The organism is Vogesella fluminis, from assembly GCF_014652335.1.
In the GTDB taxonomy this organism is placed as follows: Bacteria; Pseudomonadota; Gammaproteobacteria; order Burkholderiales; family Chromobacteriaceae; genus Vogesella; species Vogesella fluminis.
In genome coordinates, this window is record NZ_BMYP01000005.1 from 56,260 (window position 1) to 113,172 (window position 56,913).

Consider the following 56,913-nt stretch of genomic DNA (forward strand, 5'->3'; position numbering starts at 1 on the left):
AGCCGCAGCGTGGCTACAATCGGCCACTTGCACACGTAATACCCGCATTCAACTTGAAAACAGGGAGTATCACTCGATGTTCATCGCCCCCGCATTTGCCAACACCTCCGCCACCGGCGGCTTCGATCTGGTGAGCTTCTTGCCCATGATCGTGATTTTCGTTTTGTTCTGGTTTCTGCTGATCCGTCCGCAACAGAAGAAAATGAAAGAACACCAGAAGATGCTGTCTGAAATCAACAAGGGCGACGAGGTGGCAACCCAAGGCGGCATCGTCGGCCGCGTCACCAAGGCCGGTGAACAGTATCTGTCGATCGAAATCGCCAACGGCGTGGAAATCAATGTCCAGCGTGGCGCCGTTGCCACCAAGCTGGAAAAAGGCACCATCAAGTCCCTGTAATCCCAATGGGCCGCCCTGGCGGCCCTTTTTCCTGTTACCGCCTCCATGAACCGCTTCCCGATCTGGAAATACCTCGTCATTGCGGTAGTGCTGATTGTCTCGACAATCTATACCCTGCCCAATTTCTTTGGCGAAACCCCTGCCGTGCAAATCTCCAGCACCCGCCAATCCGTTGCCGTGGATACGGCACTGATGAGCCGCGTGGAAAGCGCCCTGCAGCAACACGGCATCAAGCCCGCCGGCCTGTTCCTCGATGGCAACAGCCTGAAAGTGCGCTTCAATGATCCCGACACGCAGATCAAGGCACGCGACATCATCCAGCAAGCGCTGGGCGACACCTACATCATCGCGCTGAACCTGCTGGCGGCCTCGCCGGAATGGCTGAGCCGCCTGCACGCCAACCCGATGTTCCTCGGTCTCGACCTGCGCGGCGGCGTGCACTTCCTGCTGGAAGTCGACATGCAGGCGGCCGTGGACAAGACCATGGAACGCTACGCCGGCGACATCCGCCGCGAGCTGAAAGCCGGCAAGGTGCGTTACGGTGCCATCAAGCGCACCGGCAACACCGCGCTGGAGGTACAACTGCGTGACCAGGAAACGCTGAACGCTGCCGCCGACAAGCTGGCGCGCAACCTGCCGTCGCTGACCTTCAGCACTGACGAGCAGCTGTTCCGCCTTAGCCTGACACTGAAACCGGAAGAGATCACCCGCATCCAGAGCGATGCCGTGTCGCAGAACATCACCACACTGCACAACCGTGTCAACGAGCTGGGCGTCGCCGAACCGGTGATCCAGCAAGCCGGCCCGAGCCGCATCGTGGTGCAGCTGCCGGGCGTGCAGGACACCGCCAAGGCCAAGGACATCCTCGGCCGTACCGCCACGCTGCAGGTACGCATGGTGGAAGACGATCCGTCGCGCGTGGCCGAAGCGATGGCCGGCAACGTGCCGACCGGCTACGAACTGCTGGACGAAGCCAGCTCGCAGGGCATCCAGAAGATCCTGTTGAAGAAGGATGTCGAGCTGACCGGCGACAACATCAACTCGGCCCAGCCCGGCTTTGACCAGAATGGCGGCGCCTCGGTGGACATCGGCCTGGACAGCACCGGCGCCGAGATTTTCCGCAGCCTGACCGCGGAAAACATCGGCAAGCGCATGGCGATGGTGCTGGTCGAGAAGAACAAGAGCGAAGTGGTGACCGCACCGGTGATCCGCAGTGAAATCGGCGGCGGCCGCGTGCAGATCTCCGGCAGCATGAATCCGGCCGAAGCCAACGACGTGGCGCTGCTGCTGCGCGCCGGCTCACTGGCCGCGCCGATGAACATCATCGAGGAACGCACCATCGGCCCGAGCCTGGGCAAGGAAAACATCGAGAAGGGCTTCAGCGCCACGCTGTGGGGCTTTGCCGCCATCGCCGTGTTCATGGTGCTGTACTACCGCGTGTTCGGCCTGATCTCGGTGGCCTCGCTCGGTGTCAACCTGTTCATGCTGATCGCACTGCTGTCGATGCTGCAGGCAACGCTGACGCTGCCGGGCATTGCCGCGATCGCGCTGACGCTGGGCATGGCCATCGACGCCAACGTGCTGATCAACGAGCGCATCCGCGAAGAGCTGCGCAACGGCGTGCCGCCGCAGTCGGCGATCCAGGCCGGTTACGGCCACGCCTGGGCGACGATTCTGGACTCGAACGTGACCACGCTGATCGCCGGTATCGCGCTGCTGATCTTCGGCTCCGGCCCGGTGCGCGGCTTTGCCGTGGTGCACTGCCTCGGCATCCTGACCTCGATGTTCTCCGCGGTGCTGGTATCGCGCGGCATCGTCAACCTGTGGTACGGCCGTCGCCGCCGCCTGACTGCCGTGTCCATCGGCCAGGTGTGGAAGCCGGAAACCAAGTAAGGATCAAGAAACATGGAGTTTTTCCGCATCAAACGGGACATCCCGTTCATGAGCTACGGCAAGCTCACCACCGCGATCTCGCTGGTGACCTTCATCCTGGCGGTGTTCTTCCTGTTCAGCAAAGGGCTGAACCTGTCGGTGGAATTCACCGGCGGCACGGTGATGGAGGTGCAGTACCGGCAGCCGGCCAATATCGCCGACATCCGCCATCGCGTGGAAACGCTGAAAGTGGGCGAAGTGCAGGTGCAGAGCCTGGGCACCAGCCGCGACGTGCTGATCCGCCTGCCGAACAAGGAAGGCACCAGCTCCGCCAAGCTGTCGGAACAGGTGATGAGCCTGCTCAAGGCCGGTGACGCCGGCGTGCAGCTGCGCAAGGTCGAGTTCGTCGGCCCAAGCGTCGGCGAGGAGCTGGTCAGCAGCGGCCTGACCGCGATCCTGCTGGTCTGCATCGGCATCGTGATCTACCTCGCGCTGCGCTTCGAGTGGCGGCTGGCGGTATCGGCGATCATCGCCAACATGCACGACGTGGTGATCATCATCGGCTGCTTCGCGCTGTTCCAGTGGGAATTCAGCCTGACGGTACTGGCCGGTGTGCTGGCGGTGCTGGGCTACTCGGTCAACGAATCGGTGGTGGTGTTCGACCGGATCCGCGAGAACTTCCGCAAGCCGGGCATGCGCGGTCGCAGCACCGCGGAAGTGATCGACAACGCGATCACCTCCACCATCAGCCGCACCATGATCACCCACGGCTCCACCGAGACGGTGGTGCTGGCGATGCTGCTGTTCGGCGGCCCGGCGCTGCACGGCTTTGCCATGGCGCTGACCATCGGCATCGTGTTCGGCATCTACTCCTCGGTGCTGGTCGCCAGCCCGCTGGCGCTGGCGCTGGGCGTCAAGCGCGAGCACATGATCAAGATCGTGAAGCCAAAAGAAGAAGCAGTGGTCTGACGCGTCGCGCACCGGACCTGAGCAAGGTTGGCCGCAGGCAATGCGGCCAACCTTTTTTGACTTTTACCTGCCCCGAGTCGCCATGGAACTGATCGCTTTTCTGCTCGATTTCATCCTGCACATCGACGTGCACCTGACCCAGCTGGTCGCCAGCTACGGGCCGTGGATCTACCTGATCCTGTTCCTGATCGTGTTCTGCGAAACCGGGCTGGTGGTGACACCGTTCCTGCCCGGCGATTCGCTACTGTTCGTCGCCGGCGCCCTCGCCGCGATGGGCGAGATGAACGTGCAGCTGCTGGTAGTGCTGCTGATCGTGGCCGCCATCCTCGGCGACGGCGTCAACTACGCCATCGGCAAACATGTCGGCATGCGTCTGTTTGCCCGCTTTCCGCGGCTGCTGAAACCGCAATACCTGGACAAGACCCACGCCTTCTACGAGCGCCACGGCGGCAAGACCATCATCTTCGCCCGCTTCGTGCCCATCGTGCGCACCTTCGCCCCCTTCGTCGCCGGCATCGGGCGCATGGATTACCGCCACTTCCTCAGCTACAACGTGATCGGCGCCGTGCTGTGGGTGGCCGGTTTCAGCTACGCCGGCTACTTTTTCGGCAACCTACCCTTCGTGCGCAAGAACCTGGAGTACATGATCTTCGGCATCATCATCGTGTCCATGCTACCGGGCATCATCGAAGTGATCCGCCACCGCCGCGCGGCGGGGAAGGCCTGATTTTTTATTGCCACAGAATCCACAGAAAACACGGAAGCGAATCCACCCGTCTGACACGGAGGATGCAATCCTGCAGCCGGTTTCCGTGGGTTCCGTGGGTTCTGTGGCAAACAAGGTTTTGACACCATGAAACGCATCCAGAAACTGCCCGACCACCTCGTCAACCAGATCGCCGCCGGCGAGGTGGTGGAGCGGCCGGCGTCGGCGCTGAAGGAAATCCTGGAAAACAGCCTTGATGCCGGCGCCGACCGCATCAGCGTCGACCTGGCGCAGGGCGGCATCAAGCTGATCCGCGTCACCGACAACGGCGGCGGCATCGCCGATGCCGACCTGCCGCTGGCGCTGGACCGCCACGCCACCAGCAAGATCGGCAGCCTCGACGATCTGGAAAACGTCGCCACCCTCGGCTTTCGCGGCGAAGGGCTGGCCAGCGTCGCCTCGGTGTCGCGGCTGACGCTGACCAGCCGCCCGCACGACGCCGAGCACGCGCACCAGATCGTCGCCATCGACGGCACCCTGCACCCGGTGGAGCCGGCCGCGCACGCGCCCGGCACCAGCGTCGAGATCGTCGACCTCTATTTCAACACCCCGGCACGACGCAAGTTCCTGAAGAGCGAGAACACCGAATACGCGCACTGCGAGGCCACCTTCGAACGCATCGCGCTGGCGCACCCGCAGGTCGAGTTCATCCTGCGCCACAACGGCAAGGTGGTGTGGCGCCTGCCGCAGCAGAGCCTGGCCGAACGCGTCGGCGCGCTCCTGGGCCGCGATTTCGTCGAGGCCTCGCTGCCGGTCGACACCGGCGCCGCCGGCCTGACGCTCTCCGGCTTTGTCGCCAGCCCGACCTACTCCAAGGCCAGCCGCGACGCGCAGTACTTCTACGTCAACGGCCGTTTCGTGCGCGACAAGATCGCGCAGCACGCGCTGCGCCAGGCCTACCGCGACGTGCTGCACCACGACCGCCATCCGGCCTACGCGCTGTTCTTCACGCTAGACCCGACCAACGTCGACGTCAACGTGCACCCGACCAAGATCGAGGTGCGCTTTCGCGAAAGCCAGGGCATCCACCAGTTCCTGTTCCACAGCATCCACAAGGCGCTGGCCAGCACCAGTGCCGGCGCCAGCCCGGCGGTGACGCTGGACGATGGCCAGCCGGCAGGCAATGACACGACTATTGTGGCCAACGTTGGCCGCAACGAGGACACACTCGCCGCCTTCGGCACGGCCGCCGCGGCCGCACGCGCAGGCGACAGCCCGCAGCGGATGCCGTTCCAGCAGCCGCGCTACGAACAGCAGACGATGCCGCTGCACGTGGCACGCGAGGCGATCGGCGGTTACCAGCGCCAGTTCGCCGGCCTGCGCGAGGAAGAACGCGGCCTGACGCCGCCGGTCAGCAGCACGACGACCGGCAGCCCCCTGCCCTCGCCGCTGGCTGCGGCCGATCTTGCCGCCCTGCCCGACGCCAGCGACGGCATCCCGCCGCTCGGTTTTGCGCTGGCGCAGCTGCACGGGGTGTACATCCTCAGCCAGTGCGAGGACGGCCTGATCGTGGTCGACATGCACGCCGCGCACGAGCGCATCGTCTACGAACGGCTGAAGAACGCGCTGGAACAAGACACGATCCCGATGCAGCCCCTGCTGCTGCCGGTGTCGTTTGCCGCCGACCGCTTCGAGGTCGCCACCGCGCACGAACACGGCGCCGAGATGCAGCGCCTCGGCATCGAGCTGGCGCCGCTGTCGCCGACGCAGATCGCGGTGCGCGGCGTGCCGGTGTGGCTGCAGGACGGCAACCCGGTGGAGCTGGCGCGCGCGGTGCTGAAGGACGTGCGCGAGATCGGCCTCAGCCAGGTGCTGACCGAGCGCCGCAACGAGCTGCTGGCCACCATGGCCTGCCACGGCGCGGTGCGCGCCAACCGCCAGCTGACCCTGACCGAGATGAACGCGCTGCTGCGCGACATGGAGGCCACCGAACGCTCCGGCCAGTGCAATCACGGCCGGCCGACGTGGTCGCGGCTGTCGATGCGCGACCTGGACAACCTGTTCATGCGCGGCCGCTAAGGCGCGCCTTCACGGAGTCCCCATGCTGCAACGTCGCGATCTGCCCGCCCTCAGCGCCGGCTTTGTCACCGTCCTCGTCGGCTACACCAGCTCGGCGGCCATCATCTTCGAGGCGGCGCGCAGCGCCGGCGCCAGCCAGGCGATGATCGCCTCGTGGCTGATGGCGCTGGGCATCGCGATGGGCATCACCTGCATCGGGCTGTCGCTGCGCTACAAGGTGCCGGTGGTAACCGCGTGGTCGACACCGGGTGCGGCGCTCTTGATCACCTCGCTGTCCGGCGTCAGCATGGCGGAGGCCATCGGCGCCTTCGTGTTCTCGGCGGCGCTGATCGTGCTCGCCGGCGTCACCGGCTGGTTCGAGAAGGCGCTCAACCGCATCCCGCTGCCGATGGCGGCGGCGATGCTGGCCGGCATCCTGGTCAAGTTCGGCATCAACGTGTTCGCCGCGATGCAGGGGGAGCTTACGCTGGTGCTGGCGATGTTCGTCGCCTACCTGCTGGCCAGGCGCCTGCTGCCGCGCTACGCCATCGTGCTGGTGCTGCTGCTCGGCTGCGTCATTGCGGCCAACCTTGGCCTGCTGCAGTTGGGCGAGGTCACGCTGGCGCTGGCCACACCGGTATGGACCACGCCGCAGTTCAACCCCGGCGTGCTGCTGGGCGTCGGCCTGCCGCTGTTCATGGTCACCATGGCGTCGCAGAACATCCCCGGCGTCGCCACCCTGCACGCCAACGGCTACCGGCCGCCGATCTCGGCGCTGATGACCGGCACCGGCGTGGTCAACCTGCTGCTGGCGCCGTTCGGCTGCTTCGCGGTGAACCTGGCGGCGATCACCGCCGCACTGTGCATGGGCCGCGATGCGCACGAAGACCCGGCGCGACGCTATCTGGCCAGCGTGGCGGCCGGTGCGTTCTACCTGCTGCTGGGGATTTTCGGCGCCACCGTCGGCGCGCTGTTCGCGGCCTTTCCCAAGGCGCTGGTGCTGGCCATCGCCGGGCTGGCGCTGTTCGGCACCATCGCCGGCGGCCTCGCCACCGCGATGAAGGACGACGCGATGCGCGAGCCGGCGCTGATCACCTTCCTGATTACCGCCTCCGGCGTGTCGCTGGCCGGCATCGGCTCCGCGTTCTGGGGGCTGGCAGGCGGCGTGCTGGCGCTGCTGATCCTCAACGCACGGCGCAAGGCCTGAGCCGGCCGGGCATCAATGGCTGGCGCTGACCTGCGCCAGCGTGCTGCCGAAATGGCGCAGGTAAAAGCCATCCAGCTCGCCGTTACCCTTCATCCGCAGCGCCTCACCATCCACCGCATCGCGCAACAGCTCAAGGCCGGGTCGGAAGCTGAACGGCTGTGCGACGCTGGCCACCACCGGCTGCAGGCGCCGGATCTTGCCATGCAATGCCGGATCGACATCCTGCAGCGCCACCGCGTCCTCGAAGATCACGTCCACGCGCCCGACCGCCAGCTGCCGCACCGCGGTGATGGAATCGTTGGCCGGCACGCGCTGCCAGTCGCGTTTCGCCGCGATGGCCGGCGGGTAATCGTAAACATCGACAAAGGCCACCTTCTGCGCACTGAAATGTGCCAGCCCCGGATAGTGGCGCAGCGGATTGTCGGCACGCACCCAGGCATTGAGCACCCAGTACACCAGCGGTTGCTGTGTCTGCAGCCACCCCGGCGGGCTACCCTCGGCAGTGGCAAAGGCCAGGATATCGACGCGCTGCTCCTTCATCAGCCGCAGGCAGGAGGCCGGCGCCATGAACAGGTAGCGGATGCGGTGCCCTTCCGCACGCGCGGCACGACCCAGCGCATCCACGGCCAGCCCCACCGGCTGACCCTGCGCATTCTGATAGATGAACGGCTGCCACGCCTCGGCGCACAAGGTGAAGACCGCGGCAGAAGCCGGGGCGGACAGGGTGATGGCGGCCAGCACCAGCAGTTTGCGGAACATGTGCGACTCCCAATGGCAACAAGCCCCAAGCGTAACAGCATGATGCATGCTTGGCCGCACCCACCAGCGGCAAAGCCGGCTTGTGCTCAGCGTGCGGCGTTGCTTGGCTGCAACAGCCACGCCGCCGCGGCCTGCGCGTGCAGCGCGGTGGTATCGAACAGCGGCAGAGCGGCCTCGCAGCCGTCCAGCAGCAGCGCGATCTCGGTGCAGCCGAGTATCACCGCCTCCGCCCCCGCCGCCTGCAGCGCGGCGATGATGTCGAGATAGCGCGCCCGCGACGCCGGCAGCACCTGGCCCTGGCACAGCTCGTCGAAGATCACGCGATGGATGTCCTCGCGCTCGGCCGCCGTTGGCAGCAGCACCTGCAGCCCGGCCGCCTGCAGCCGCTCGCGATAAAAATCCTGCTCCATGGTGAAGCGGGTGCCGAGCAGGCCGACGCGGCCAACCTTGGCCGCACGCAGCGCGGCGATGGTGGAGTCGGCGATGTGCAGCAGCGGAATGCCGGCCATCTCCGCCACCGGCGCCGCCACCTTGTGCATGGTGTTGCTGCAGATCAGCAGCGCGCCGGCGCCGGCCTGCGCGAGGCCACGGCCGGCCTCGCCCAGCAGCACGGCGGCCTGCGCCCAGTCGCCCTGGCGCTGCAGCTCGGCCAGCGGCGCGAAGTCGATACTGTGCAGCAGCAGCGGCGCCGAGTGCAGCCCGCCACGGGCGTCGCGCACCCGGCGATTGATCTGCGCGTAGTAGTGCGCGGTCGATTCCCAGCTCATGCCGCCCAACAGTCCCAGCAGTCGTCCCGTCATGTCATAGCACCCCGGCCAGTTGCAATTCGTCGTACAGCAGGTACAGCGCGGTCAGCGCCATCGAGAGCGCCATGATGCCATTGAACCAGCGCCGCGCCGCCGCTTGCGACAGATGGCGGCGCAAGGCCTCGCCCAGCCCGGCCCAGATGCAGATGCACGGGAAATTGATCAGTGCACAGGCCAGCGCCAGCAGCAGCGCGTGCGACAGCTGCGCCTGCAGCGGCAGGAACAGCAAGGCGGTGTTGATCACCATCACCCACGCCTTGGGGTTCACCCACTGGAAGGCGGCGGCGGCGACAAAGCCCATCGGCCGCACCAACTGCTTCGCCTGCGGCTCGCCCGCCAACCACACCTGCCACGACAGCCACAACAGGTAACTGCAGCCGGCCAGCGTCAGCAACAGGCGCCAGTCGTCCAGCCACGCCATCACCCAGCCCAGCAGCAGCGACACCAGCAGCACCTGCACGCCGTGGCCGATGCTGATGCCCAGCAGGTGCGGCACGCTGCGGCGAAAGCCGAAATTGACCCCCGATGCGGCCAACATCAGGTTGTTCGGCCCCGGCGTGATCGACATCAGCGACACGTAACTCAATAAAGGCAGACCCAGCATCACACGCTCCCGCAACAAGTAGTAGACCGCTTCATCGTAGCCAACAGCAGTTGCCGGATACAGTGCCAAGAATTTATTATTGTCATGGTGACAGTTGCAGCCTACCGGCAACTGTCACCCCCCGTTCTCCCGCCCACTGTCATGCCCGCGTTAGAACCCGTTCAAATCTCGCGCGCTCACGCGAAACAAGGCAACAACGACAGGGGAAGCGGAATTCAACGGGAGCACGCCGCATGCCGAAGGCGTACTCACCGTGTAACGTTCCACAAAGCACAGCAGCCATTGAACAGGTTCTTACGGAAAGCCGCCATGGATAGCACCACCCTGTACCAGCAACTCGCCGACGACCTGTCCGGCGCCATCAACCTGGGCACCCTGCCGCCCGGCTCGCGCCTGCCCTCGGTACGCAAGACCGCGCACAGCCGCCAGCTGTCGCTCAATACCGTGGTCGCCGCCTACCGCGTGCTGGAAGACCGCGGCCTGGTCGAGGCGCGGCCGCAGTCCGGCTACTACGTGCGCTCGCGGCTGCCGTCGCCGGCGCGCAGCAGCAGCCAGGCCGCCGGTCCGGCACAGGGCACCGACGGCGCGGTGCTGGACCTGATCGGCGCCGCGCTGAAGGCGCAGCAGACGCCGGGTTACATCGACATGGCGCTGGCCTGCCCGCGCGGCGGCGACTTCTACCCCGCCGCCAAGCTGGCGCGGCTGATGGGCCAGGTGCTGCGCAAGAACCCCGGCCTGGTCAGCAACTACGCGCTGCCGCCGGGCTCGGAACGGCTGCGCACCCAGATCGCGCGCCGCGGACTGGAGCTGGGCATGGCGCTGCAGGCCGACAACATCATCCTCACCCACGGCGCGATGGAGGCGCTGAACCTGGCGCTGCGCGCGGTGTGCCGCCCCGGCGACACCGTCGGCATCGAATCGCCGACCTACTTCAACCTGCTGCCGCTGTTCGCCAGCCTGGGGCTGAAGGCGCTGGAGATCCCCACCGATCCGCAATCCGGGCTGTCGCTGGAGGCGCTGGAGATGCTGCTGGCGGAAAAGCGCCTCAATGCCATCATCGCGATGCCCAATGTGCACAATCCGCTGGGCTGCAGCATGCCCACCGAACACAAGAAAAGGTTGGCCGCACTGGTGAACCGCTACCAGGTGCCGCTGATCGAGGATGCGCTGTACGCCGAACTACAGTTCGGCGACGCGCTGCAACCGGCGGTGAAGGCCTTCGACCAGGACGGCTGGGTGCTGGTCTGCGCCAGCTACACCAAGACGCTGGCGCCGGACTTCCGCGTCGGCTGGCTGGAAGGCGGCCGCTTCACCGAGGAATTGCGCAAGCTGAAATTCGCCACCTCCATCGCCGAGCCGCTGGTGCTGTGCGAGACGCTGGGCGCCTTCCTGGAGTCCGGCGGCTACGACCACCACCTGCGCGCGCTGAAGCGGCGCTACACGCTGCACATCGACAAGGTGCGCGCGCTGATCGCCGACCACTTCCCGGCCGGCACCCGCGCCACCCACCCAAGCGGCGGCTTCCTGGTCTGGGTGGAGCTGCCGGAGGGCTACGACACGGTGAAACTGTTCGACCTGGCGATCCAGCAGCGCATCAGCATCTCGCCGGGGCCGCTGTACTCGCCGAGCGGCCGCTACCGCAACGCGCTGCGGCTGTCCTGCTGCCAGCCGCTGGACGAGCGCTTTGTCAGCGCGCTGGTGCGGGTGGGTGAGCTGGCAAGTCAATGTGGCTAATACTGAGACAACATCTCCCTTACGGCATAACTGCCATTACAATCGAGGATACTGCAGCCAACCCTCAGGGAATTCCCGCATGCTCTATCACGGAACAATCAGTCGCTGGAACGACAACAAAGGCTTTGGTTTTATTACTCAAGACAATACCAAGGAAGAAATTTTCTTCCACATCTCTGATTGTCCACAGCATGGTGTACGGCCCAAGATCGGTTTTATTGTGTCCTATCAGCGTCAGCAGGCAACTAACGGCAAGATCTCTGCTAGACAGATACAGGGCAAGGCCTTCATTCCTCAGCCCAACCAGCCACGTGGACAAGCGCGCACCAACTCCCATCGTGGCAACTCAACTTCATCACGCAAGTCCCGCAACAACAGCCGGCTGCCTGGCATCGCGCTGATGCTGCTGGTAACTGCCGGCATCGCAGGTTATGCCAGCTTTTCAACACGCTCTTCTGCTACCGCAACAACATCCTCTGGCGAACCTGAGCTGTCTACCATAGCTGACAGCGCAACAAACTTCAGCTGCGATGGCCGCCAACATTGCTCGCAAATGCGGTCGCGTGAGGAAGCGTTGTTCTTCATCCAGCACTGCCCGGACACCAAGATGGACGGCGACAGCGATGGCGAGCCGTGCGAGTCGCAATTCGCCAACTGAGCCAACTCTCTCACATTCAAAGCACTGCGGCCAACCTTGTCACCAAGGTTGGCCGCAGTCACGTCCGGCGTGTGCCGGCGCTTACAGGTAACGCGCCTCCAGGTGCGCGCGGAAGTGCGCCGGGTTCAGCGCCTCGCCGGTGGCGCGGCGCACCAGCTCGGTGGTTTCCCAGCGGCTGGCCTGCGACCAGATGTTGGCGTCCAGCCAGCCCATCACCGGCGCCAGGTCGCCGGCGGCGATGCGCGCGTCCAGCTCCGGCTGCTGACGCCGCAGGGTGGCGAAATACTGCGCCGCGTACATGGCGCCCAGGGTGTAGCTGGGGAAGTAGCCGAAGCTGCCGTCGGTCCAGTGGATGTCCTGCAGGCAACCGTCGCGGTAGTTGCCACGGGTATCGACGCCGAGGTAGGCCATCATTTTTTCGTCCCACAGCGCCGGGATGTCGTCCGCCTCGATGTCGCCCTCGATCAGCGCGCGCTCGATCTCGAAGCGCAGGATCACGTGCGCCGGGTAGGTCAGCTCGTCGGCGTCGACGCGGATGAAGCCGGGGCGCACGCGGCTGTACATGCGCGCCAGGTTGGCCGCATCGAAGGCCGGCTGCTCGCCCAGGTGTTTCTTCACCAGCGGTGCGATCAGCTGCAGGAAGGCCGGGCTGCGCCCCAGCTGCATCTCGAACGACAGGCTCTGGCTTTCGTGGATGCCCATCGAGCGCGCCTGCCCCACCGGCAAATGCACCAGCTCGCGCGGCAGGCGTTGTTCGTAACGGGCATGGCCGGTTTCGTGCACGATGCCCATCATGCTCTGCATGAAGTCGTCATCGCGGTAGCGGGTGGTGATGCGCACGTCCTCGGCCACGCCGCCGCAGAACGGGTGCACCGATACGTCCAGCCGGCCGGCGTCGAAATCGAAGCCCAGGAGGCCCATGATCTCCACCCCCAGCGCGCGCTGGCTGTCCACCGCAAACGGCCCCTGCGCCGCGAGCAGCGTCTCGCCGGCCTGCTTGTCCATCACCTGGCGGATCAGCCCCGGCAGCCAGCTTTTCACGTCGCCGAAAATACGCTCCAGCTCGGCGCTGTTCATGCCCGGCTCGTACTTGTCCAGCAGTGCGTCGTAGCGTGACTTGCCGCTGGCGTCGGCCAGCAGCTGCGCCTCTTCGCGCGCCAGCTGCACCACCTCGCGGAAGTTGCCCAGAAAGCCCTGCCAGTCGCCTGCCTTGCGCTGTGCGCGCCACGCGTGTTCACAGCGGCTGCCGGCCAGCGCCTTGGCCTCGACCAGCCGCGCCGGCAACAGGTTGGCGTGCTGCCAGCTGCGGCGCATTTCGCGCAGCGAGGCGCGCTGCAATTCGCCCAGATCCTGCTGCCCGGCCTCGTCCAGCCAGCATTTGAGCTGCGGATCGGTCAGCAGGCCGTGCATCAGCAATTGCAGCTCGGCCATCGCCGCTCCGCGCGCCTCGTTGCCCTTGGGAGGCATCATCGCCGCCTGGTCCCAGCCGGCGATGGCGGCCAGGTGCTGGTAGCGGTACAAACGGGTAAAAACGGCAACGGCTTGCTGATAAGCTGGATTGGTCATTTCGTGGCTTTCTTGGAATATTCTGCCCGATGATGCCAGCACAAGCGGCAGCAATCAATCATCCTGCCACGCCAAAGCACACAAAAAACCTGCAACAATCAAACAAGCGTGGCCTTCTTCTGGCGCACGCCGGCGTTGGGAAAGGTCATCCAGTAGTAGAAAAACTCGCGGGAGATGGTAAGGAAGCTGTCGCGCGCGTAGCTGTCGGTGAGATGCATCAGCATGGCATCGACTGCGGTGCGGAAGCTGTCCGGATGATGCGTCTGGCCGTGCAGCAGGTACAGCAAGGGCTTGATCAGCCCGGTGCGCTCGGTCAGCACGTCCTCATCGGCCCCCAGCTCGTACAGCTTGCCCAGATAGATATCGAGTGATGGCGGGAAACAGGTGAAGTCCTCTGCCGTCATGCGCTGCTGCAGGTCGGCAAACGAGGCCAGTACCGGCAGGCGCACATGGTGGGTGGTAAAGCCGGCGCGGGTATTCATCTGCGCCAGCTGCTGCAGATCGCCAAGCCAGAAATAATAGTATTCGCGCGCCGCCGTCATCGCTGCCGGGCGGTCACCGGGCGGGCAGATCGACAGCAGCGCATTGACCGCACTGCGATAGACATCGCGGTTGCGCGGCTGGCCGCGCAGGATTTGCACCAGCCGGCGCAGGATGTTGCGGCGGAACAGCACCACCTCCACCGCTGCGCCTTTTTGTTCGATCAGGTTCAGGTACGCATCCAGCGCCCTGACAGCAATATCAGCCACGATGACAGCCTCATTTATGACAACTACAGCGCCAGATACAAGATTGGCCTTGTTACCGGTTCGGGCAACAAGGCCAAGCGCGCCAAGCATAGCGTATTTTCAGCGGTATTACTGATCGGTATCGATGGCGTCCGGCACGCCGGGCCGCCACCCTCCCATTATCGGAAACTTCCCCCTTGCGGCCAACCTTTGCGCCTCGCGCATTCAGCGCGGCGGGAAGGCGAGGCTAAGCCGGATATCGCGCCCGACCAGGCGCAGGTCGTTGACCGCCAGCGGTATCTTGTCATCGAGCGATGCCAGCGCCGGCCAGGCAAACAGGCCGCGTGCGGCGTCGCCGGCCAGATATGGCGCCAGGTACAGCACCGCCTCGTCCACCAGTCCGGCGGCAACCAGCTTGCCGTTCAGGCCAGCGCCCGCCTCCACCATCAGCTCGTTGATGCCGTCGGCAGCCAGGGTTTGCAGCAGCCGCGCCAGATCGACGCGACCATCATCCGCCGCACACAGCAGCAGCCTGACGCCACGCGCAAGATACGGTGCGTGCCGCACCGCATCACTCACTGCGGTGGCCAGCCAGGTCGGCGCCACGGCGGTATCGTAGATCGCGGCGTCCGGCGGCGTCTGCAGTGCGCCATCCACCACCACCCGTAGCGGCTGGCGCGCACACGCCACTTCGCGCACCGTCAGCTGCGGATTGTCGGCCAGCACCGTGCCGCTGCCGGTGAGGATGGCGCAGTTGGCCGCACGCAAGCGGTGCACGTCGCGGCGCGCGTCGGCACCGGTAATCCACTGGCTGACGCCATTGAGCAGCGCGGTCTTGCCGTCCAGCGTCGCCGCGCCCTTCAGCGTCACGAACGGGCGCTGCCGCGTCACCCGCGACAGAAAGCCGCGATGCACGCGCTCGGCCTCAGCCTGCAGGCAGCCGGCGGCGGCGGGGATGCCGGCGGCGTTGAGCATGGCGATGCCGCGGCCGGCGACCTCGTGGTAGGGATCGACCATCGCCGCCACCACGCGGCCAACCTTCTCCGCGATCAGCCGCCCGGCACACGGCGGGGTGCGGCCGTGGTGGCTGCACGGCTCCAGCGTCACGTAGGCGGTGGCGCCCACCGGGCTCAGTCCGCGCGCATAGCAGTCCTTGAGCGCCTGGATCTCGGCGTGGTCGCCGCCGACCTGCAGCGTGGCGCCCTCGCCGATGATGGCGCCGTCGCGGACCAGTACGCAGCCGACGCCGGGGTTGGGCGCCGCGCGGCGGGTGGCGGCCTCAGCCAGGCGCAGCGCCTGCTGCATGTGGCGGTGGTCTTCAGCCGTGAATACGGTCATCTGCAATTCCATGGCAATGCCGCCGCGAGCGGCGGCGACTCTCAGTCGCGCTTCTGTATTTCCTTGATCGCGTCGCTGAACTCGGCAATATCCTGGAAGCTCTTGTACACCGAGGCGAAGCGCACGTAGGCGACCTTGTCCAGCCGCGCCAGCTCGTTCATCACCATCTCGCCGATCTGGCGGCTCTGCACCTCGCGCTCGCCCAGCTGCAGCAGGCGCTGGCAGATGCGGTCTATCGCCTCGTCGACCAGCGGCGTGGACACCGGCCGCTTGTGCAGCGCGCGCAGGAAGCTGGTGCGCACCTTCTGCTCGTCGAACTCGGCACGGTGGCCGCCCGATTTCACCACCTGCGGCATGCGCACGTCGGCGGTCTCGAAGGTGGTGAAGCGCTTCTCGCAAGTCGCGCAGCGGCGACGGCGGCGGATGCTGGCACCGTCGTCGCTGACTCGCGAATCAACCACCTGGGTATCGGCACAGCCGCAAAACGGACATTTCATGGCTTTACAATCCTGCTGGTTTCAATAGCCTGATGTTATCAGCAATCGGCCCTGCCGCGCAGCCCGTGCCGCAGCGCAGCGTCAGCGGCCGGCTGTCAGCCACGGCCCGCCCGGCACCGCCATGCCGGCCCACGCTGCGGCCAACGTTGGCCGCATGAAAAAGGCGGCCCGCAGGCCGCTTTGCTGTCTACCGTCGGAAACGGTGACTTACTTCTTGCCGTACACCGGGAAACGGTGGCACAGCTCGGTGGCTTCCTTGGCCACGCGCGCCAGTACCGCTTCGTCGGTCGGGTTGTCCAGCACGTCGGCCACCAGGTTGGCGACGATGCGGGCTTCTTCTTCCTTGAAGCCGCGGGTGGTGATCGCCGGCGAACCGATACGGATGCCGGAGGTCACGAACGGGCTTTCCGGGTCGTTCGGGATCGCATTCTTGTTGACGGTGATGTGCGCCTTGCCCAGTGCGGCGTCGGCCACCTTGCCGGTCAGGCCCTTGGCGCGCAGGTCAACCAGGAACACATGGCTCTCGGTGCGGCCGGATACGATGCGCAGACCGCGCTCGGTCAGGGTCTTGGCCATCGCGTCGGCATTCTTCAGCACCTGCTGCTGGTAGGCCTTGAATTCCGGGGTCAGCGCTTCCTTGAACGCTACCGCCTTGCCGGCGATGACGTGCATCAGCGGGCCGCCCTGCAGGGTCGGGAACACGTTGCTGTTCAGCGACTTCTCGAACTCGGCACGGGCCAGGATCAGGCCGCCACGCGGACCGCGCAGGGTCTTGTGGGTGGTGGAGGTCACGAAGTCGGCGTGCGGCACCGGGTTCGGGTATACACCGGCAGCGATCAGGCCGGCGTAGTGCGCCATGTCGACCATGAAGTAGGCGCCGCATTTCTTGGCGATCTGGCCCATGCGCTCGAAGTCGAAGCGCAGCGCGAAGGCGGAGGCGCCGCCGATGATCAGCTTCGGCTTGGTTTCCATCGCTACGCGCTCCATGTCGTCGTAGTCGATCTCTTCGTTCTCGTTCAGGCCGTAGGCGACGATGTTGAACAGCTTACCGGACAGGTTGGCCGAAGAGCCGTGGGTCAGGTGACCGCCGTGGCCCAGGTTCATGCCCATCACGGTATCGCCCGGCTTCAGGATGGAGAAGTACACCGCCTGGTTGGCCTGCGAGCCGGAGTGCGGCTGCACGTTGGCGTATTCGGCACCGAACAGCTGCTTGACGCGGTCGATGGCCAGTTGCTCGACGATGTCAACATGCTCGCAACCGCCGTAGAAGCGCTTGCCCGGGTAGCCTTCGGCATACTTGTTGGTCAGCTGCGAGCCCTGGGCTTCCATCACGGCCGGGCTGGTGTAGTTCTCGGACGCGATCAGCTCGATATGGTCTTCCTGGCGCTGGACTTCCGCATCAATCGCAGCTGCAAGTTCCGGGTCAAACTGGGCAATTTTCAGATCAGCAAACATCGTTGACTCTTCCATCTGGAGGGTTTGAACTAAAAGGCAGTGTTGGCGTTTAACCTGTCGCGCGGCGGCGCCAGGGCAAACGTCAACACTGCAAGGCGGCTATTTTACCTCATCCGGCGCGGCGCCGTGATGAACAAATGGCAGGAACAGCATGAAAGCGTTTCATGCCGGGCCTGCCATTTCAAGGGCTTATTGCAGGATTGCCGGCTGCGGCGGCCAGTCGTCGGCGGTAAAGAACAGCGGAATACCGTCGCGGCTTTCCGGCTGCACCCCGTCCACCACGCGCACGTCGCCGACCTGGCACTCCGCCATCAGCAGGCGGAAGTTGGTCTCGATCTGCGCCACGTCGTCCTGTGCCGCCAGCGGCCACACGAAGCCGCCCCAGTCCTTCTCGTTGCCGGTGGCCGACACGGTGATGTGCAGCTCACCGTTGTCGTGCGCCGACATGATCGCCACCGGTTCCTGGCCCAGGTCGCGCAGCTGGCGGATCTGGGTGCTGGCAAATACCTGCAGCGCGACTTCGAGACGCGCAAAGTTGGCCGCAACGATGGCCTGCATCAGCGGCATCGGCGGACGCGGGATCGGGAACAGGGTCACGCCCTCGGTCTTCAGCTGTTCGCCGATGAACTTCATCACCGGCACACCCCAGGCGCCGACATTGCCGCCCAGTTTCACCGGCGGCTCGGCCCCCTCTTCGCGGATCGCCACGCCGACCAGGTAGCGCAGGAACACGCCCTCGTCCTTGGCCACGATCGGCGCCGCCGGCAACTCCAGCGGCAGGCCGCGCGCGGCGTCCACCAGCTGGCGGGTGTAGCGGTAGATCTGCGCGGAATGGATGCCGATCACGCTGTCCGGATGCAGCAGCTTGCCGGACAGGAACACCTCGGCGCCGTCGGCAAACAGGCCGTGCAGGCGGAACAGGGCATTAAGGGTATCGACGTCGGCGATGCGCTCCGGCAGCGTGGCCTTGCCCTTGCTGCCGATCACCAGCACCAGCGGCACGGCGAAGATCACCGCATGGCGGCCGCTGTCCGGACGCTCGGCGGCATCGCGCAGCGCGTTCCACAACTCGCGGTAGATCTGTTGCGAGGTCACCATCGCCAGCGCAACGGACAGCGATAACAGCTCCTCGCGCTCCAGCATCCCGGCGAGGGCCGTGCGCAACGATGCACGGCATGCCGCACGCTCGTCCTCGCCACCCGCATTCACGACTGCCTGCGTGTAGTGGATCAACATGTTGGAGGGAGAAGATTCGGGATACTGACGCGGATCGGGCAACTGCAGGGAAATATCGTTCATCACTGGCAACCGGACATAGCTGGCAAAGACGATATTGTGGCACAGCTTGGTGTGATGCGCCGCACCAAGCACAACAAGCAAGCGCTAGATTTTCACTTTCCAACATGCATTGTGTTCAAAGCGCGACAGAATGTTATATTTTTTGCGGTATTGCAGATTGTATACATTGACAGCTACAAGGGCGATCCGGATAATCCGTACTCGTTGGGATGCAGCAATTGCTTCTTGATAGTTTCTCCTCTATTTCTCCTTTGTAGACTTGGCGCGGGCGTAAAACCCCGCGCAATTTTTTTGCCTGTTTCATTCCCCATAATAATCAATTACTTGCCACCACGCCCGGCAAGTGACACTTCCTGCCTTGCCGCGTGTATCCCGTCAATGTCCGCTGCCTTCAACAGAAGGCCGTTCCATGCCCGCCACCCGGTTCCGCCTGCTGCGCCACAGCACTCGGAAATGAACATGAAAAGTTCGATTTCAATTAAAAATGAACAAAAAAACCGCGCCAGCTTGCGCGGCGCGGCCAAGTCAATGTGAAACAATCAGAGGAGAAAACGTCAGGACGACGCTTGCTATGTCTTGGTCACGCCTGCCCGCAAAAAGTTCTGCCGGATGCCGTTTTATTTTCCGGCCCGCCGGCAGGCCGGCCATCCCCGGCGTGCGGCACTGGCGCGGCAGCGTGGCGTGAGCCACGGTCAGCTTATTCATTTACTGAATAACTAATCTCTTAAAACATCTAAGCGGTTATAAACCCTTCGGTTAGCATGGCTGTCTGATCACGATTTGGCAGAAAGCGGACAGCATGGACCCGGGTTACATCATTGCAGGCCTGGCAGTAGGCTTCATCGTCGGCCTGACCGGCGTCGGCGGCGGTTCGCTGATGACGCCCATCCTGCTGTGGTTCGGCATCAATCCGGCTACCGCCGTCGGCACCGATCTGCTGTACGCCTGTATCACCAAGACAGGTGGCGTGTGGGTGCACCACAAGCACAAGCACATCGACTGGCACATCACCAGGCTGCTGGCGATCGGCAGCGTGCCGGCATCGCTGCTGACCGTGATCGTGCTGCACTACCTGCAGCTGGATACCCAGGCCGCCAACAGCCTGATCAAGGTGATGCTCGGCTTCGCGCTGATCCTCACCGCACTGGCGATCCTGTTCAAGCCATGGATACTGAGCCAGATTTCCCGCTTCATGCCGGTACGGCCGGAGGGCTATATCCCGGCAGGGGCCACCGTGTTTACCGGCGTGGTGCTGGGCGTGATCGTTACGCTCAGCTCGATCGGAGCCGGTGCGCTGGGCACGCTGGCCATTTTCGCGCTGTACCCGCTGCTGCCGACCGCACGCCTGGTGGGCACCGAGATCGCCCACGCGGTGCCGCTGACCCTGGTCGCCGGCCTGGGCCACGCCAGCATGGGCAATATGGACTACGGCCTGCTGGCGCAACTGCTGATCGGCTCACTGCCCGGCATCTGGCTCGGCAGCCACTTGACCCGCCGCGTCGCCGAGCGCTGGCTGCGTCCGGCACTGGCGCTGATGATGGCACTGATCGGCGCCAAGCTGGTGCTGTAAGAACCTGTTTTGCTTGATGCCATTGCGGCCAACCTTGGGTTCAAGGTTGGCCGCAATGGCATGGCCGGAGTGCATTACCGGCCTGGTATCCAGGGCTGTCATCTCCAGCAACAACTTCAGCCGTGCCCGCGATGAGCGGCTGATGGCCGACGAGGCGGCGCGCGACGCGCAGAATGTCGACAAACTGCAGCCGGGGCGGCCAGACTACCTGATCGGCATCTGCGAAAGCATCACCGTGCTCAATCACGGCGAACTGGAAGAAACCGGCATCCTCGCCAGCAACCTGACCTGTATCGCACTGCCCTATACCCTGCGTTCGCAGGCACTGCTGCAGCAACTCAATGCCCATATCCCCGAGCTGCCGGACAAGGCGCGTGCGCCGTAAACGCCCGCCCGCTCACCTCCCGGCGCCGGCCAACTGCGGGCGGCGCGCCGCCTGGCGGATCAGCCGGTTCAGGCGCACCACCGCCAGCACGCACATCAGCGCACCCAGCGCCAGCGTCAGCCGCGTGTCCAGCAGCGTCAGCAGGCCGCCGATCACCGCGATCAGCACATTGCTGATGCAGAAGATGGTCGACAGCAGCCCCATCACGCTGCCCTGGCCGTGGTGCTCGAAACGCTCCGCGCACCAGCTGGGCAGCACCGCGTTGTAGATCGCCAGCGGCAGCCCCAGCAACACCACCAGTACCACGCCGGGGCCGTCCGGCAACAGCGACAGCAGCAACAGCCCCAGCGCGAAGACCACCGCCGACTGGCGCGCCTGGCGCAGCGGATCATGGTGCAGGCCGCGCTTGCCGGACACGGTGCTGGCCAGCGACATCATCAGGCACAGCCCGGCGGTGACCCAGGCAATGCCGCTGCTGCCGAGGCCGGCAAACTCCACCAGCCACAGCGGATAGAACTCGTAAAAGGCGTTCACCCCCAGCGCAAACAGCAGCTGCATCCAGAACAGCCCGGCCAGCAGCGCATCCTGCTGCAACAACCGGAACGCCTGCTGCTGCCGCACCGTCTGCCACAGCGACACGCCCTGCAAGCCGGCGGCGCGACCGGTTTCCGGCAGCACCCACAGCAGGATCGCCAGACACGGCAGCAGCGTCAGCGCGCCGATCAGGAACGGCACCGGTTCGCCCAGCGGCAGGGTGAAACCGCCTATCATCGGCCCCACCAGCCAGCCCATGTACAGCACCGCGTTGAGGATGGCGAAGCTGCGGGTGCGATCCAGCTGCGGGTGCAGATCGGCGACGATGGCGCGCGCCACCGCGACATTGCCCTCGGTCAGACCGGTGAGGAAACGCGCGAACACGAACAGCGGATACCAGCGCAAATCCAGCGCCCACGCGGTCAGCAGGTAGCCGAGCAGGGTCAGCGACAGCGTGCTGAGCAGCACGCGGCGCCGGCCGAGGCGATCGGACAGCGCGCCGATGAAGGTGCTGCCGATCAGGATGCCCAGCGGGTTGGCGGCCAGCGCCATGCCCAGCAGCAGCTTGGGCGGCAGGCCGGCAAAGTGGTTGAAACCGTCGGCGGCGGCATCGACGAAGATCGGCGCCAGGATCGGGTACGGCATCGCCACCCCGGCGGTACTCATCAACGCCACCAGACAGATGGCCAGCAGGATCAGGCGCAGATGCGCCACGCCGGAGGGCATTACGGGAAGAGCCATGCTTGTTTATCCAGGAAACGGCCCACCCGCCGCGGCAGCGCGCCGCCGGCATCAGGCCAAACGCATAGCATATCGCCGGTACGGCCATACCCAAACCGCTTTGTTGCGCGCGCGGCGCGGGCGGCTTGCGGCCAACCTTGTGCCGATCCTGTCGAGCAGCCATTCCGCCAGGACAAAAAAATGAAAAGGTTGGCCGCAACACTGCGGCCAACCTTGTTCTCCCCCTCGTGCCGGTTAGCGCCCGGCGGCCAAGCCCCCTCTCGCGCAGAGGACCATGACCACAATTCTCTCCTTACTCAGAACGTGTTCACGATCTCGCGAGCCAGAGCGAGACAAGGCGAAAACGCCTGAGGAAGCGGAGTTTACAAGTAGTAAATGAGCATTCCGAAGGTGTTTTCAACGCCGTATCGCCGACGCGCAGCCGATCGCGAACACGTTCTCAGACATCGACCACCAGTTTGCTGCTGCTCAGCAGATTGCTGATGATGGCCTGATCGTCGGCGCCGGCCAGCTGGATACCCTCCAGCACGATGGACTGCGCCACCGCCGTGCCGGCCCCGGCGGAGTGAACCGCGATGGTGGTATTGCCACTGGCGTAACTGAAATCCAGATACGCATCCAGCGATCCCGCATTGGCATGCTCGCCCTGCAGCAGGTCGAGCAGGTCCAGCTTGTCGCCAGCCCCCCAATCCTTGACAGTGTCGGTGTAAGGCCCGCCGGCAATGTCGGCCAGCGACCAGACGAAGGTGTCGCTGCCCGTGCCGCCGGTCAGCTCATCGTTGCCGCTACCACCGCGCAGCATGTCGCTGTCACCATTGCCGAACAGCTTGTCGTTGCCGGCACCGCCAAACAGCTGGTCGGCCTTCTCGGCACCGGTGCCGGTATCGCCTGTCAGCGTGTCATCGCCGCCATCGCCGAAGAGCACATCCGCCTGCCCTCCACCGATCAGGCTCTCGCCCCCGCTACCGCCATCCAGATAGTCTGTCTGATTGCTGCCGATCAGCCCGGTAGTCACGTTCTTGACCTCGACATACAGGGTGGTGGTCACCGGAGCCGCAATCCCGTCGCTGACCGCCACCTCCAGCGCATAGCCCCGGGCACCGCCACCACCCGGAATCAGCGCCGCCGACTCGTAATCGAGCAGCGACAGATCCTTGACCGATACCGCGCCGCCGGCCGAAATCTGGAACGCCCCGCCGGATGCATCCGACAGCAGGCTATAGCTCAAGGCATTGCCATCGGCATCACTGGCCAGGACACTGCCCAGCAGCGCGGAGGCAAAACCGGTCGGGTTTGTTGCCGAGTTCAGCAAATGTTCGAACATGCTGACCAGCACGCCACTGCTGAGGAATTGCGGCGCCGAGTTATCGGTCGCGCCCTGGATCGAGACCGTGATGGTCTGCTGCGCCGTGCCATCGTAGGACTTCACCAGCAGCGTGTCGTAGACCGTGGTGCCGGTATTCAGCGCCTGGGTGGCCGCCCTGTTGTTGTCCAGCTGATAGCTCCACACCCCGCTGCCGGTATCCAGCGTGAAGCTGCCGTACACCCCGTCCAGGCTGTCCGGTTGCTGGAACACCGCCTCGCCGTCATCGACATCGCTAAGCAGCAGCACCCCGCCGGTAGTCGGCACGCCGGCAGCGGCGGCGGTGGCCTCTTGCACGCTGCCACTGCTAGTCCCCGTGATGCTCGCCAGATCATTGGTACCGGTGACGGTGACATCCACCGTGCTGCTCGATGTCGCGCCGAACTGGTCGGTCATGGTGTAGCTGAGGGTGACGTGTACCACCGCATCCTTGGCCAGGTGGTCGAAGTCGGTCCCCGGATCGAATTGCAGCTGGCCGCCGACCACGCTGGCGCTGCCCATGCCGGCCGGTGCGCTGGCGCTGACCAGACTCAGCACGTGACCGTCGTCGACGTCGGTGTCGTTGCCCAGCACGTCGATGGTGAGCAGCTGGTTTTCGGTACCGTCGGCCGTATCGGCGACCGCCAGCGGTGCATCGTTGGTGCCGGTGATGGTAATGGTCGCGGTCTGCGCCACGCTGGCACCATGAACGTCCTCCACGAAGTAGCTGACGGTGATGACTTCGGTTGCGCCGGCGGCCAGGTGGTCAAAAGCGCTGCCATCGGCATCGACCAGCAGCTTGTTGCCGGCCTGCGTCAAACCGGCGGGCAGCGTGCCCGAAGGCGCACCGCCGTTGACGCTGAAGCTCAGTCCGCTGGCCTGCAGGGTGGCGGTCTCGCCAGTATCGATGTCGCTGGCACCCTGCAGCAGGTCGACCTCAAAGTCAGCATCACCTTCGTAGCCGCCAGCGGCGACGGCAGAGCTGACACGCGGGCCGTCGTTGCTGCCGACCACCGTTACGCTTACCGTGGCGTAGCTGATGGTGCCGTTGCCCAGCTGGATGGCGTAGACAAAAGAATCCCGTAGCTCACCGCCTTCTGCCAGCGAGTCGGGCGCTTCGGCAAACTTGAACTCGATCTTGCCGGCGTTGATGCGGATCTGGTTGTCGCCCAGCGTGGTTTCCCAGCTGGTGGTGACATTGCTCGTCAGCAGGTCGGTCAGCGCACCGCTGCCATCATCAATGGAGTACAGCCTCTTCGCGTTGCCGCCCAGATCATTGCTCATCACATTCAGGGTCAGCACGTTGCTGCTGCTGTCGTAGTTACTGGCCGCCAGCAGTTCATCCTCGGCGTACCAGTAGTAATCGTCACCGGCTTGCGGTGTCTTGGTGTAGGAAACGCTGCTGATGGCCATGATGTTCTCCCTGAATGATCTGCGCTGGCCGGATGACGAGCGCGCCGCTTGCGCATGCGGGCCAGTGCGGTGGAATCGGTGGCATGAGCGGCGGCGGGCTTGCGGCCAACCTTGCCCGGATGGGCATACAGAATGCGCCCGGCGCATCAGGCTGGCGGCATGGCGCAGAGGCACCGGAACCGGTCATGACATAGGAAGTGTAGTAAGCGCGACTTTTTAATCTACGGGAGAAACATCCCGTTATTGGCAGGAGCAAGCTCTGGAATGGCCTGGAGAGAACTCCCGCAAGGCGGCAGCAGCAGCTCAGGCGGGCAGCAGCAGGCCGTGCTGCAACACGTAGCCGAGCAGACCGTGGCGATTGCTCACCCCGAACTTCTTGTAAATTACCGTCAGATGGTTACGAAGGGTGCTCTCGCTGATGTGCAGCTTGCCGGCGATCAGCTTGGCCGGCTCGCCGCTGTTGGCCATCAGGATGGCGACGATCTTCTTTTCCTGCTCGCTCAGTGGCGGCGGCACGACACTGGCGGCGTCCGGCAGCGGCATGCCGCCATGGCGCGACAGCGCACCGAAGATGCGCCCGGTGGCGTCGCGGTCCAGCCACAGCTGGCCGTGGCGGACCTTCTCGATCGCGGTGAGCAGCTGCGCGGTATCCGTATCCCGCGTCAGCAGGCCGCGGGCGCCGAGCATGATGGCGCGATCCTGCAGCGCCCGTTCCTGCTGCCGCGTCAGCAACAGCACCTTGCCGCCGCGCGCGGCCAGCGCCCGGATCAGCGCCAGGGCCGGGGCGGCGTCGCCATCCAGATCCAGCAGTACGACATCGCTGTCGGCGGCGGCCAGCGCATCCAGCGGCGGCGGCGTGGCCGCGGCGGTACCGGCCAGCACCAGCCGTGGCGCCTGCGCCGCCAGCAGGGTGGCCAGCGCCGCCAGCAGCAGCGGAAAATCGCTGATCGCGAATACCCGCAGCGGGGTATCCGCACCGTCTGCCGCCAGGCTCTGCTGCATCTGCATCGTCATCGTCGCCCCCGTTCGCTGTCACGCCGTGCGGCGTGCCTGCTTCAGCTTATGCCAAAACGGCAGCGCCTCCACCGCAAAGCGTTGCCTGGCGGCCTTGCGCCACAGGAAGCCAGCAGCGTCACACAAGCTGTACACGATTAATATTTGTTAGCAAATGCCGGCTATCTGACGGCAATGGCTTCGATTATGCTGAATCAGGACTGGCCATTGGCGTAGCTGACGGCACCACGGCGTACCGTATCCGCAGCACCGCGGGTAGCGGATAGCGGCCCTTGATCCCGGTGTCGTGATACATGGCTGCCCGCCACCACCATAAGGAGAACCATCATGAAAACCATCCTGTTCGCCCTGATCGCCGCCGGCAGCCTGTCAGCCTGTGTGGTGCAGCCAGCACGCGTCAAGTTGCGTGCTCCCATCGTGCTGGAGCCGGTCGTGATCGAGCCGGCTTACGACCACCATCACCACCGCCACGGCGGCTTCTGCCCGCCGGGCCAGGCAATGAAGGGCCGTTGCTAAAGGTTGGCCGCAACGCTGGCCTGAATGGTGAAGCCACAAAACAACACCGCCCCCGATGATTCCGGGGGCGGTGCTGTGTCAGGGAGTGGCCATTGGCCTTGTCAGCGGCTCAGTTGCCGCTACGCTCAGCCGCAGGCGCCGACGTGGCCGCAGGCGGTGCAGAATTCGCAGCCGTCCTTCTTGATCAGCGCGCGGTTGCCGCATTCCGGGCAGGCCTTGCCCGCCATCGGCGCCGTCGCCACGTTCACCACCGCGCTTTCAAACAGGTCACCCTGCTCCGGTACCATGACGCCCATGTCTTCCACCGGCACCCCATCCTCGCTGAGGATGCCGAGCATGGCGTAGCGGTGGATCACCAGCCGCGCGAGGTAGGCTTCGGTCGATGGCCAGCTCTGCGATTTGTCGCTGCCCGGGGTACGGGCGAAGAAGTCGGCCTGCGGCTCGGCGTAGGAGAGCAGCTTGCGCAGCTTCATGCCGATCCATGCCGGATCGATCACGCGCATGTCGAGGCTGAGCATCTTGCACAGGCCGTCCAGCTCGCGCGGGTAGTGGCCGGCCAGCCACATCGAGTATGGCCGGCGCTGGCCGTTGGGCAGCACCAGCTCCTTGACGAACAGCACGAAATCATCGCCAGTCTGCGGATTGCTGACATCCACCGACCAGCTGATGGTGCCGTCGGTACCGGATTTCGGTTCCTTGCGCGCAAACAGCGCGTCCATCACCGGCGTGGCATCGCCTGCGGCCAACGTCAGCGCGCCCAGCTGCTCGACACGGTATTTCACCACCCGGCCCAGTGCGGCGGCGGCGGCACTGCTACCTACCGGGCCGTCGCCCAGCTCGGCGCGGTAGTGGCGGTCGCCGCGGGTGGCGGCCAGTGCGTCCAGCTTGGCGGCAAGCCAAGCGCGGTCGCGACAGCGCATGTCCATCGACAGCGTCTTGGCAATGGCGCCCAGGCCGCGCGGCACGTCGCCGTTGACCCAGCACTCGAACGGCAATGCGGCATCGCCCGTGTTCTGGCCATCGATATGGCCGACCATCACCGCAAAGTCGCCCTCTTCGCCTTCCACCATGAAGGTCCACGACGGGTTGCCGTGCTTCAGGCGTGGCCGGTTCGGCCATTTCAGGCTGGCCAGAGCGGGACTGGGCGCGGTGTTGAGGGTGATGCGGCGGTCCGGGTCGTTCTGGTTGCCCAAGTCCTGCGGCAGCTGCTGGCTGGCGGCCGGTGTCGGCTCAATCGACAGCACCGAACCGAGCACGCTGTTGGGGCGGTAGGTGGTGATGCCCTTCAGCCCGGCGCGCCACGCCTCCAGGTACAGCGTTTCAAAGTCGGCAAACGGGTAGTCGGCCGGCACGTTGACGGTCTTGGAGATGGCGGTGTCGATGTACGGCGCCACCGCCGCCACCATGCGCATGTGGTCGAGCGCGCTCATCTGCAGCGCGCTGACGAAGTACTCCGGCAGCGCATTGGTGTCGCCGCCCTGCATGCGGTAGACGCGGTAGGCGTGGTCCTCGACCAGGTATTCCTGCTGCGTGCCGTCGGCCATGCGCTTCTTGCGGGTGTAGTACCAGCTGAACGGCGGTTCGATGCCGTTGGAGGCGTTGTCGGCAAACGCCAGCGAGATGGTGCCGGTCGGCGCGATGGACAGCAGGTGCGAGTTGCGGATGCCGTGCTTGCGAATGCGCGCCTTGATCTTGTCCGGCAGGCGGCTGGCGCAGTGCGGCGCCGCCAGGTATTTATCGGCGTCGAACAGCGGGAAGGCGCCCTTCTCGATGGCCAGATCCACCGACGCATCGTAGGCGGCGTCGCGCATGTGCTCGGAGATGCTTGCGGCCAACCTGCGGCCTTCCTCGCTGTCGTAGCGTACCTTGAGCATGATCAGCGCGTCGCCAAGGCCGGTGAAGCCGAGGCCGACACGACGCTTGCTCTGCGCCTCGCGCTGCTGCTCCGCCAGCGGCCACACGGTAAGATCCAGCACGTTGTCCAGCATGCGGATCGAGGTGCGCACCACCTTCTCGAAGGCCTTGAAATCAAAGCTTGGCGCCTCGCCGAACGGCTGGCGCACGAACTTGCACAGGTTGACGGAGCCGAGGTCGCAGCAGCCGTAATCCGGCAGCGGCTGCTCGCCGCACGGATTGGTGGACTCGATCACCTCGCAGTACGACAGATTGTTGTCGGCGTTGATTTTGGACATGAACAGCACGCCCGGTTCGGCGTGGTCATAGGTCGAGGCCATGATCTGCTGCCACAAGTCGCGGGCACGCACGCTACGGTACACCCACAGTCCGTCCTCGCGCTGGTAGCTGTCGGGGAATGCCTCGCTGGCCGGTGCCACCGCATGGGTCAGCTGCCAGTCGCTGTCGCTATCCACCGCCTGCATGAAGGCATCGGACACGCCCACCGACATGTTGAAGTTGGCCAGGTCGCCGCCGTCCTTGGCGTGGATGAAGGCTTCGATGTCCGGGTGGCTCACGTCCAGCACCCCCATCTGCGCGCCGCGACGCGCGCCGGCGGATTCCACCGTCTCGCAGCTGCGATCGAACACGCGCATGTACGATACCGGGCCGGAGGCGCGGCTGTTGGTGCCCTTCACCCGTGCGCCCTTGGGGCGGATACGGCTGAAGTTGTAGCCGACGCCGCCGCCGCGACGCATGGTCTCGGCCGACTGCAGCAGTGCCTCATAAATGCCGACCTTGCCGTTTTCGGACTCGGACACAGCATCGCCCACCGGCTGCACGAAGCAGTTGATCAGCGTGGCCTTGAGATCGGTGCCGGCGGCAGAGTTGATGCGGCCGCCGGGAATGAAACCGCCATCCAGTGCCTCGTAGAACAACGGGGCAAAACGCTGCGGGTCCTGCTCCAGTCCGGCCAGGGCCTGCGCCACGCGCTGGCGTACTTCGCTGACCGACTGCTCACCGTTCTTGGTATATTTCTCCAGCAGTACCTCGCGTGAAATATCCTGTTCCGCAAACGTTATGCTGTTTTCCCGGTTCATGCCGCCCCCGCTAGATGTGGTGTCTAAAAAAAAGGATTATAGCTACATATAGCGTGGAGTGGTTAGGGTCTGTTGACGTTTCGTTTATGGATCCCGTTTGGGTCAAAGCCCGCAGGACCGGGCATTTCTTTCACCCGGCGCGGCCGCAAGCGAAACATCAACAGACCCCGGGTGCGAAATCGCCCTTCCCGGAGCGGGAGCAGCCGCCCGGCGTGGCCGGCGGCAGTACGGCAACTGCACTCCCCGCCGATCAAGGCCTTGCGGCCAACCTTGCAGCAAGGTTGGCCGCAAGCACGCATGTGCGCCCTTGAACAGGTTCTTATTCCAGCTTCAGCAGCAGCGGCACGCCATCCTTGTCAGCCTTCACCTTGTCCGGCTCCAGCACGCTGATGCGGTCTGCCAGCGCCGGTTGCGCCGCTAGCAGCAGCTGCCGCGCCGCATTGCCGCGCGCGGTGGCCAGCGCCCGCAAGGCTGCATCGTCGATCTTCTGCGCCGCCAGCAGTTCGCCGCGCATCGCCTGCGCCCGCTCGGCGGTATCCTTCTCGCTGGCGACGCGCTTGAGCCAGGCGAAACGGCCGAACTGCTGCGCGTAGCCGTCGCCCACCGCCTTGCGGATCGCCGGATCGCCCATGTCCGGCAGCGGCAGCGGCTCGTCGGCCTGCAGCCGGTAGGCGGCGCGCTTCAGGATGTCGCTGTCGACGCGGTAGCGCGCGAGCTCGCGGCTGTCCTGCTCGGCGTCATAGCCACCGCCGATGGCCAGCGCCAGCTTCGGCCGTTTGGCCAGCAAGTCCGCCAGCTTGGCCAGCTTCTCGCGCTCCGGCGGCGGAATGCGGTCATCGCCGGCATCGGCATAGATCTCGTCGAAGCCCTCGCCGCTGAACAGCGCGCGGAATGGCGCGGTGACGATCTTGACCACAATGTTGCGCAACGCCTGCCACACCAGGTGGCCGTAGGAGAAGTCCGGCGCATCGAGGCTGCCGGCCACCGGCAGCGCGAGGTCGATGCGGCCGTCGCTGTCTTCCAGCAACGCCACCGCGAGGCGCAGCGGCAGGCGGGTGCCGTCGTAGTCGGCGACCTCCTCACCCAGCCGGATGTGGTCGATCACCACGCGGTTGTCGCCCTGCAGCTGGCGGTTTTTCAGCAGGTAGCGCAGCTCGGTGGTCAGCCGGCCGTCGGTGATCTGCCAGCCAGCAAAGGTCATCGAGTAGGGGTTGAGGCTGGAGAGCGGAATGTTGCGGAAGTTCAGCGCCATGTCGAGGTCGTCGCTCACCGCCAGCGGCGACAGCGCGCCGCGGATGCGCACGTCGCCGAACTGGTCGACGCGGCCGTCCAGCGTCACCGTGCCGCGACGGCCGGGCCGGCTGGACAGGCCCAGCACGGTACCGGACAGCGAGTGGATGCGGGTGGCGAAGCTGGGCTGCAACCCCAGATCGGCAAAGTCCATGCGCGCATTGCGCACGCGGATGGCGCGCACCTCGACCACCGGCGCGGCACTGCTCTTGCCCGCAGCCGCCGGCCTGGCGGGCTGCGCGCTCGCCGGCTGCGGCTTCATCAGGTGGGCGAAGTTGGGCACCCGCTTTTCATCGAGGATGAAACGCAGCTGCGGCGACACCAGCCGCACGTCGGCAAGGTTCACCCGCTCCGGCTGCGCCTTGATGCCGGACACCGCCAGCTGCTGCCAGCCCAGCAGCACCTCGCGCCGCCCCGGTTCGTACAATGCCAGCTTGTCCAGCGCCGCCTTGCCGTCGGCCTGCCAGCGACTGCCGGCCAGCGCAAAGCCCAGATCGGCCGACAGCTCGCCGCCGCCAAAACGCAGCGCCGTCTGCTCCAGCACGTACGGCGCCACCCCGCGCAGCGGCAGGCGGCGGGCCTGCAACCGGCCCTTGATGTCCTGCAGGTTGGCCGCAAGCGTGGCATCCAGCTGCAGCTTGCCCGGCCCCAGCGCCGCCGCCAGCTGCACGGCAAAGCCCTGTTGCGGATCGCCGCTGACGCTGGCACCGACATCCTGCAGCGTCACGCTCACCGGCTGGCTGAGGCCGGCATCGCGCCAGCTGACGCTGCCGCCCGCCAGCGTCAGCTGCGGGTAGCGGATCTGCCACGCAGGGGAATCCGGCGGGGCGGTCTCGGGTGCGGGGGCCGCCTTGGCGGCGGATTCGTGCCGGCGCAACGCCTCGGCGATATCCAGCTTGCCGTCTTTGCCGCGGTTCAGCGCCAGCTGCAAGCCCTGCAGCGTGACGTCGCCCGGCGTGACGCGGTGCTTGCCCAGATCCAGCTCGCTGCTGGCCAGCTGCAGACCGGCCAGGGTGGCGAACGGCGGCCGCTCGCCGCTGGCGGCGATGAGCTGCGACAGCGACAGCGTGGCGCCCTGCACCGTCAGCCCGCCCTTGGCGTCAAGATTGATGCCGGCCTGCAGGCTGTCCAGCTTCAGGCTGGCGGACAGCGGCGTGACGAAGCCCTGGTGTGTGGCGCGCAGCTGCCAGTTGTCGACGCGGATGGCCGGCAGGCTCACCGTCCAGCCCGGCGCCGGCTTGGTGGTGGCTAGCGTCGGCTTGCTCGTCGTGGTGGTTTTCACGCTGGTCGCGGCCGGTGCGGCGGTGGGAGGCAGGGCCGCCAGCCAGTCCGGCTGCCCGTGGCGGTCGAGCACGGTATCCAGCTCGCCGCCGGCGAGGCTGAGCCGGCCCACGCTCAGCCGCCGGCTGGCGAGATCGAACTCGCCGCCGCTGAGCGCCAGCTGGCCGAGCCGGAAGCGGCCGCCACTGCCCGGCGCGCTCACCACCAGTCCCGCAAGGTTGGCCGCAACGCCCCTGGCTGACAGCCGCACCGTCTTGCCGGCCAGATCGAAGTGGTAGGGCAGGCTGACGCTCAGCTTGCCCTGTGGCGGCGCCAGCCTGAGATGTGGCTGCACGTACGGCCACACGCTGGCGAGGGTGAAGCCGGACGCCTTCAACACCCCGTCCGACTGCAAGGGCTGCAACAGCAGGCTGCCCTGCCAGTCCAGCCGGGTGCCGTCGTCCAGCTCGGCGGTGAGGCGGTAGCGACCGTGGTTATTGGGCAGCGTGGACAGGTTTTTCAGCTGGAAGTCCAGCGGCAGCACCTGGCGCTGCACGTCGCCGGCCAGCCGGTCGTGCAGCAGCAGCTGGCCCTTGTTCAGCGCCAGCTGGGTCAGCAGCAGCTTGGGCGGCTCGCTGGCCTCCTCGTCCGGTTCGGTGTCCGGGCCGGCGGCATCGCGCAGCAGGCGCGTCCAGTTCCATTCGCCCTGCGCATTGCGCGCCGCCCACAGTCGTGGCGTGTCCAGCGTCAGCTCCGCCAACTCGAAGCGGCCAAGCAGCAAGGGCAGCGCCTCGGCATCGACATTCAGGCGTGCGGCGCTGAACAGCGGCGTGCCGTCGCGATCGTTCAGGCGCAGGTCGTGCACGGTCAGCCGCCACGCCCACGGCGCAAATTCCACCTCGCCCAGCGTCAACTTGCGGCCAAGCTTTTGCGCCCAGTTGCCGGCCGCGTAGTCCAGCGCCTTGGGCACCCCGGCCCACAGCCCGCCCAGCAGCACGGCCACCGCGGTCGCGATCCACAACAGTCGACGGGGCCAGCGCGCGGGCGTGGCGGCAGGCTTGGCAGCGGTTTCACTCATCATTAAACAGTCCGGCAAAAATGGGCAGCCTTCGCCCGCAGGCACGCGACCGCGGCTGTGGGCTTTATTCCACAAACGGCCAGCAGCAAGGCGGGCGAAGGTTGCAGTCGCGCCGTGCCGCTCATAGCATGGCGAAGCGTGACCATAATTTTAAACACCGCAGCCTGGGCTGCGGCTTTCATTAGTCATTCTATACCCTGAAGAGGAACGCATTTTGATTGATCTCGCCTGGCCGTGCCGTGCACGCCAGCCGCTGCTGCGGCAACCCTGCGACCTGCGCCTCGACACCGCGCAGGCCTTCCTGACGCTGGCGCGCCGCCGCGACGCGCTGCTCAACCACGAACGCCGCAGCACCAGCTCCGGCGCCCACACCTGATCGCCACAGGACTACCCGATGAACGACGCACAGACAATCCAGCAATGGCTGGACGACCATCACATCACCGAAGTGGAATGCCTGATCCCGGACATGACCGGGCTGGCGCGCGGCAAGATCGTGCCGCGCCACAAGTACAACCCCGCCGAGGGCCTGCGCCTGCCGGAAGCCGTGCTGTCGATGACCGTCACCGGCGACTTTCCCGAGCAGGACTTCACCTCCGTCGCCGACCCCGACATGCGCCTGATCCCGGACGCCAGCACCGTGCGCCCGGTCCCGTGGGCCAAGGAACCAACCGCGCAGATCATCCACGACTGCGTCAATTTCGACGGCAGCGACGCCGACCTCGCGCCGCGCAATGTGCTCAAGCGCATCCTCAAGCTGTACCAGCAGGACGGTCTGTCCGCCATCGTCGCCCCGGAAATGGAGTTCTACCTGGTACAGGTCGAACCCGACGAAGACATCCCACTGAAACCGCCGGTTGGCCGCACCAAGCGCACCGAGGCCGGGATGCAGAGCTTTTCCATCGACGCGGTCAACGAATACGACGACATCTTCGACGTGATGTACGACTGGTGCGAGACACAGGACCTTGTGTGCAAGGTTGGCCGCAACGCTTTGTCGCCGGCGCCGGCTGCGCTATGCTGCGCAGCCATTCAATGGAGAGCACGGCATGGCGCAACGCTGGGACATTTTCTGCACCGTGATCGACAACTACGGCGACATCGGCGTCACTTGGCGCCTGGCGCGGCAGCTGGCGCACGAGTACGGCTTCGCGGTGCGCCTGTGGGTGGACGATCTGGCCAGCTTTGCCCGCATCGCCCCCGGCCTGCAGCCGGCGCTGGCGCAGCAGGTGCTGGACGGCGTCGACATCCGGCTCTGGCCGGCGCAGGACTTTCCGGCCACCGACGCCGCCGACGTGGTGATCGAGGCCTTCGGCTGCCCGCTGCCGGAGCGCTATCTGGCCGCCATGGTCGGCCGGGCGCGCAAGCCGGTGTGGATCAATCTGGAATACCTGTCGGCGGAAGACTGGGTCGCCGGCTGCCACGGCCTGGCCTCGCCGCATCCGCAGCTGCCGCTGACCAAGCACTTCTTCTTTCCCGGCTTTGGCGACGATACCGGCGGCCTGCTGTGCGAACGGGCACTGCCGGCGCAGCGCGACGCGTGGCAGGCCGACGCGGTGCTGCAGGATGCCTACTGGCAACATCTGGGCGTGCCGCCGCGCCACGCCGGCGAGCTGCGCGTCAGCCTGTTCTGCTACGAGTCCGCCGCCGCACGGCAGTGGCTGGCCAGTTGCACCGCCGGCAGCCAGCCGCTGCGACTGCTGGTGCCGCAGGGCAAGGTGTTGCCGGATGTCGCCGCCGCGCTGGGCTTGCCGCAACTGCCGCAGGCCGGTGATGTGCTGCAGCGCGGCGCGCTGACGCTGCACGTGCTGCCGCTGACCGACCAGCACGGCTACGACCGGCTGCTGTGGTCGTGCGATCTCAATATCGTGCGCGGCGAGGACAGCTTCGTGCGGGCGCAGTGGGCGGCGCGGCCGTTCCTGTGGCACATCTACCGCCAGGACGAGGACGCACATCTGGTCAAGCTGGAGGCTTTTTTGCAACGCTACCTGGTACCGCTGCCGGCGGCGCAGCAACAGGCGGTGGGCGAGCTGTGGCGCGGCTGGAACCGCAAGCAGGACGTCAGCGCCAGCTGGCGGCAAGTGCTGGCCGTACTGCCGGCATGGCGGGAACACGCCCGCATTTGGTCGCAAATGCAACTGGCGCACGGCGACCTTGCCACACGACTGGTGCAGTTCACCGAAAAGCAGCTACAATAACCGGTTTCCAAGGGAATCGTTTTCCGATTCCGATTCAAGACTTTAGGACTTAACACGCATGAAAACCGCTCAGGAACTCCGCGCAGGTAACGTATTCATGGTCGGCGGCGAGCCGATGGTTGTACAAAAAGCTGAATTCAGCAAATCCGGCCGCAATGCATCGGTCGTGAAAATGAAGATGAAAAACCTGCTGTCCGGCGCCGGTTCCGAAGCCGTGTACCGTGCCGACGACAAGTTCGACGTGGTGGTGCTGGATCGCAAGGACTGCCAGTACTCCTACTTCGCCGATCCGATGTACGTGTTCATGGACGCCGAGTTCAACCAGTACGAAGTCGAAGCCGACAACCTGGGCGACACCCTGAACTACATCGTTGACGGCATGGAAGACGAATGCCAGGTCACCTTCTACGACGGCAAGGCCATCTCCGTAGAACTGCCGACCACCGTGGTCCGCGAAGTGGAATACACCGAACCGGCCGTACGCGGCGACACTTCCGGCAAGGTACTGAAACCTGCACGCCTGACTGGCACCACCTTCGAAGTACAGGTTCCGGCTTTCGTCAACACCGGCGACAAGATCGAAATCGATACCCGCACCAACGAGTTCAAGAAGCGCGCCTGATTTCCCGGTCTGCCACCAGCAAAAGACCACCGCACGCGGTGGTCTTTTGCTTGGGGGCCCGGTTTGCCATGATCCGGCAGGTCAGGCCGGGCGCAGCTCCAGCAACATGCCGACGCGGCGCCACTGGTTCACCTCCTGACCAAAGGCGCTGGTGGTCAGCGGATTGGCTTCCAGCCAGTCGCCATCGATGGTGAGGGCGTAGCCGTTCATGGTCTGCTGCACGTTACGCACCGCCCTGCCATCGACATCGTTGCGGCTGCGGCAGAACAATGCGGCCAACCTCAGCGCCAGCACCGCGTGCCACAGCTCCGGATCGGCGATCTCGCGCGTCATCTTGCCCATGTCGCCACGGTGGCCGAGCACGATGGTGGCCAGCTCGCTCTGCTCGCGCCGCGAGAAGCCAGGCATGTCGGCATACTGCAGGATGTAGGCGGAATGCTTGTGGTAGGCAGTGTGCGCGATCGACAGCCCGATCTCGTGCACTTTCGCCGCCCAGTTCAGGCATTTGAGCAGCGGGCCATCCGGCGCCACCATGCCGTAAAACTGCTCGGCCAGACGCAACACCCGCTCCACCTGCGCGGTATCGACGTGATAACGGCGTTTGAACTGGGCAATGGTGGAGTCGCGCATGTCCTTCTCCCGCTGTCGTCCCAGCAGGTCGTAGAGCACGCCGTCGCGCAGTGCGCCATCGGTGACGATCATGCGCTCGATATGCAGGGTCTGGAACACCGCGATCATCACCGCCAGGCCGCCGCAGATCACCGGCGCCCGGTCCGGCTTGAGGCCGTTCAGGTCGATGGCCTTGAACGAGCCGAAGCGCAGCAGCTCCTCGCGCAGGCGCAACATGCCGCCGAGAGTGATCTCGCCGCTGGTCCAGTCATTGATTTCCAGGATGTCGCGCAGCGAACGCGCAGTGCCTGAGGTGCCGACTGCCAGTTGCCATTCACCCGGCGGATAGGCGTGGGTGATGCGCTGGATCTCGCTGGCGGCGGCCAGCTCGGCGTCGCGGAACGCGGCCTTGCCGATCTTGCCACCGGGGAAATGGCGCAGGCTGTAGGTGACGCAGCCCAGCGGCAGGCTCTCGGTCACGTGCGCCTTGTACTGGCTGCCGATGATGAATTCGGTAGAGCCGCCGCCGATATCGACCACCAGCCGGCGCTCCCTGGTGGCGGGCAGGCTGTGCGCGGCACCGAGGTAGATCAGGCGCGCCTCCTCGCGGCCGGCAATGATCTCGATCGGGAAGCCCAGCAGCCTTTCGGCCTCGCTGATGAATGTTGCGGCATTTTTGGCCACGCGCAGGGTGTTGGTACCGACGACGCGCACCTGGTGCGCCTCGAAACCGCGCAGCCGCTCACCAAAGCGTGCCATGCAGGCCAGCGCACAATCGATGGTGTCCTGCTCCAGCAGCTTGTCTTCGGTAAGTCCGCCACCCAGGCGGACGGTTTCCTTCAGTACGTCCAGCGGGTACAGCTGATCATCCACCACGCGCGACACTTGCAGCCGGAAGCTGTTGGAACCGAGGTCGACGGTGGCCAATACATCATAGGGGGGCGTGGTACTGTTCAAGAATCACCCCTTCTTGGAAACGGGTTGGTAAATGAAAAAACGGCGGTAACCGATGTTACCGCCGCCCTTGGACTACTGCACGCAAAATCAGGCCGGCTCTTGCGGCAGGGTCTCGCGCTTCTTGTCTTCCAGCGTGGTATGGCGGATGTCCTTGCCCTTCACCAGATACACCACGTATTCGGAGATGTTCTTGGCGTGGTCGCCGATGCGCTCGATCGCCTTGCAGATGAACAGGGTGTCGATCGACAGCGTGATGGTGCGCGGGTCTTCCATCATGTAGGTGATCTGCGAGCGCAGCTCGGACGCATAGTCCTCGTCCAGCATCACGTCTTCTTCGGCCAGCTCCACTGCGGCAGTGGGATCGAGGCGGGCAAACGCGTCCAGTGCGCGATGCAGCATCGCCAGTGCCGACTTGGCCATCTTGTCGGCCTCGCGAAAGCGCGGCGTCGGATAGCGTGACGACTGGTACAGCGAGCGGCCGACACGGGCAATCTTCTGCGCTTCGTCGCCGATGCGCTCCAGGTCGGTGATGGTCTTGATCACCGTGATCACCATGCGCAAGTCGCTGGCGGCCGGCTGACGGCGGGCGATGATGTGCTGGCAGTCTTCGTCGATCTCCACCTCGAAGGCGTTGACCTTGGCATCATCGGTGATCACGCGGTCGAGGCGATCGATATCCCCGTCCTGCAATGCCTCCATCGCGGCGCGGATTTGCTGCTCGACCAGACCACCCATCTGCAGTACGCGGGTGCGGATATTTTCGAGCTCCATATCAAACTGCTTGGAAATGTGATCAGGCATGAGCGACCTCGTTGGTTTTCGGCTTCAAGCGCGCCATGATAGACGCGCAACATGACAGTTCTGTTGCAGCAAGATGCACGGTAACGCAGCGCTTGCGGCCAACGTTGGCCGCAAGCGGGGCCGGACTTAGCCCAGTTCCTTCACGCCAGCGGCCGTCCCCAGCAGCAGCACGTCGGCCCGGCGCGCGGCGAACAGGCCGTTGGTGACCACGCCGACGATCTGGTTGATCTGCTGCTCCAGTTTCACCGGCTCGGCGATCTGCAGACCATGCACGTCGAGGATGATGTTGCCGTTGTCAGTGGTGACGCCCATGCGCCACTCCGGATGGCCACCGAGCTTGACGATCTCGCGCGCCACATGGCTGCGCGCCATCGGAATCACCTCCACCGGCAGCGGGAAGGTGCCCAGCACCGACACATACTTGCTCTCGTCGGCGATGCAGATGAACTGTTGCGCCACCGCGGCGATGATCTTCTCGCGTGTCAGCGCCGCGCCGCCGCCCTTGATCATGTGCAGGTGGTGGTTGACCTCGTCGGCGCCGTCGATATACACCGGCAGTTCATCCGGGCCGACCGTGTTCAGGTCATACACCGGAATGCCGATTTCCTTCAGCCGCCTGGTCGACGCGTCCGAGCTGGACACCGCGCCCTTGATGCGGCCCTTGATCCTGGCCAGCTCGTCGATGAAGAAGTTGACGGTACTGCCGGTGCCGACGCCGACGATGCAGTCATCCGGCACGAATTTGATGGCCTGTTGTGCCACCAGCTGTTTCAGTTGGTTCTGGTCCATGGGGTCTCCGGAATGAGGAATTATTGCGGCACCAGCAGGCACACCGCCTGCGTTTCGATCGCCTCCGCCCGGCCGAGGTAGCCGAGCTTTTCATTGGTCTTGCCCTTGACGTTGACGCAGGCCACGTCGATATCCAGCAGCGCGGCGATGCGGGCGCGGATGGCATCGATGTGCGGCGCCAGCTTCGGCGCCTGCGCGATGATGGTGCTGTCCACGTTCACCAGCTGCCAGCCGGCGGCGCGCACGCGGCGCATCGCCTCCTGCAGCAGCACGCCGCTGTCGGCGCCCTTGAACGCGGCGTCGGTATCGGGGAAGTGCCGGCCGATATCGCCCAGCGCCGCCGCGCCCAGCACCGCGTCGGTGATGGCGTGCAACAGCGCGTCGGCGTCGGAGTGGCCGAGCAAGCCCTTGTCGTGCGGGATGTGTACCCCGCCGAGCATCAGCGGGCGGCCTTCGACCAGACGATGCACGTCGTAGCCCTGGCCGATACGGAATGCTGTCATGCTTTCAATACCTTATCTTTAGCCACGGAAGCACACGGAAAAACACGGACCACTCCATGCGGCCAACTTTTGACTTGCCCGTGCTGTTTTCCGTGTGCTTCCGTGGCAAAAAAAAATCAATCTCACCGCGCCGCCAGTATTGCCGCCGCCAGCACCAGATCCTGCGGCCACGTCACCTTGAAATTCTGTGCCTCGCCCTCCACCAGCCGCGGCGCATGGCCCAGCAGCTCGATGGCGGAGGCTTCGTCGGTAATCGCCGGGTTGGCCGCATCCTGCAGTGCCTCGGCCAGCAGGCCGGCGCGGAACATCTGCGGCGTCTGCGCCAGCCACAGGCCGTCGCGCGGCACGGTGGCGGCGACACGCCCCTGCGGACTCGCCCGCTTGACGGTATCGGCCACCGGCTGCGCCAGCAGGCCGCCGATGGCGTCATCGCCCACTTCATCCAGCAGGCGCTGCAGCGCGTCCGGGCTCAGGCAGCAACGCGCCGCGTCGTGCACCAGCACCCAGTCGTCGGCGTCGGCCGCCAGCGCCGCCAGGCCGCCGGCCACGCTCTCGGCGCGGCTGGGGCCGCCGACGCGCAGCACTTCCAGCTTGGGCTGCGGCCAGTCGAAGCTGTCGAACCATTCGTCGCCGGGCGAGATCACCACCGCCACGCGGCCGATGCTGGCGCAGCGGCACAGCACGTCCAGCGTGTGCGCCAGCAGCGGGCGGCTGTCCAGCAGCAGATACTGCTTGGGCGTGGCCGAGCCGAAGCGGCTGCCGTGGCCGGCGGCCGGCACCAGTGCGATGCGGCGGCTCATGCGGCGGGCTCTGCCAGTGGCGGGTTTTCGATGCTGCGCCACAGGCAGGTGCCTTTCACGCTCTTGTCCAGCAGGTCCAGGTAGGCCTGGTGTTCGGCCAGTTCTTCCTCGCTGGGCGGCAGCACGGCCAGCGGCTTGCGCTCGAAGGCCATGCGCACGCTGCTGCCGGCCGCGGCATCATCCTCGCCGGCGGCATCCGCCAGCAGGCTGTCCTGTCCGCGCGTCATCCACAGATAGACCTCGGCCAGCAGCTCGCAGTCGATCAGCGCGCCGTGCAGGGTACGGTTGCTGCGGTCGATCTCGAAGCGGTCGCACAAGGCGTCCAGGCTGTTGCGCTTGCCGGGAAAGGTGTCGCGCGCCATGCGCAGGGTGTCGGTGACCAGCGCGCACAGCTTGTCCACCGGCGCGATGCCGAGGCGGCTGAATTCGGCGTTGAGGAAGCCGACGTCAAACGGCGCGTTGTGGATGATCAGCTCGGCGCCGCTGATGAAGTCCACCAGCTCGTCGGCGACGGCGTGGAATTTCGGCTTGTCGGCGAGAAAATCCAGCGAGATGCCGTGCACGCGCTCGGCGTCGGGGTCGATCTCGCGCTCGGGGTGCATGTACAGGTGCAGGTGGCGACCGGTCAGCTTGCGGTCCACCATTTCCAGGCCGGCAAACTCGATGATGCGGTGGCCCTGGCTCGGCTCCAGGCCGGTGGTCTCGGTATCAAGAATGATTTGGCGCATGATGGTATCAGATGGGGTTCAAGGTTGGCCGCAAGCGGGCAGCTGGCTAGCGGCGCAGGCTGTCGACGCCGGCATTGGCCAGCTGGTCGGCGCGCTCGTTGAATTCATGGCCGGCGTGGCCCTTGACCCAGCGCCACTCCACCTGGTGGTTGTTGCGCAGCGCATCCAGCTGCTGCCACAGGTCGGCGTTCTTCACCGGCTCCTTGCTGGCGGTCTTCCAGCCGCGCGTCTTCCAGCCGTGGATCCACTCGGAGATGCCTTTTTGCACGTACTGCGAGTCGGTGTACACCACGATGCGGCAGCTGCGCTTCAGCGTTTCCAGGCCGCGGATCACCGCCAGCAGTTCCATGCGGTTGTTGGTGGTGCCGGCTTCGCCGCCGAACATTTCCTTTTCCTGCCCCTTGTAGCGCAGCAGCACGCCCCAGCCACCGGGGCCGGGATTGCCCTTGCAGGCGCCATCAGGGTAAATCTCGACGATTTCGTCAGTCATGCAATGTCTCGTTATCAGAGCTACGGGTAAGCGGGTTGCGGTCGTTGCCGCCGGCGACCAGCATCGCCCGGGCCGGCTTGGCCGGCGCCCAGCGCGGCGTGATCAAGCGCATGCCGCGCTGACGCTTGACGGCGACGACGCCATAGACGCCGGCGGCCAGCGGCCAGCAGCGCGCGCCGGTGCTTTCCATGAACTGCCAGCGCGCCAGCCAGTCCTTGCGCGCCAAAGGCGGCGAGTATGCCATGAATGAGGTGGCCTCGTGCTCCAGCTCCAGCAATTTCAGCCAGTCGCGGATGCGCGGCAGCGACACGAAGTTGCCGCGCCACGGGTTGTCTTCCCGCCCCTGCAGCAGGCGGCGCACGCCCCACAGCGACGCCGGATTGAAACCGCTGATGATCAGCCGCCCTTCCGGCACCAGCACCCGCTCCGCCTCGCGCAGCACCTGGTGCGGCAGGCTGGTAAAATCCAGCCCGTGCGGCAAAATGACCAGATCCAGGCTCTTGCTGTCGAAGGGCAGGAAGGCCGGATCGCAGACCACGCCCGGCTCGCCGCAGGCGGCCGCCAGCCCCTTCCACGGGATGCGGTTCATGGCGAGGAAATCGTGCTGGCACAGGCCGATCTGCAGCGCGCGAAAACCGAACACGTCGGCCACCGCGCTGTCGAAGAAAGCCTGTTCCTGCGCCAGCAGGTATTGTCCCAGTTCGGCGCTGGCCAGCCAGTCAGCGAACTCTTCCATCATTGCGGGATCACTCATGGCCGACATTGTACGCATTACCCCACTCAAGGCGTTCTCTGATAATTATATCTGGGTTTTGCACGACGACCGCGCCGCGATCGTGGTCGACCCGGGCGACGCCGCCCCGGTGCAGCAGTTTCTGGCGCAGGCGCAGCTGAGTCTGCACGCGATCTGGATCACCCACCACCACCACGACCACATCGGCGGCCTGCCGGCGCTGCACGCGCAGTGGCCGGGCTGTCCGGTGTACGGCCCGCCCGCTGTCAGCGGCGTCAGCGTGCCGGTGATGGAAGGCAGCCAGCTCCCGGCCCTGGGCCTGGACTGCCAGGTTTACGAAGTGCCCGGCCACACCGCCAACCATCTGGCATTTCATTGCGGCCAGCACCTGTTTTGCGGCGACACCCTGTTTGCCGCCGGCTGTGGCCGCGTATTTGACGGCAGCATTGAAAGCCTGCACGCCTCGCTGCAAAGGTTGGCCGCATTGCCACCGCAGACGTTGTGCTATCCGGCACACGAGTACACGCTGGCTAATCTACAATTTGCATTGGCACTGGAGCCGGACAATCCGGCGCTGCAGCAGCGCTGGCAACGCGACAGCGCGCGGCGCGAACAGGACTTGCCGACGCTGCCCTGCCTGCTGGCGGAGGAGCTGCAGCACAACCCGTTCCTGCGCTGCGGCGAGGCCGGCATCCGCCGCACCGCGCGCCACCACCAGCCGGGCGGCGGCAACGACGCGCTGGGCGTGTTCGCCACCCTGCGGCAATGGAAAAATGACTTCCGCGTCAGTTAAATGGCAGGACACCCGCCAGGCAAATAGTTTTGTCGTGAAAGACACAAAAATCAAGAAATTAAATGAACAACATAGCGCTTCATAATTGACGTCGCAGGCGGGCGTGGTAGCATCGCCCGATATGCTCCGACAGGCCGTTGCCATGAAAAAATTTACCCCGCTCGCCCTCGCCGTACTCCTTGCCCTGCCCGCCGCCCACGCGACCAATAGCGTGACGATACCGGGCTGGAGCACGCCCGGCGTCGACGACGGCCTGGCCGCCGGTCTGGACATGATGCTGATCAACACCAGCCTGCTGCGCAACGGCGACAACGTGTGGCAACGCGCGCGCGAAGGCTTCCAGCTGCCGGAGGTCAATCCCGAGCTGGTACGCCGCCACGAGAAGTACTACACCGCGCGCCCGGAATACCTGCGCCGCACCCTGGACCGCAGCCGCAAATACCTGTTCCACATCATGAACGAGGTGGAAAAGCGCGGCATGCCGACCGAACTGGCCTTCCTGCCGGTGGTGGAAAGCTCCTTCGTGCCGACGGCCAGCTCGCCGGTCGGCGCCGCCGGCCTGTGGCAGTTCATGCCGGCCACCGGCCGCGAGTACGAACTGGAACAGACCTGGTGGTACGATGGCCGCCGCGACGTGGTGGAATCCACCCGCGCCGCGCTGGACTACCTGCAGGCGCTGTACAACCGCTTCGGCGACTGGAACCTGGCGCTGGCCGCCTACAACTGGGGCCAGGGCAACCTGAGCAAGGCGATCAGCCGCGTGCGCGCCCGCGGTGAAACCGAAACCTACGAAAACATCGCGATGCCGGCCGAGACGCGCAACTACGCGCCGAAACTGCTCGCCATCCGCAACATCATGGCACAGCCGGAGAACTTCGGCCTGCGCATCGACGTGCTACCCAACAAGCCGGCCTTTGTCGCCGTCAGCACCGGCAAGCACATGAACATCGACATCGCGGCCAAGCTGGCGGAAATGCCGGTCTCCGAGTTCAAGGAACTCAACCCCGCGTTCAACCTGCCGGTGTACGCGCACAAGAGCGGCCGCCAGATGCTGCTGCCGGCAACCAAGCTGCACCGTTTCGAGACCAACCTGGCCAAATGGGACAAGCCGCTGCTGACCTGGCAGGTTCACGTGCCGGAGAGCGACCTCAGCGTCAGCGAACTGGCCCAGCAGTTCGACATGAACCCGAACGAATTGCTGGTCGCCAACAGCCTGCAAGGCAGACGTACCGTCAGTGCCGGCCAGCCGGTACTGGTTGCCGCCCGCACCCAGGATGCCCCGGCGACACTGGAAGCCAGCGACGTCACCCCGGCCACCGCCCCGGTGCTGCTCGCCAGCAATGAACAGCCGATGGTACGCGTCGCCAGCGTTGCCGCGCCGGCCCCAGCAGCCCCAGTGACACAAGTCATCACGGTTGCCAGCATTGCAGCCAGCACACCGGCAAGCAGCCCGACGACTGCCATTGCCGCACCCGCCGTCACCCCTGCCAATAGCGCCCCAACCGCCGCCGTAGCGCTGGCGACGCCAGCCATCGCGGCTGTCGCCACCATTGCCGTACCGCCGGCCCCAGCCACTCCGGCGAACGCCGTGGCCAACAGCAACGTCCCTGCTGCCGCCACCGTCGCACCGAGCCAGCCAGTCAGCAAACCACAAGCCGTGCCGACTCCGCGCGCCAAACCGGCACCGACCGCCGTGGCCAGCGCCAGCGACGCCCCCGAGCTGCCGCTGCGCCCGGCCACCCGCGTGGAAAACCATGTCGTTGCCAACGGCGACACGCTGTACAACATCTCGCGCCGCTACAACATGAGCGTGGCGGAACTGAAAAGCCTGAACATGCTGAACAGCGACGCGGTCAAGCTGGGGCAGAACCTGCGCGTACTGGGCACTCCGCTGGGCAACACCACCGCCAGCGTGACCTCGTCATTGCGTACCGTTGCCTACCAGCAGCCGGCGCGCAAATCGGCCGAGTATGTGGTGCAATCCGGTGATACCGTATTCAGCATCGCCCGCAAGTTCGGCATCCATCACACCGACATTCAGCGCTGGAACACCCAGCTGGTTGCCAACCGGATCCAGCCAGGGCAGGTCCTGCGCGTCGAGGACGGCGGACTGTAAGCTGTCCTTGACCGACCATGAAAAACGCCTTGCACCAGACGGTGCAAGGCGTTTTTCATGGTGATTAGCGGCCAGTCAGCGGCAACAGGCCGCACTGCTACCGGTCAATCCCAGGGCACGTCAATCGCGCCGGGTGCCTCGGCAGCTGGCGCTGCCGATGTGGTCGGTGCAACGACCGGCGGTGCAAGGTTGGCCGCATCCTGCAAACCGCCCAGCGCCTGCACCAGATCGTCGATCAGCTCGCCAAGCTCCTCGCTCATCAGCAGGAAGGTCGCCTCAAACAGGCTGGCGGCGTCGTCCCCCGCCTGGCTGGCCTCTTCCTGCAGCACGTCGAGAAACTGCAGCTTTTTCAGCTGCAGGGTATCGGTCAGCGTGAAGCGGATGCGCTCGCGCCAGATCAGGCCGAGGCGGGTCACCTGCTTGCCGGTGGCGATGTGCTGACGGATCTCGTCCGCGGTCAGGTCCATGCGGGTGCAGCGCACGACCGCGCCGTTTTCCGAGCTGTCCTTCAGCTCGCAATCGGAATCCAGCACGAAGTCGTCGCAGGCCTCGCCCGCCGCCAGCCAGTCGGTCATCAGCGTGTGTGGCGCCAGCACCGTGCGCGGCAGCGTGGCCGGCAGCGGCGGCATTGCCTCGCGCAGATTGCTCAGCAGCGCTTCCGCCTTGCTGGCGGAGCCGCTGTCCACCACCAGCCAGCCACGTGCCAGATCGAAATAGGCGGCCGTGCGGCTGGTACGGGTAAAGGCGCGCGGCAGCAGATCGTCGGTGATCTGCTCCTTCATCGCCAGCTTTTCCTTGCGGCCAACCTTGCGCAGCTCCTGCTGCTCAATATCGCGCAGCTTGGCGTCCAGGAAGTCGCGAATCACGCTGGCCGGCAACACCTTGTCCTCGCGGCGCAGCGACAGCAGCAAGCGCTCGCGCTGCACATACAGCGGCTCGTCGAGATGCGGCGCGGGGGCGACCCAGCCCTCGCTGAACCAGTCGAGACCGGAGCAACGCTGGAACTGGCGGGCGATCAGGGCATCGGCCAGCTTGCTGGCCACGATCTGCTCCGGGGCAGGCAGATGGTAGAAACTGAGTTGTCGGAACCACATGATATTGACTTGAATTATCCAGTAGAAGGTGACGGTCGCGGCGCCGGATCAGGCCTTGTTGGCCAGCGCACGACGGATAGCCAGCAGATCCTGCCACGCCTTGGCTTTTTCGCCAGGGCTGCGCAGCAGATACGCCGGATGAAAAGTAACGAACAAGGGAATGCCCTGGTACTGGTGCGTCTCGCGCCGCAGCGCACCAATGGCGGCATCGCTCTGCAACAGCGCGTGGGCGGCAAAGCGGCCCAGCGTCACCAGCACCTCCGGTTGGACGTGGGCAATCTGCCAGCGCAGGTAGTCGGCACAGGCGGCGATTTCGTCGGCCGCCGGATTGCGGTTGCCCGGCGGGCGGCACTTCAGCACATTGGCGATAAAGACATCGTCCTGACCCAGGCCGATGGCGGACAGCATGTTGTCCAGCAGTTGCCCGGCCTTGCCGACGAATGGCAGGCCCAGCTTGTCCTCTTCCGCACCCGGCGCCTCACCGACCAGCATCAGGCGCGCCCGCGGATTGCCCTTGCCGAACACCGCCTGGGTGCGGGTCTGGCACAGGCCACAGGCGGTACAGCTTGCTACCTGCTGCTGCAAGTCCGCCCAGTCCGGCAACGCGGTCGTGGCCGGTTCGACAACGGCAGGTGCCGGCACCGCTTCCGCCACCGGCACAACCACCGGTACAGCAACCACTGGCTGCGCAGGGGTGGCAGCAGGCACAAGGTTGGCCGCAACCGGTGCCAAGACTGGCATCGATACCGACTCCAGCTCCAGCGCCGCGCCGTGACGCAAACGCCAACGCGGTGCCAGCCCCAGTTCGCGAAGGAGCAGATGTTGGCGACTCATGACAGCGGGCACTCCATCAGCAACGCGTCCTCGCGTCCGCGCTCATGCCGGTAGTAGCCCTTGCGCACGCCGCAGTCGACAAAACCGAGCGCGCGATACAGGCCGATGGCCGCCGCATTGCCGGCGCGCACCTCCAGCAGGCAACGCGTGGCACCGGCGGCCTTCGCCGCGGCCAAGGCTGCCTGCAACACGGCGCGGGCATGGCCACGGCGCTGTGCGGCCAGCGGCACGAAAATATTGTGGATGTGCAGTTCGTCCAGGATCTGCTCGGACACCAACACCGCCAGCCATTGCTCGGCCTGCTGCAACACCTGCACCCGCTCGCTTTCGGAAGCCAGCGTTTGCGCATAGACCGTCACGGCCCACGGATGCGCGCACACCGCCGACTCCAGCCGGTGCAGTGCTTCGGCCAGGGCCGGATCGGACAGCCGGCGCAGCTCAGCCATACTTGCGTGCTTGCTGTTCGGTGGCGGTCAGCGCCACCTTGTCGCGGATATACAGCAGCCCCGCTGCTTCCGGCGCCACCGTGGCATAGCCGCCACGGCGTACCAGCCGGATGTAGCTGGCCGCATCCGGGCGCAGCTCGCACGCGGTCTTGCCCGGGTAGTTCAGCTCCTGCGCGCAATCACCCGCCAGCAGCGGGATATCGGCAGGCACGGACAATGCGGCCCGCGCCTGCAGCGTAATCGGCGTCTGTGCCACACCGTCGCGATAGCTCGCGGTGTAGACCTCGTTCATGCGCGCATCCATCACCACTTGCACCGCCGGCGCACCGGACTGGAAGGCAATCACGTCCAGCGTCGGTACCGGGATCAGCGGCAAGTCATGCGCCAACGCCAGCCCCTGCGCAATACCGCAACCGATGCGCAAGCCGGTGAAGGCACCCGGCCCCTGGCCATAAATGATGCCATCCAGTTCGGCGAGGCCGATGCCGCTGTCGGCCAGCAGGCGCTGGATCAACGGCAGGGTTTCTTCGGAGTGGCCATTCACCACCGGCAGGGTTGCCGAGAAAAAACGCTCGTCCACAGCGACCGCAATCGAAACATGCGTGTTCGACGTATCGATAGCCAGATACTTCATGATTGAGTTAACCGAGAGAAACAGAGGGGTGATTATAGACTAAGCTCTTCCACCCAAGAGAGTGCACTGGTGTGCAACAGGTTCAAGGCCTCGGCCTCGATGTTCAGGCGCTGCGCCAGTTGCGGCAGATTGTCGGTGCCGGCTTCCATCGCCAGCACCAGCTCCAGGCACAGGCCATAACGGCCGGCATGCACCATCAATGCCTCGCAAATTTCTTCCGGCAGGTTGAGATGCTCCAGCGCCAGCGCGATCGGCATATCGAAAATCACGTCCAGCAACGAGAACATGCCGGTGATGAAGAAGCTGTCGGCGACATCGGCAGGCAGGCCGGACTCCAGCGCGATCAGCTCCATCATGCGCGCGCGCGACACCGCGGTTTTCTGCAGCGCGGCCGGCATCAGGCCATTTTCCGAGCTGGTCACCAGCAGCAACGTCAGCCAGCGGTACAGGCGCTTGTAGCCCAGCACCGTCAAGGCATGCGAGAACGAGTTGATGGTGGTATTCAGCCCGGCAGCGGCCGAATTGACGTAGCGCAGCAACTTGAAGGACAGTGCAACGTCGGTTTTCAGCACTGCCTCCACCTCTTTCAGCGCCGCATCCTGGCGCAGCAGGTTCAGCAGCTTGAGGGTATTGGCAAAGCTGGGGTGGATCACCTTGGCGGACAGGGTTTCCGGCTTGGCGAAGTAGTAGCCCTGATAGCCGTCCAGCCCCAGATCGCGGGCCAGATGGTAGTGCTCATAGGTCTCGACACGCTCGGCGATGCGGATCACCGGATAGCTACGCAAGCGCACCGCCAGCGTCTGGAAGGCCGGCGCATCCATCGACTGCACATCCAGCTTGACGTAGTTGGCCAGGTCGAGAAAGGCCGCCGCCGGCGACTCGAACGAAAAGCCGTCCAGCGCCACTCCGAAGCCGAGGGAGCGCAGATGACGGACACGGGACAACAGCTCATTGGAAGGCGTCAGCTTGCCGGAGAGCTCCAGCACCACTCGTCGTGGCGGCAGCAACTCCAGAAAGTCGCTGCCGATCATCGACTCACCCACGTTCATGAAAGCCAGCTTGTTGCCGATCAGCCAACTGGTGCCCATGTGATTGAGGGTATTGACCAACACCTCGGTATCGGCATCCAGCTCGGCATGCCGTCCGATTTCGGTCGAGGTTTCACTTTCACGGAACAGCAGCTCATAGCCGATGAGCTGCTGGTTACGGTTCAGAACAGGCTGTCTTCCCAAAAAAGCCGATACGGACATTGGCAACGGCTCAGTAGGAATAATTATCGGCATTACGAAGCATCATCGCGCCGCCGCTTGGTGCGTCAGCCTGCCCCATCAGCAAATCCTCCATGTCCAGTACCAGCACCACCGAGCCGTCACCGGATAGCGTGGCACCGGCAACGCCTTTTGGACGGATATTCTGCAACGGCTTGATCACCACGTCATCACGACCGACAAAGGAGTCAACAGCAAGGATGAAGGACTTCTCGGCAGACTGCATCAACACACCGAATTGCGGTTTTTGCGTCGGCGCCCAGTTCAGCAAGCCAGCCAGCGTCTTCAAAGGCAGGATTTCGTCACGTACCACGATGGTCGGTCGCCCCGATACTTCCTGAATGGCTGCAACATCGATCGGGATGATTTCACGCACCATGGCCAGCGGCACGGCAAATGGCTGGTTGCAGGCACGCACCACCAGCACCGGCAGGATGGCCAGCGTCAACGGCAGCGAAATGCTGATCCTAGTGCCAACACCCTGCTCAGAATTGATATCGATGCGGCCATTCAGTTTCTGGATATTGGTACGCACCACATCCATACCGACGCCACGGCCGGAAACACTCGAAATCTGGTCCTTGGTAGAGAAACCCGGCAGGAAAATCAGCTGCAGGCACTGTTTCTCGTCGAGACCGTTGGCCGTCTCCGCATCGATAAGGCCTTTTTCGATGGCCTTGCGGCGCAGGGCTTCAGGATTCATCCCCTTGCCATCATCGGAAATTTCGATGACGATGTGATCACCGACCTGCTCGGCCGACAGCTGTACCAGTGACTGTGGCTTCTTGCCGACACTGATGCGCTCTTCGGAAGACTCGACCCCGTGATCAACCGCATTGCGTACCAAGTGCACCAACGGGTCGTTCAGGTCCTCGATCATGGTCTTGTCGAGTTCGGTTTCCTCACCGGTAATGACCAGCTCGACCTCCTTGCCCAACTGCCGCGCCAGGTCTCGCGCCAACCGTGGATACTTCTGGAACAGGCGTCCGATCGGCTGCATGCGGGTCTTCATTACCGCATTCTGCAAATCGCTGACCAGCAGATCGAGCTGGCTTATTGCCTCATCGAGGGAACGCAGGGTATGCGTCTCCATATTGCCCTGCAGGATTTCGGTGCGCAGCGTGGTCAGACGGTTTTTGGTCAGACCGATTTCACCAGACAGGTTCAGTACCTGGTCCAGGCGGACAGTATCAATACGGATGGTATTTTCCGGCGGCGCACTGGCCATGCCTTGTTGTGGTGCCACTTTCGCCGGCGCTGCCTTTGGGGATGCCACGGGTAACAATGGCGTATCGGCCACTGTTTCAACAACCGGTGCCGGCACTGCAACAACCGGAGCAGAAACCGTGGCAGGCCCGGTTACTGCCGCATGCAGCACATTCCAGTCCGGCGCATCTGGGGCGGCGCCGGTGTCCACGACTGGCGTCTTGGCAGTGGCTGCGGCAGAAGAAGCCAGATTACCCGCCAGTGCGCTATCCAGCGCAGCGAGCAAGCCGGCATCCGGTGTCGCTGGTGACAAGCCTTGCGACAAGGTGGTGAACATGCCACGCACCACGCCAGTTGCATCCAGGATCACATCCATCAACTCCGACGATAGCGGCAGTTCACCATTGCGCAGCTTGTCAAAAAGGTTTTCGGTACGATGACAGATGGTCACCATTGCCGATACGTTCAGAAAGCCGGCTCCACCCTTGATGGTATGAAAGCCCCGGAAAATATCATTCAGCAACGCCTTGTCATTAGGCCGTTTCTCAAGTTCGCACAGCTTGTTGTCAACATCAGACAGCAATTCCGTGGACTCGAGCAGAAAATCCTGCATCAGATCTTCCATACCTGCAAAGTCGCTCATTTTGACTTCCTTTTCATTATCGGCCCACCGCAGACGGCCGGATGATTCCGTGTCTTAGAAACCCAGGCTTTCCAGCAAATCATCCACTTGTTGCTGATTGGTTACCACATCGGAACGGCCATCAGGATTCACCACCGGACCTTGCAGCAGATCGGAGCCCAATTCCACTTTCTTCTCGGCCGGCAAATACTCGATCAACACGGTCAGCAGCTCACTTTCCAGCGTCTTGACCATGTCCATGACCTTCTTGATCACCTGCCCGGTCAGGTCCTGAAAATCCTGAGCCATTACGATTTCCAGTAACTGGGCATTGGTTGCTGCAGTTTGTTGCGGTGCCTGCGCCAGGAAGCGGCGAGTATCCGCAGCCAGCAGTTTAAAGTCGTCAACTGATAGCTGATTGGCAAACAACTGCTCCCAGCGTCCGGACAGGATTACGGACTGCGACTGCAACTCGTCCTGGATCGGACGTGCGATATCGGTTGCATTCAACACACGCTCAGCCGCATTGGCGGTCAGTGTAGCGATGTAACCCAAGCGGTCTTTGGCATCGGGGATGGCATCAGCCATTTTCTCCAAGGATTTATCGTAGCCAAGCTCACGCAATGCATCATGCAGCTTGCGGGTCATTTGTCCGATCTGGGCATATATTGCCAATGCCGCCTGGGGATTGGCACCATCAGCCTCTGCCGAAGGCGTCTCTTGCGGAGAGGCTTGTTGCTTGGCGATACTTTCAAATAGGGCTTCCAGCTCTGGCGAATCGCCACTTTCAAGAAGATGATCCGGCACGACAGTTTCTCCTGGCAAACAGTACTGACTGCTTTTATTTGTTTAGGCTCTGGAAGATCTTGCCCATCTTCTCTTCCAGTGTCGCGGCAGTAAACGGCTTCACGATGTAGCCGCTAGCCCCGGCCGTTGCGGCTTCAATGATGTTTTCACGCTTCGCTTCAGCGGTAATCATCAGGAACGGCAGCGTCTTGAGTTGCGAATCGGCCCGTACCGCGCGCAACAATTCGATACCGGTCATGTTCGGCATGTTCCAGTCGGATACGATGAAGTCAAAATGTTGCGTCTTCAGTTTGTGCAATGCAACCTGACCGTCTTCTGCCTCATCAACATTGGTAATACCCAATTCTTTCAAAAGGTTGCGCACAATCCTTCTCATCGTTGAGAAATCATCGACAACCAGAAATCTCATATTTTTATCTATCATTGGCTTTTTCCTGAGCTGACATCAATTCCCAGCTTGATTTCGTTCCTAGCGCTGAAGGAAAGGAATGATTGTATCCGCAAGTACTGCAGGATCGAACTTGGCAACATAGGCATCGACACCGACACTGGCACCCATGGCCCGGTTAGCATTGGACGACAGGGATGAGTGCATCACCACCGGAATACCGGAGAAACGAGAGTCCGACTTGATCAGCCTGGTCAGGACATAGCCGTCCATTTCGGGCATTTCCGCATCAACCAGAATCAGTTTCAGGTTGTCATGCAGGCTTTCCGAATCGGACCATGTCCTGTTTGCCAGCACCTGCAATTTGTCCCATGCCTCTTTGCCGTTGTTTGCCTGATGGTACTTGATGGCCATCTTGTCCATCACATTGGAGATTTCTTTCCGGGCCACCACCGAATCGTCAACGAAGAAGACGTACTGGTCTTCTTCCAGCGCTGCTTGCGGGACATCGGGCAACCGGATTTCACCAACAACACTGGAGAGTATCTGTTCAACATCCAGAATCGAGACCAGCTTGCCGTCATCCAGCTCGGTCACCGCAGTGATCAGTGTCTGCTGGGTGGTATTCATCACATTCTCTGGCGCGCGCACCTTGTCCCAGTCAACGCGAATGATACGATCGACCGAATCCACCAGAAACGCCTGGGTGCTCTTGTTGAATTCGGTGACAATCATGGTGCCATAGCCACCTTCCGCCAATTCACAGCCGATGAACTTGGCCAGCGAAATCACGGGAATGATGTTACCGCGCAGTGACAGCACACCTTCGACACCGAACGGCATGTTGGGCGTCTTGGTCACGAAAGGCGTCTGCGATACTTCACGTACCTTGAACACGTTGATCCCGAATGTTTCGCGAGTCCCCAGCGAAAACAGCAGAATTTCCATCTTGTTCGAGCCCGCCAGCTTGGTACGGGCATCGATATTGGCTAGCAAAGAGGCATCAGATGCGGACATGGCCACTCCTTAAAATAAAGCGCAAATCAGCTCAGATCTTCAGCATCTCGCGAATTTTCATCGAGAGCTTTTGCGGCTCAAACTTGGAAACATAAGCATCAACACCAACCGACTCACCCAGTTTCTGGTTGGACTGCCCTGACAGGGAAGAATGCATCAGTACAGGGATGCCATGGAACCGTGGATCGGACTTGATGAGCTTGGTCAGCATGTAACCGTCCATCTCCGGCATCTCGACGTCAGTCAGCACCAGATTGACAATTTCATTCAGTTTGCGGCCGGCAAGCTCGGCCTGTGCCGCCATCCGCTGTAAGTCTTCCCATGCGCGCATACCGTTGATTGCCGAGGCGTATTTGACGTTCATGACTTCAAATGTCTGCTGAATCTGCTTGCGTGCGACAGCAGAATCATCCGCAAAATACACCATCCGGGGTTCCTTGATCGGATCGATGCCGATGAACTGGTGCTCGTCACCATACATGGCGGTTTCCGCCAGTACTTTTTCCACATCCATCATCATCACCAGTGTACCGCCATTCAGCTCGGTTACCGCCGTGACCAAGCCGCCCATCCGGTTGGTGATCATCTCCGGCGGCACCCGCATCGCCGCCCAGTCCAGACGCAGGATGGTATCGACGGCTTCGACCAGAAAGCCCTGGGTATGGCCGTTGTACTCGGTTACGATCATGATTTCCGGGCGCTTCTCGCTGACGATGCCAGCGTAGCGCGCCAGATCGATCACCGGCACCAGGCTGCCCCGCAGGCTGACCATGCCCTCGACCGAGGAGGGCATTTCCGGTGCTGAGGTGATCTCCGGTGTCCGCATCACTTCGCGCACCTTGAAAACGTTGATGCCGAAGGTCTCCTTGCGCCCCGTTCTTTGGTCAATTCCAAGGGAGAACAAGAGGATTTCCAGTTTGTTCGTTCCTGCCAGCTTGGTGCGGGCATCGATTTTTTTAAGAAGCTCAGACACGGAAACCTCCGAGAAAAAAATTCATTTCTTGCGACAAAGACACTACGCCAACCACCGCCAAGCCATCTGCATTTCAGGATACCGGCGCTGCAGTGTAGTATCGCCTGTGCTCCATGAGGAGTCCAGCACCATCATATCCCGTGTTCAGGGGTAGGATTATTATATGGTTTAACCGGCCTTTACAAATGGCACCTGCTTAATGTCGAATAATCTATCAACAAATGCCACCCCGGAAACGCTGGCCGCAACATTTGCCCACTTCAACGCGGTAACCGATGAGCTGATCAAAGCATACCAACAGCTTGAAATCAAAGTCGAAGAGCTAAACAACCAGTTGACCCAGGCCAATGATGAGCTGCTGCAAAAGTCACAGGCCAACGCCCAGCTGGCACAGCGCCTGGCGACTCTCGTCAACGAGTTGCCGGCCGGTGTCATCGAGACCGACAAGCAAAGACAGATCATTTCCCTGAACAACGCAGCAAGAATGATGCTGCCGGGATTGCAAGGCCGCACGCACTGGAGCGAGGCCGAGCTGCTGCCGCAAACCGATGCCGACGGCGTGATTCATGTTGACGACCCACAAAGCGGCAGGATGCGCTACCTGACCCTGCAAGCCTGTCCGCTGGACGACCTGTCGACAATCTTCCTGCTGCATGACGTGGGAACCCTGCGCCATCTGCACGAACAACTGGCACAGCAGCACAAGCTTGCCTCCATGGGGCAAATGGCGGCATCGCTGGCCCATCAGTTACGCACCCCACTCGCTACTGCCCTACTCTATGCCAAAAACCTGGAGCGCCCGACACTATCAGCCGAGGAGCGGCTCAAATTCTCGCGCAAGATTGTCGACCGGCTGCAGGCGCTGGAGGGCTTGACTCAGGAGATGCTGGGTTTTGTACGCCACAATGCATCTGGTGAACAACTTGCCCGTTATTCGCTACCCGAGCTGGTGCACGAGCTGGAACAGTCGTTCGCGCCACAATGCGATGGCGCCGGCATACATTTCCAGGTTCATGCCGTTGCCATGGAGCAAGCATTGCTGACCTGCCGCCCCAAAGAGCTGGCAGCCGCCATGATCGGCCTGCTGGAAAATGCCCTACAACACGCACCGGCCAACGGAAAAATCACGCTGGAAGTGCTGAACGGCAAAGACTGTCTTACCTTCAGGGTAAGGGATAATGGCCCCGGCATTCCAACGGAGCTGGTACCCCGCATATTCGAACCTTTTTTTACCACCCGGGCAAACGGCACCGGACTTGGCCTGGCCATCACCAAGCGGGTAGTTGACGCACTGGGGGGCGAGCTGGGCTATCATCGCGAAGATGACTTTACGGTCTTTTCGGTTGTCCTCCCCCTGAGTAGCGAACCATGAACGGCAATGACCCAATGATGAAACCTATCGTTAAACTGCGCGGCCATGTTGGAAGCATTTTCCTTGCTGGCCAATTCGACTTCAATGCCCACAAGGCTTTCCGTCAGGCAAGCCAGGATTTGCTCGACAATGACGACATCACCGAGATCGAAATCGACTTTGACCAAGTACCCTATCTGGACAGCTCGGCACTGGGCATGTTGCTGCTGCTGAAGGAGCGCGCCAGCAGTGCAGGAAAGGGCCTGACACTGGTCAACTGCAGGGAAACCGTGCGCCAGGTGCTGGAGATCGCCTGCTTCACCAAGCTGTTCAATATTTCCTGACTTCTTCAGGTAAAATCCGCAGCTGACTTGAATACCCGGGAAAACAAGCAAGATGAGCATCAAATCCGACAAATGGATCCGCCGCATGGCCGAAGAGCAGGCGATGATCGAGCCATTCTCCTATGAGCAAGTCAAACAGCTCAACGGAGAGAAAGTCATTTCGTACGGCACATCGAGCTACGGCTACGATATTCGCTGTGCCGATGAGTTCAAGGTTTTCACCAATATCAACAGCACGATCGTTGATCCCAAGAACTTTGATCCACAATCATTTGTCGAGGTATCCGGCAAAGGCTACTGCATCATTCCGCCCAACTCCTTCGCCCTTGCCCGGACCGTTGAATACTTCAGGATTCCACGCTCCGTATTGACCGTATGTCTTGGGAAATCGACTTATGCCCGCTGCGGCATCATCGTCAATGTCACCCCGTTCGAACCGGAATGGGAAGGCTACGTCACCCTGGAATTCTCCAATACCACCCCGCTGCCGGCAAAAATCTACGCCAACGAGGGTGTAGCGCAAGTGCTGTTCTTTGAGTCAGATGAGATCTGCGACGTCTCCTACAAGGATCGTGCCGGCAAATACATGGGGCAAGTCGGCGTCACCCTGCCACGCACCTGAGCCGGCAAGCAGGCAGGAACCGCCGCGGGAGAATTCCTTCTCGCAAATCGGTTCATCTGGTCTAGGATGAAGAACACGGCGGGCAATACTGTTGTCGACGTGTTTCTTCCTGAGCGTTGTGGTTCCCCCTTGCCGCAACGCTCTTTTTTTGCCCGGACATTACCGGCAGGGACAGGCCATGCGGCCAACGTTGGCCGCATGGCCGTTTTGTAACGCATCAGCGCTGCAACAGGCGCGCCGCATCCAGTGCGAAATAGGTGAGGATGCCATCGGCGCCGGCGCGCTTGAAGGCGAGCAGGCTTTCCAGCATGCACTTTTCTTCATCCAGCCAGCCGTTCTGGAATGCGGCTTTCAGCATCGCGTACTCGCCGGACACCTG

Annotated in this window: 54 protein-coding genes and 1 pseudogene (2 of these 55 cut by a window edge); 21 read left to right on the forward strand and 34 right to left on the reverse strand. The window is 63.9% G+C overall.

Annotation, left to right across the window (positions count from 1 at the left end; all coding sequences use genetic code 11):
* From yajC to IE083_RS02885, 6 genes are all read left to right on the forward strand, one after another.
* Positions 1-397, forward strand: the 3' portion of a protein-coding gene (gene yajC, locus IE083_RS02860; RefSeq protein WP_308426728.1) for a preprotein translocase subunit YajC. Its footprint begins 65 nt before the window's first position; 397 of the gene's 462 nt are visible here — the last part of the coding sequence; its start codon lies beyond the left edge, outside the window; its stop codon occupies positions 395-397.
* A 45-nt stretch (positions 398-442) separates the two neighbouring features.
* Positions 443-2,290, forward strand: a complete 1,848-nt coding sequence (gene secD / locus IE083_RS02865) for a protein translocase subunit SecD (protein ID WP_189352126.1) — start codon at positions 443-445, stop codon at positions 2,288-2,290.
* Positions 2,291-2,302: 12 nt separating this feature from the next.
* Positions 2,303-3,238, forward strand: a complete 936-nt coding sequence (gene secF, locus IE083_RS02870; protein WP_189352127.1) for a protein translocase subunit SecF — start codon at positions 2,303-2,305, stop codon at positions 3,236-3,238.
* Positions 3,239-3,326: 88 nt separating this feature from the next.
* A complete protein-coding gene (locus IE083_RS02875) occupies positions 3,327-3,965 on the forward strand; it encodes a DedA family protein (RefSeq protein ID WP_229799570.1) in 639 nt (212 codons plus the stop codon).
* A gap of 126 nt (positions 3,966-4,091) precedes the next feature.
* Positions 4,092-6,023, forward strand: a complete 1,932-nt coding sequence (gene mutL / locus IE083_RS02880; protein ID WP_189352129.1) for a DNA mismatch repair endonuclease MutL — start codon at positions 4,092-4,094, stop codon at positions 6,021-6,023.
* A 22-nt stretch (positions 6,024-6,045) separates the two neighbouring features.
* Complete coding sequence (locus IE083_RS02885) at positions 6,046-7,209, forward strand: benzoate/H(+) symporter BenE family transporter (RefSeq protein ID WP_189352130.1); 1,164 nt, start codon at positions 6,046-6,048, stop codon at positions 7,207-7,209.
* A 12-nt stretch (positions 7,210-7,221) separates the two neighbouring features.
* Here IE083_RS02885 and IE083_RS02890 read toward each other — a convergent pair whose 3' ends face one another.
* The 3 genes from IE083_RS02890 to IE083_RS02900 all read right to left on the reverse strand — a co-directional run bounded on the left by IE083_RS02890 (position 7,222) and on the right by IE083_RS02900 (position 9,378).
* On the reverse strand, positions 7,222-7,968 hold the full coding sequence (locus IE083_RS02890) for a substrate-binding periplasmic protein (protein WP_189352131.1): 747 nt from the start codon (positions 7,966-7,968) through the stop codon (positions 7,222-7,224).
* An 86-nt stretch (positions 7,969-8,054) separates the two neighbouring features.
* Positions 8,055-8,768: an aspartate/glutamate racemase family protein gene (locus tag IE083_RS02895; RefSeq protein ID WP_189352132.1), complete on the reverse strand. Its 714-nt coding sequence runs from the start codon at positions 8,766-8,768 to the stop codon at positions 8,055-8,057.
* A gap of 1 nt (position 8,769) precedes the next feature.
* On the reverse strand, positions 8,770-9,378 hold the full coding sequence (locus IE083_RS02900; RefSeq protein WP_189352133.1) for a LysE family translocator: 609 nt from the start codon (positions 9,376-9,378) through the stop codon (positions 8,770-8,772).
* Positions 9,379-9,687: 309 nt separating this feature from the next.
* Between IE083_RS02900 and IE083_RS02905 the strand changes: the two genes are divergently transcribed.
* A complete protein-coding gene (locus IE083_RS02905) occupies positions 9,688-11,112 on the forward strand; it encodes an aminotransferase-like domain-containing protein (RefSeq protein ID WP_189352134.1) in 1,425 nt (474 codons plus the stop codon).
* Positions 11,113-11,191: 79 nt separating this feature from the next.
* Positions 11,192-11,770: a cold shock domain-containing protein gene (locus IE083_RS02910; RefSeq protein WP_189352135.1), complete on the forward strand. Its 579-nt coding sequence runs from the start codon at positions 11,192-11,194 to the stop codon at positions 11,768-11,770.
* Positions 11,771-11,851: 81 nt separating this feature from the next.
* On the opposite strand, the gene IE083_RS02915 is transcribed toward IE083_RS02910, so the two are convergent.
* The 6 genes from IE083_RS02915 to IE083_RS02940 form a co-directional block, all read right to left on the reverse strand.
* Complete coding sequence (locus IE083_RS02915) at positions 11,852-13,336, reverse strand: carboxypeptidase M32 (protein ID WP_189352136.1); 1,485 nt, start codon at positions 13,334-13,336, stop codon at positions 11,852-11,854.
* Positions 13,337-13,434: 98 nt separating this feature from the next.
* Positions 13,435-14,085 (reverse strand): hypothetical protein, encoded by a 651-nt coding sequence (locus IE083_RS02920; protein WP_229799566.1) that lies wholly within the window; start codon positions 14,083-14,085, stop codon positions 13,435-13,437.
* Positions 14,086-14,289: 204 nt separating this feature from the next.
* Positions 14,290-15,402, reverse strand: a complete 1,113-nt coding sequence (gene ribD / locus IE083_RS02925; protein WP_189352137.1) for a bifunctional diaminohydroxyphosphoribosylaminopyrimidine deaminase/5-amino-6-(5-phosphoribosylamino)uracil reductase RibD — start codon at positions 15,400-15,402, stop codon at positions 14,290-14,292.
* A gap of 41 nt (positions 15,403-15,443) precedes the next feature.
* Complete coding sequence (nrdR, locus tag IE083_RS02930; protein WP_189352138.1) at positions 15,444-15,899, reverse strand: transcriptional regulator NrdR; 456 nt, start codon at positions 15,897-15,899, stop codon at positions 15,444-15,446.
* A 207-nt stretch (positions 15,900-16,106) separates the two neighbouring features.
* On the reverse strand, positions 16,107-17,354 hold the full coding sequence (gene glyA / locus IE083_RS02935) for a serine hydroxymethyltransferase (protein WP_189352139.1): 1,248 nt from the start codon (positions 17,352-17,354) through the stop codon (positions 16,107-16,109).
* 189 nt (positions 17,355-17,543) lie between these two features.
* Positions 17,544-18,653, reverse strand: a complete 1,110-nt coding sequence (locus IE083_RS02940) for a hypothetical protein (RefSeq protein WP_189352140.1) — start codon at positions 18,651-18,653, stop codon at positions 17,544-17,546.
* Positions 18,654-18,689: 36 nt separating this feature from the next.
* Here IE083_RS02940 and IE083_RS02945 point away from each other — a divergent pair, with 36 nt between their 5' ends.
* Positions 18,690-19,187, forward strand: coding sequence for a hypothetical protein (locus IE083_RS02945; RefSeq protein ID WP_189352141.1), 498 nt, complete (start codon positions 18,690-18,692; stop codon positions 19,185-19,187).
* Here the strand turns inward: IE083_RS02945 and IE083_RS02950 are convergent.
* Positions 19,179-19,358 (reverse strand): hypothetical protein, encoded by a 180-nt coding sequence (locus IE083_RS02950; protein ID WP_189352142.1) that lies wholly within the window; start codon positions 19,356-19,358, stop codon positions 19,179-19,181. The two genes, IE083_RS02945 and IE083_RS02950, sit on opposite strands and share 9 nt — an antisense overlap.
* A 94-nt stretch (positions 19,359-19,452) precedes the next feature.
* Here IE083_RS02950 and IE083_RS02955 point away from each other — a divergent pair, with 94 nt between their 5' ends.
* Together IE083_RS02955 and IE083_RS02960 are read left to right on the forward strand one after the other, a co-directional pair.
* Positions 19,453-20,223: a sulfite exporter TauE/SafE family protein gene (locus IE083_RS02955; RefSeq protein WP_189352143.1), complete on the forward strand. Its 771-nt coding sequence runs from the start codon at positions 19,453-19,455 to the stop codon at positions 20,221-20,223.
* A gap of 55 nt (positions 20,224-20,278) precedes the next feature.
* The gene (locus tag IE083_RS02960) at positions 20,279-20,608 is read left to right on the forward strand and encodes a hypothetical protein (RefSeq protein WP_189352144.1); all 330 of its coding nucleotides are present in this window, start codon (positions 20,279-20,281) and stop codon (positions 20,606-20,608) included.
* A 12-nt stretch (positions 20,609-20,620) separates the two neighbouring features.
* Here IE083_RS02960 and IE083_RS02965 read toward each other — a convergent pair whose 3' ends face one another.
* The 3 genes from IE083_RS02965 to IE083_RS02975 all read right to left on the reverse strand — a co-directional run bounded on the left by IE083_RS02965 (position 20,621) and on the right by IE083_RS02975 (position 25,652).
* Positions 20,621-21,883 (reverse strand): MFS transporter, encoded by a 1,263-nt coding sequence (locus tag IE083_RS02965; protein WP_189352145.1) that lies wholly within the window; start codon positions 21,881-21,883, stop codon positions 20,621-20,623.
* A gap of 439 nt (positions 21,884-22,322) precedes the next feature.
* Positions 22,323-24,638, reverse strand: coding sequence for a VCBS domain-containing protein (locus IE083_RS02970; RefSeq protein ID WP_189352146.1), 2,316 nt, complete (start codon positions 24,636-24,638; stop codon positions 22,323-22,325).
* A 303-nt stretch (positions 24,639-24,941) separates the two neighbouring features.
* A complete protein-coding gene (locus IE083_RS02975; protein WP_189352147.1) occupies positions 24,942-25,652 on the reverse strand; it encodes a helix-turn-helix transcriptional regulator in 711 nt (236 codons plus the stop codon).
* Between the two features lie 327 nt (positions 25,653-25,979).
* Here IE083_RS02975 and IE083_RS02980 point away from each other — a divergent pair, with 327 nt between their 5' ends.
* Positions 25,980-26,168 carry a vir-repressed protein gene (locus IE083_RS02980; protein WP_189352148.1) on the forward strand — a complete coding sequence of 63 codons (189 nt, stop codon included), beginning with the start codon at positions 25,980-25,982 and terminating at the stop codon, positions 26,166-26,168.
* A gap of 125 nt (positions 26,169-26,293) precedes the next feature.
* On the opposite strand, the gene IE083_RS02985 is transcribed toward IE083_RS02980, so the two are convergent.
* Both IE083_RS02985 and IE083_RS02990 read right to left on the reverse strand, forming a co-directional pair.
* Complete coding sequence (locus tag IE083_RS02985) at positions 26,294-29,161, reverse strand: adenosylcobalamin-dependent ribonucleoside-diphosphate reductase (RefSeq protein ID WP_189352149.1); 2,868 nt, start codon at positions 29,159-29,161, stop codon at positions 26,294-26,296.
* 319 nt (positions 29,162-29,480) lie between these two features.
* Positions 29,481-32,792, reverse strand: a complete 3,312-nt coding sequence (locus IE083_RS02990; protein WP_189352150.1) for a DUF748 domain-containing protein — start codon at positions 32,790-32,792, stop codon at positions 29,481-29,483.
* A 211-nt stretch (positions 32,793-33,003) separates the two neighbouring features.
* On the opposite strand from IE083_RS02990, the gene IE083_RS02995 reads away from it, so the two are divergent.
* From IE083_RS02995 to efp, 4 genes and pseudogenes are all read left to right on the forward strand, one after another.
* Positions 33,004-33,165, forward strand: coding sequence for a hypothetical protein (locus IE083_RS02995; RefSeq protein ID WP_189352151.1), 162 nt, complete (start codon positions 33,004-33,006; stop codon positions 33,163-33,165).
* Positions 33,166-33,402: 237 nt separating this feature from the next.
* Positions 33,403-33,753: pseudogene (locus tag IE083_RS15760) on the forward strand (glutamine synthetase); the annotation flags it as partial.
* An 85-nt stretch (positions 33,754-33,838) separates the two neighbouring features.
* Positions 33,839-34,987: an elongation factor P maturation arginine rhamnosyltransferase EarP gene (gene earP, locus IE083_RS03005; RefSeq protein ID WP_189352152.1), complete on the forward strand. Its 1,149-nt coding sequence runs from the start codon at positions 33,839-33,841 to the stop codon at positions 34,985-34,987.
* A gap of 58 nt (positions 34,988-35,045) precedes the next feature.
* Positions 35,046-35,609 carry an elongation factor P gene (efp, locus tag IE083_RS03010; RefSeq protein ID WP_189352153.1) on the forward strand — a complete coding sequence of 188 codons (564 nt, stop codon included), beginning with the start codon at positions 35,046-35,048 and terminating at the stop codon, positions 35,607-35,609.
* 81 nt (positions 35,610-35,690) lie between these two features.
* On the opposite strand, the gene ppx is transcribed toward efp, so the two are convergent.
* The 8 genes from ppx to IE083_RS03050 all read right to left on the reverse strand — a co-directional run bounded on the left by ppx (position 35,691) and on the right by IE083_RS03050 (position 42,040).
* Positions 35,691-37,175: an exopolyphosphatase gene (gene ppx / locus IE083_RS03015; protein WP_189352154.1), complete on the reverse strand. Its 1,485-nt coding sequence runs from the start codon at positions 37,173-37,175 to the stop codon at positions 35,691-35,693.
* An 87-nt stretch (positions 37,176-37,262) separates the two neighbouring features.
* Entirely contained in the window at positions 37,263-37,976 is a 714-nt protein-coding gene (gene phoU / locus IE083_RS03020) for a phosphate signaling complex protein PhoU (RefSeq protein ID WP_189352155.1), read from the reverse strand.
* Positions 37,977-38,102: 126 nt separating this feature from the next.
* Positions 38,103-38,765, reverse strand: coding sequence for a ribose-5-phosphate isomerase RpiA (gene rpiA / locus IE083_RS03025; RefSeq protein WP_189352156.1), 663 nt, complete (start codon positions 38,763-38,765; stop codon positions 38,103-38,105).
* 20 nt (positions 38,766-38,785) lie between these two features.
* On the reverse strand, positions 38,786-39,268 hold the full coding sequence (ispF, locus tag IE083_RS03030) for a 2-C-methyl-D-erythritol 2,4-cyclodiphosphate synthase (protein WP_189352157.1): 483 nt from the start codon (positions 39,266-39,268) through the stop codon (positions 38,786-38,788).
* 122 nt (positions 39,269-39,390) lie between these two features.
* The gene (gene ispD / locus IE083_RS03035) at positions 39,391-40,068 is read right to left on the reverse strand and encodes a 2-C-methyl-D-erythritol 4-phosphate cytidylyltransferase (RefSeq protein ID WP_189352158.1); all 678 of its coding nucleotides are present in this window, start codon (positions 40,066-40,068) and stop codon (positions 39,391-39,393) included.
* A complete protein-coding gene (gene dnaQ, locus IE083_RS03040; protein WP_189352159.1) occupies positions 40,065-40,796 on the reverse strand; it encodes a DNA polymerase III subunit epsilon in 732 nt (243 codons plus the stop codon). Before dnaQ ends, ispD begins: the two co-directional genes overlap by 4 nt.
* A 46-nt stretch (positions 40,797-40,842) precedes the next feature.
* Entirely contained in the window at positions 40,843-41,286 is a 444-nt protein-coding gene (rnhA, locus tag IE083_RS03045) for a ribonuclease HI (RefSeq protein ID WP_047968164.1), read from the reverse strand.
* Positions 41,279-42,040 (reverse strand): class I SAM-dependent methyltransferase, encoded by a 762-nt coding sequence (locus IE083_RS03050; RefSeq protein ID WP_229799567.1) that lies wholly within the window; start codon positions 42,038-42,040, stop codon positions 41,279-41,281. The genes rnhA and IE083_RS03050 overlap by 8 nt, the downstream gene beginning before the upstream one ends.
* Here IE083_RS03050 and gloB point away from each other — a divergent pair.
* The gene (gloB, locus tag IE083_RS03055) at positions 42,039-42,812 is read left to right on the forward strand and encodes a hydroxyacylglutathione hydrolase (protein WP_189352160.1); all 774 of its coding nucleotides are present in this window, start codon (positions 42,039-42,041) and stop codon (positions 42,810-42,812) included. The two genes, IE083_RS03050 and gloB, sit on opposite strands and share 2 nt — an antisense overlap.
* A 142-nt stretch (positions 42,813-42,954) precedes the next feature.
* The gene (locus IE083_RS03060; protein WP_189352161.1) at positions 42,955-44,928 is read left to right on the forward strand and encodes a LysM peptidoglycan-binding domain-containing protein; all 1,974 of its coding nucleotides are present in this window, start codon (positions 42,955-42,957) and stop codon (positions 44,926-44,928) included.
* A gap of 104 nt (positions 44,929-45,032) precedes the next feature.
* Here the strand turns inward: IE083_RS03060 and IE083_RS03065 are convergent, their stop codons facing one another.
* The 10 genes from IE083_RS03065 to IE083_RS03110 are packed head-to-tail and all read right to left on the reverse strand — an operon-like array spanning position 45,033 to position 54,217.
* Complete coding sequence (locus IE083_RS03065; protein WP_189352162.1) at positions 45,033-46,022, reverse strand: recombination-associated protein RdgC; 990 nt, start codon at positions 46,020-46,022, stop codon at positions 45,033-45,035.
* A 48-nt stretch (positions 46,023-46,070) separates the two neighbouring features.
* Positions 46,071-46,856, reverse strand: a complete 786-nt coding sequence (locus tag IE083_RS03070) for a uracil-DNA glycosylase (protein WP_189352163.1) — start codon at positions 46,854-46,856, stop codon at positions 46,071-46,073.
* Positions 46,853-47,302 (reverse strand): ribosomal protein S18-alanine N-acetyltransferase, encoded by a 450-nt coding sequence (rimI, locus tag IE083_RS03075; RefSeq protein ID WP_189352164.1) that lies wholly within the window; start codon positions 47,300-47,302, stop codon positions 46,853-46,855. The genes IE083_RS03070 and rimI overlap by 4 nt, the downstream gene beginning before the upstream one ends.
* A complete protein-coding gene (gene tsaB, locus IE083_RS03080) occupies positions 47,295-47,936 on the reverse strand; it encodes a tRNA (adenosine(37)-N6)-threonylcarbamoyltransferase complex dimerization subunit type 1 TsaB (RefSeq protein WP_189352165.1) in 642 nt (213 codons plus the stop codon). The genes rimI and tsaB overlap by 8 nt, the downstream gene beginning before the upstream one ends.
* A gap of 32 nt (positions 47,937-47,968) precedes the next feature.
* Positions 47,969-49,186, reverse strand: coding sequence for an EAL and HDOD domain-containing protein (locus IE083_RS03085; protein WP_189352166.1), 1,218 nt, complete (start codon positions 49,184-49,186; stop codon positions 47,969-47,971).
* Between the two features lie 10 nt (positions 49,187-49,196).
* Complete coding sequence (locus tag IE083_RS03090; protein ID WP_189352167.1) at positions 49,197-51,053, reverse strand: chemotaxis protein CheA; 1,857 nt, start codon at positions 51,051-51,053, stop codon at positions 49,197-49,199.
* Between the two features lie 54 nt (positions 51,054-51,107).
* Positions 51,108-51,839, reverse strand: a complete 732-nt coding sequence (cheZ, locus tag IE083_RS03095) for a protein phosphatase CheZ (protein WP_189352168.1) — start codon at positions 51,837-51,839, stop codon at positions 51,108-51,110.
* A gap of 34 nt (positions 51,840-51,873) precedes the next feature.
* Entirely contained in the window at positions 51,874-52,263 is a 390-nt protein-coding gene (gene cheY, locus IE083_RS03100) for a chemotaxis response regulator CheY (RefSeq protein WP_189352169.1), read from the reverse strand.
* 45 nt (positions 52,264-52,308) lie between these two features.
* Complete coding sequence (locus tag IE083_RS03105) at positions 52,309-53,244, reverse strand: chemotaxis protein (RefSeq protein ID WP_189352170.1); 936 nt, start codon at positions 53,242-53,244, stop codon at positions 52,309-52,311.
* A gap of 31 nt (positions 53,245-53,275) precedes the next feature.
* On the reverse strand, positions 53,276-54,217 hold the full coding sequence (locus tag IE083_RS03110) for a chemotaxis protein (RefSeq protein ID WP_189352171.1): 942 nt from the start codon (positions 54,215-54,217) through the stop codon (positions 53,276-53,278).
* A gap of 199 nt (positions 54,218-54,416) precedes the next feature.
* On the opposite strand from IE083_RS03110, the gene IE083_RS03115 reads away from it, so the two are divergent.
* From IE083_RS03115 to dcd, 3 genes are read left to right on the forward strand one after another with little or no spacing between them, the layout of a single operon-like run.
* Positions 54,417-55,589 carry a sensor histidine kinase gene (locus tag IE083_RS03115; protein ID WP_189352172.1) on the forward strand — a complete coding sequence of 391 codons (1,173 nt, stop codon included), beginning with the start codon at positions 54,417-54,419 and terminating at the stop codon, positions 55,587-55,589.
* On the forward strand, positions 55,586-55,912 hold the full coding sequence (locus tag IE083_RS03120) for an STAS domain-containing protein (protein WP_229799568.1): 327 nt from the start codon (positions 55,586-55,588) through the stop codon (positions 55,910-55,912). The genes IE083_RS03115 and IE083_RS03120 overlap by 4 nt, the downstream gene beginning before the upstream one ends.
* A 52-nt stretch (positions 55,913-55,964) precedes the next feature.
* Positions 55,965-56,534 carry a dCTP deaminase gene (gene dcd, locus IE083_RS03125; protein WP_189352173.1) on the forward strand — a complete coding sequence of 190 codons (570 nt, stop codon included), beginning with the start codon at positions 55,965-55,967 and terminating at the stop codon, positions 56,532-56,534.
* Positions 56,535-56,751: 217 nt separating this feature from the next.
* Here the strand turns inward: dcd and hemB are convergent, their stop codons facing one another.
* Positions 56,752-56,913: the final stretch of a porphobilinogen synthase gene (hemB, locus tag IE083_RS03130; RefSeq protein ID WP_189352174.1), read on the reverse strand. It continues 837 nt past the right edge of the window; only the last 162 of its 999 coding nucleotides appear in the window; its start codon lies off the right edge, out of view; the stop codon is at positions 56,752-56,754.

Bases quoted from the DNA above. Each gene is read 5' to 3' on its own strand.
- IE083_RS03065 (WP_189352162.1), bottom strand. From the start codon at position 46,022: ATGTGGTTCCGACAACTCAGTTTCTACCATCTGCCTGCCCCGGAGCAG.
- ispD (WP_189352158.1), bottom strand. From the start codon at position 40,068: ATGAGCCGCCGCATCGCACTGGTGCCGGCCGCCGGCCACGGCAGCCGC.
- IE083_RS02965 (WP_189352145.1), bottom strand. From the start codon at position 21,883: ATGGCTCTTCCCGTAATGCCCTCCGGCGTGGCGCATCTGCGCCTGATC.
- dnaQ (WP_189352159.1), bottom strand. From the start codon at position 40,796: ATGCGCCAAATCATTCTTGATACCGAGACCACCGGCCTGGAGCCGAGC.
- nrdR (WP_189352138.1), bottom strand. From the start codon at position 15,899: ATGAAATGTCCGTTTTGCGGCTGTGCCGATACCCAGGTGGTTGATTCG.
- IE083_RS02885 (WP_189352130.1), top strand. From the start codon at position 6,046: ATGCTGCAACGTCGCGATCTGCCCGCCCTCAGCGCCGGCTTTGTCACC.
- IE083_RS02905 (WP_189352134.1), top strand. From the start codon at position 9,688: ATGGATAGCACCACCCTGTACCAGCAACTCGCCGACGACCTGTCCGGC.
- IE083_RS02915 (WP_189352136.1), bottom strand. From the start codon at position 13,336: ATGACCAATCCAGCTTATCAGCAAGCCGTTGCCGTTTTTACCCGTTTG.
- earP (WP_189352152.1), top strand. From the start codon at position 33,839: ATGGCGCAACGCTGGGACATTTTCTGCACCGTGATCGACAACTACGGC.
- efp (WP_189352153.1), top strand. From the start codon at position 35,046: ATGAAAACCGCTCAGGAACTCCGCGCAGGTAACGTATTCATGGTCGGC.
- IE083_RS02980 (WP_189352148.1), top strand. From the start codon at position 25,980: ATGAAAACCATCCTGTTCGCCCTGATCGCCGCCGGCAGCCTGTCAGCC.
- IE083_RS02900 (WP_189352133.1), bottom strand. From the start codon at position 9,378: ATGCTGGGTCTGCCTTTATTGAGTTACGTGTCGCTGATGTCGATCACG.
- rnhA (WP_047968164.1), bottom strand. From the start codon at position 41,286: ATGACTGACGAAATCGTCGAGATTTACCCTGATGGCGCCTGCAAGGGC.
- phoU (WP_189352155.1), bottom strand. From the start codon at position 37,976: ATGCCTGATCACATTTCCAAGCAGTTTGATATGGAGCTCGAAAATATC.
- ribD (WP_189352137.1), bottom strand. From the start codon at position 15,402: ATGACCGTATTCACGGCTGAAGACCACCGCCACATGCAGCAGGCGCTG.
- IE083_RS02955 (WP_189352143.1), top strand. From the start codon at position 19,453: ATGGACCCGGGTTACATCATTGCAGGCCTGGCAGTAGGCTTCATCGTC.
- dcd (WP_189352173.1), top strand. From the start codon at position 55,965: ATGAGCATCAAATCCGACAAATGGATCCGCCGCATGGCCGAAGAGCAG.
- mutL (WP_189352129.1), top strand. From the start codon at position 4,092: ATGAAACGCATCCAGAAACTGCCCGACCACCTCGTCAACCAGATCGCC.
- IE083_RS02890 (WP_189352131.1), bottom strand. From the start codon at position 7,968: ATGTTCCGCAAACTGCTGGTGCTGGCCGCCATCACCCTGTCCGCCCCG.
- rpiA (WP_189352156.1), bottom strand. From the start codon at position 38,765: ATGGACCAGAACCAACTGAAACAGCTGGTGGCACAACAGGCCATCAAA.
- cheY (WP_189352169.1), bottom strand. From the start codon at position 52,263: ATGATAGATAAAAATATGAGATTTCTGGTTGTCGATGATTTCTCAACG.
- IE083_RS02990 (WP_189352150.1), bottom strand. From the start codon at position 32,792: ATGATGAGTGAAACCGCTGCCAAGCCTGCCGCCACGCCCGCGCGCTGG.
- IE083_RS03115 (WP_189352172.1), top strand. From the start codon at position 54,417: ATGTCGAATAATCTATCAACAAATGCCACCCCGGAAACGCTGGCCGCA.
- tsaB (WP_189352165.1), bottom strand. From the start codon at position 47,936: ATGAAGTATCTGGCTATCGATACGTCGAACACGCATGTTTCGATTGCG.
- IE083_RS03120 (WP_229799568.1), top strand. From the start codon at position 55,586: ATGAACGGCAATGACCCAATGATGAAACCTATCGTTAAACTGCGCGGC.
- IE083_RS02970 (WP_189352146.1), bottom strand. From the start codon at position 24,638: ATGGCCATCAGCAGCGTTTCCTACACCAAGACACCGCAAGCCGGTGAC.
- IE083_RS02960 (WP_189352144.1), top strand. From the start codon at position 20,279: ATGGCATGGCCGGAGTGCATTACCGGCCTGGTATCCAGGGCTGTCATC.
- ispF (WP_189352157.1), bottom strand. From the start codon at position 39,268: ATGACAGCATTCCGTATCGGCCAGGGCTACGACGTGCATCGTCTGGTC.
- IE083_RS03060 (WP_189352161.1), top strand. From the start codon at position 42,955: ATGAAAAAATTTACCCCGCTCGCCCTCGCCGTACTCCTTGCCCTGCCC.
- secF (WP_189352127.1), top strand. From the start codon at position 2,303: ATGGAGTTTTTCCGCATCAAACGGGACATCCCGTTCATGAGCTACGGC.
- IE083_RS02975 (WP_189352147.1), bottom strand. From the start codon at position 25,652: ATGACGATGCAGATGCAGCAGAGCCTGGCGGCAGACGGTGCGGATACC.
- rimI (WP_189352164.1), bottom strand. From the start codon at position 47,302: ATGGCTGAGCTGCGCCGGCTGTCCGATCCGGCCCTGGCCGAAGCACTG.
- IE083_RS03070 (WP_189352163.1), bottom strand. From the start codon at position 46,856: ATGAGTCGCCAACATCTGCTCCTTCGCGAACTGGGGCTGGCACCGCGT.
- IE083_RS02895 (WP_189352132.1), bottom strand. From the start codon at position 8,768: ATGACGGGACGACTGCTGGGACTGTTGGGCGGCATGAGCTGGGAATCG.
- gloB (WP_189352160.1), top strand. From the start codon at position 42,039: ATGGCCGACATTGTACGCATTACCCCACTCAAGGCGTTCTCTGATAAT.
- glyA (WP_189352139.1), bottom strand. From the start codon at position 17,354: ATGTTTGCTGATCTGAAAATTGCCCAGTTTGACCCGGAACTTGCAGCT.
- IE083_RS02950 (WP_189352142.1), bottom strand. From the start codon at position 19,358: ATGAATAAGCTGACCGTGGCTCACGCCACGCTGCCGCGCCAGTGCCGC.
- secD (WP_189352126.1), top strand. From the start codon at position 443: ATGAACCGCTTCCCGATCTGGAAATACCTCGTCATTGCGGTAGTGCTG.
- IE083_RS03105 (WP_189352170.1), bottom strand. From the start codon at position 53,244: ATGTCCGCATCTGATGCCTCTTTGCTAGCCAATATCGATGCCCGTACC.
- IE083_RS03090 (WP_189352167.1), bottom strand. From the start codon at position 51,053: ATGAGCGACTTTGCAGGTATGGAAGATCTGATGCAGGATTTTCTGCTC.
- IE083_RS03050 (WP_229799567.1), bottom strand. From the start codon at position 42,040: ATGAGTGATCCCGCAATGATGGAAGAGTTCGCTGACTGGCTGGCCAGC.
- IE083_RS03085 (WP_189352166.1), bottom strand. From the start codon at position 49,186: ATGTCCGTATCGGCTTTTTTGGGAAGACAGCCTGTTCTGAACCGTAAC.
- IE083_RS02940 (WP_189352140.1), bottom strand. From the start codon at position 18,653: ATGAACGATATTTCCCTGCAGTTGCCCGATCCGCGTCAGTATCCCGAA.
- IE083_RS02910 (WP_189352135.1), top strand. From the start codon at position 11,192: ATGCTCTATCACGGAACAATCAGTCGCTGGAACGACAACAAAGGCTTT.
- IE083_RS02985 (WP_189352149.1), bottom strand. From the start codon at position 29,161: ATGAACCGGGAAAACAGCATAACGTTTGCGGAACAGGATATTTCACGC.